Annotated in this window: 52 protein-coding genes and 2 tRNA genes (2 of these 54 cut by a window edge); 22 read left to right on the top strand and 32 right to left on the bottom strand. The window is 71.2% G+C overall.

Annotation, left to right across the window (positions count from 1 at the left end; genetic code table 11):
* Both ABZT03_RS01345 and ABZT03_RS01340 read right to left on the bottom strand, forming a co-directional pair.
* On the bottom strand, positions 1 to 1239 hold the 5' portion of the coding sequence (locus tag ABZT03_RS01345; protein ID WP_356031814.1) for an MFS transporter. The gene continues 78 nt to the left of window position 1, outside the view; only the first 1239 of its 1317 coding nucleotides appear in the window; its start codon is at positions 1237 to 1239; its stop codon lies off the left edge, out of view.
* On the bottom strand, positions 1236 to 1910 hold the full coding sequence (locus tag ABZT03_RS01340; protein ID WP_356031811.1) for a GntR family transcriptional regulator: 675 nt from the start codon (positions 1908 to 1910) through the stop codon (positions 1236 to 1238). Before ABZT03_RS01340 ends, ABZT03_RS01345 begins: the two co-directional genes overlap by 4 nt.
* A gap of 235 nt (positions 1911 to 2145) precedes the next feature.
* On the opposite strand from ABZT03_RS01340, the gene ABZT03_RS01335 reads away from it, so the two are divergent.
* A complete protein-coding gene (locus ABZT03_RS01335; protein WP_356031809.1) occupies positions 2146 to 3048 on the top strand; it encodes a D-alanyl-D-alanine carboxypeptidase in 903 nt (300 codons plus the stop codon).
* Positions 3049 to 3222: 174 nt separating this feature from the next.
* On the top strand, positions 3223 to 4221 hold the full coding sequence (locus tag ABZT03_RS01330) for a BRO family protein (protein WP_356031806.1): 999 nt from the start codon (positions 3223 to 3225) through the stop codon (positions 4219 to 4221).
* An 81-nt stretch (positions 4222 to 4302) separates the two neighbouring features.
* On the opposite strand, the gene ABZT03_RS01325 is transcribed toward ABZT03_RS01330, so the two are convergent.
* From ABZT03_RS01325 to ABZT03_RS01310, 4 genes are all read right to left on the bottom strand, one after another.
* On the bottom strand, positions 4303 to 5697 hold the full coding sequence (locus ABZT03_RS01325) for a dihydrolipoamide acetyltransferase family protein (protein WP_356031804.1): 1395 nt from the start codon (positions 5695 to 5697) through the stop codon (positions 4303 to 4305).
* 10 nt (positions 5698 to 5707) lie between these two features.
* Positions 5708 to 6700 carry an alpha-ketoacid dehydrogenase subunit beta gene (locus tag ABZT03_RS01320; protein ID WP_356031801.1) on the bottom strand — a complete coding sequence of 331 codons (993 nt, stop codon included), beginning with the start codon at positions 6698 to 6700 and terminating at the stop codon, positions 5708 to 5710.
* A gap of 1 nt (position 6701) precedes the next feature.
* Entirely contained in the window at positions 6702 to 7883 is a 1182-nt protein-coding gene (gene pdhA, locus ABZT03_RS01315; protein ID WP_356031799.1) for a pyruvate dehydrogenase (acetyl-transferring) E1 component subunit alpha, read from the bottom strand.
* A gap of 466 nt (positions 7884 to 8349) precedes the next feature.
* Positions 8350 to 9936, bottom strand: coding sequence for a protein kinase (locus ABZT03_RS01310; RefSeq protein WP_356031796.1), 1587 nt, complete (start codon positions 9934 to 9936; stop codon positions 8350 to 8352).
* A gap of 332 nt (positions 9937 to 10268) precedes the next feature.
* Here ABZT03_RS01310 and ABZT03_RS01305 point away from each other — a divergent pair, with 332 nt between their 5' ends.
* Positions 10269 to 11909, top strand: coding sequence for a protein kinase (locus ABZT03_RS01305; RefSeq protein WP_356031793.1), 1641 nt, complete (start codon positions 10269 to 10271; stop codon positions 11907 to 11909).
* A gap of 188 nt (positions 11910 to 12097) precedes the next feature.
* On the opposite strand, the gene ABZT03_RS01300 is transcribed toward ABZT03_RS01305, so the two are convergent.
* Entirely contained in the window at positions 12098 to 12640 is a 543-nt protein-coding gene (locus tag ABZT03_RS01300; protein WP_356031791.1) for a bacterial proteasome activator family protein, read from the bottom strand.
* 304 nt (positions 12641 to 12944) lie between these two features.
* Between ABZT03_RS01300 and ABZT03_RS01295 the strand changes: the two genes are divergently transcribed.
* Positions 12945 to 13541, top strand: coding sequence for a hypothetical protein (locus ABZT03_RS01295; protein WP_356031788.1), 597 nt, complete (start codon positions 12945 to 12947; stop codon positions 13539 to 13541).
* Positions 13542 to 13563: 22 nt separating this feature from the next.
* On the opposite strand, the gene ABZT03_RS01290 is transcribed toward ABZT03_RS01295, so the two are convergent.
* The 7 genes from ABZT03_RS01290 to pdhA (ABZT03_RS01260) all read right to left on the bottom strand — a co-directional run bounded on the left by ABZT03_RS01290 (position 13564) and on the right by pdhA (ABZT03_RS01260) (position 22105).
* Positions 13564 to 14541 carry an NAD(P)H-quinone oxidoreductase gene (locus tag ABZT03_RS01290; RefSeq protein ID WP_356031785.1) on the bottom strand — a complete coding sequence of 326 codons (978 nt, stop codon included), beginning with the start codon at positions 14539 to 14541 and terminating at the stop codon, positions 13564 to 13566.
* 110 nt (positions 14542 to 14651) lie between these two features.
* Positions 14652 to 15749 carry a potassium channel family protein gene (locus tag ABZT03_RS01285; RefSeq protein WP_356031782.1) on the bottom strand — a complete coding sequence of 366 codons (1098 nt, stop codon included), beginning with the start codon at positions 15747 to 15749 and terminating at the stop codon, positions 14652 to 14654.
* Positions 15746 to 17188 carry a molybdopterin molybdotransferase MoeA gene (locus tag ABZT03_RS01280; protein ID WP_356031780.1) on the bottom strand — a complete coding sequence of 481 codons (1443 nt, stop codon included), beginning with the start codon at positions 17186 to 17188 and terminating at the stop codon, positions 15746 to 15748. The genes ABZT03_RS01285 and ABZT03_RS01280 overlap by 4 nt, the downstream gene beginning before the upstream one ends.
* A complete protein-coding gene (locus tag ABZT03_RS01275; RefSeq protein ID WP_356031968.1) occupies positions 17185 to 18285 on the bottom strand; it encodes an NTP transferase domain-containing protein in 1101 nt (366 codons plus the stop codon). The genes ABZT03_RS01280 and ABZT03_RS01275 overlap by 4 nt, the downstream gene beginning before the upstream one ends.
* Positions 18286 to 18462: 177 nt before the next feature.
* Positions 18463 to 19968, bottom strand: a complete 1506-nt coding sequence (locus ABZT03_RS01270) for a dihydrolipoamide acetyltransferase family protein (RefSeq protein ID WP_356031777.1) — start codon at positions 19966 to 19968, stop codon at positions 18463 to 18465.
* Positions 19968 to 20972, bottom strand: coding sequence for an alpha-ketoacid dehydrogenase subunit beta (locus ABZT03_RS01265; RefSeq protein ID WP_356031774.1), 1005 nt, complete (start codon positions 20970 to 20972; stop codon positions 19968 to 19970). Before ABZT03_RS01265 ends, ABZT03_RS01270 begins: the two co-directional genes overlap by 1 nt.
* Positions 20969 to 22105 carry a pyruvate dehydrogenase (acetyl-transferring) E1 component subunit alpha gene (gene pdhA / locus ABZT03_RS01260; RefSeq protein WP_356031772.1) on the bottom strand — a complete coding sequence of 379 codons (1137 nt, stop codon included), beginning with the start codon at positions 22103 to 22105 and terminating at the stop codon, positions 20969 to 20971. The genes ABZT03_RS01265 and pdhA (ABZT03_RS01260) overlap by 4 nt, the downstream gene beginning before the upstream one ends.
* A 189-nt stretch (positions 22106 to 22294) precedes the next feature.
* On the opposite strand from pdhA (ABZT03_RS01260), the gene ABZT03_RS01255 reads away from it, so the two are divergent.
* Positions 22295 to 22789: an Lrp/AsnC family transcriptional regulator gene (locus ABZT03_RS01255; protein WP_356031965.1), complete on the top strand. Its 495-nt coding sequence runs from the start codon at positions 22295 to 22297 to the stop codon at positions 22787 to 22789.
* Between the two features lie 55 nt (positions 22790 to 22844).
* Here the strand turns inward: ABZT03_RS01255 and ABZT03_RS01250 are convergent, their stop codons facing one another.
* Entirely contained in the window at positions 22845 to 23435 is a 591-nt protein-coding gene (locus ABZT03_RS01250) for a TetR/AcrR family transcriptional regulator (protein WP_356031769.1), read from the bottom strand.
* On the bottom strand, positions 23432 to 24949 hold the full coding sequence (locus ABZT03_RS01245; protein WP_356031767.1) for a 3-hydroxyacyl-CoA dehydrogenase: 1518 nt from the start codon (positions 24947 to 24949) through the stop codon (positions 23432 to 23434). The genes ABZT03_RS01250 and ABZT03_RS01245 overlap by 4 nt, the downstream gene beginning before the upstream one ends.
* Positions 24950 to 25097: 148 nt before the next feature.
* On the opposite strand from ABZT03_RS01245, the gene paaN reads away from it, so the two are divergent.
* Positions 25098 to 26789, top strand: a complete 1692-nt coding sequence (gene paaN / locus ABZT03_RS01240; RefSeq protein WP_356031764.1) for a phenylacetic acid degradation protein PaaN — start codon at positions 25098 to 25100, stop codon at positions 26787 to 26789.
* 76 nt (positions 26790 to 26865) lie between these two features.
* Here the strand turns inward: paaN and ABZT03_RS01235 are convergent, their stop codons facing one another.
* The 3 genes from ABZT03_RS01235 to ABZT03_RS01225 all read right to left on the bottom strand — a co-directional run bounded on the left by ABZT03_RS01235 (position 26866) and on the right by ABZT03_RS01225 (position 29785).
* Positions 26866 to 27642, bottom strand: coding sequence for a TrmH family RNA methyltransferase (locus tag ABZT03_RS01235; RefSeq protein ID WP_356031761.1), 777 nt, complete (start codon positions 27640 to 27642; stop codon positions 26866 to 26868).
* 74 nt (positions 27643 to 27716) lie between these two features.
* Positions 27717 to 28856, bottom strand: coding sequence for an HTTM domain-containing protein (locus ABZT03_RS01230; RefSeq protein ID WP_356031758.1), 1140 nt, complete (start codon positions 28854 to 28856; stop codon positions 27717 to 27719).
* Complete coding sequence (locus ABZT03_RS01225; RefSeq protein ID WP_356031756.1) at positions 28853 to 29785, bottom strand: DUF5819 family protein; 933 nt, start codon at positions 29783 to 29785, stop codon at positions 28853 to 28855. The genes ABZT03_RS01230 and ABZT03_RS01225 overlap by 4 nt, the downstream gene beginning before the upstream one ends.
* 478 nt (positions 29786 to 30263) lie before the next feature.
* On the opposite strand from ABZT03_RS01225, the gene paaA reads away from it, so the two are divergent.
* From paaA to ABZT03_RS01195, 6 genes are all read left to right on the top strand, one after another.
* On the top strand, positions 30264 to 31289 hold the full coding sequence (paaA, locus tag ABZT03_RS01220) for a 1,2-phenylacetyl-CoA epoxidase subunit PaaA (RefSeq protein ID WP_356031753.1): 1026 nt from the start codon (positions 30264 to 30266) through the stop codon (positions 31287 to 31289).
* Entirely contained in the window at positions 31286 to 31573 is a 288-nt protein-coding gene (gene paaB, locus ABZT03_RS01215) for a 1,2-phenylacetyl-CoA epoxidase subunit PaaB (RefSeq protein WP_020130608.1), read from the top strand. The genes paaA and paaB overlap by 4 nt, the downstream gene beginning before the upstream one ends.
* Positions 31570 to 32298 (top strand): 1,2-phenylacetyl-CoA epoxidase subunit PaaC, encoded by a 729-nt coding sequence (gene paaC, locus ABZT03_RS01210; RefSeq protein ID WP_356031749.1) that lies wholly within the window; start codon positions 31570 to 31572, stop codon positions 32296 to 32298. The genes paaB and paaC overlap by 4 nt, the downstream gene beginning before the upstream one ends.
* Positions 32292 to 32822, top strand: a complete 531-nt coding sequence (paaD, locus tag ABZT03_RS01205) for a 1,2-phenylacetyl-CoA epoxidase subunit PaaD (protein ID WP_356031747.1) — start codon at positions 32292 to 32294, stop codon at positions 32820 to 32822. The genes paaC and paaD overlap by 7 nt, the downstream gene beginning before the upstream one ends.
* A complete protein-coding gene (locus ABZT03_RS01200; protein ID WP_356031744.1) occupies positions 32822 to 33886 on the top strand; it encodes a 2Fe-2S iron-sulfur cluster-binding protein in 1065 nt (354 codons plus the stop codon). The genes paaD and ABZT03_RS01200 overlap by 1 nt, the downstream gene beginning before the upstream one ends.
* Positions 33887 to 34117: 231 nt before the next feature.
* The gene (locus ABZT03_RS01195) at positions 34118 to 35326 is read left to right on the top strand and encodes an acyl-CoA dehydrogenase family protein (protein WP_356031742.1); all 1209 of its coding nucleotides are present in this window, start codon (positions 34118 to 34120) and stop codon (positions 35324 to 35326) included.
* Positions 35327 to 35404: 78 nt separating this feature from the next.
* On the opposite strand, the gene ABZT03_RS01190 is transcribed toward ABZT03_RS01195, so the two are convergent.
* From ABZT03_RS01190 to ABZT03_RS01175, 4 genes are all read right to left on the bottom strand, one after another.
* A complete protein-coding gene (locus tag ABZT03_RS01190; protein WP_356031963.1) occupies positions 35405 to 35734 on the bottom strand; it encodes a rhodanese-like domain-containing protein in 330 nt (109 codons plus the stop codon).
* Positions 35735 to 35824: 90 nt separating this feature from the next.
* The gene (locus ABZT03_RS01185; RefSeq protein ID WP_356031738.1) at positions 35825 to 36736 is read right to left on the bottom strand and encodes a J domain-containing protein; all 912 of its coding nucleotides are present in this window, start codon (positions 36734 to 36736) and stop codon (positions 35825 to 35827) included.
* Between the two features lie 134 nt (positions 36737 to 36870).
* Positions 36871 to 38307 (bottom strand): DUF2252 domain-containing protein, encoded by a 1437-nt coding sequence (locus ABZT03_RS01180; RefSeq protein WP_356031735.1) that lies wholly within the window; start codon positions 38305 to 38307, stop codon positions 36871 to 36873.
* Positions 38308 to 38640: 333 nt separating this feature from the next.
* A tRNA-Leu gene (locus tag ABZT03_RS01175) sits at positions 38641 to 38724 on the bottom strand.
* A gap of 494 nt (positions 38725 to 39218) precedes the next feature.
* Between ABZT03_RS01175 and ABZT03_RS01170 the strand changes: the two genes are divergently transcribed.
* From ABZT03_RS01170 to pknB, 6 genes are all read left to right on the top strand, one after another.
* The gene (locus ABZT03_RS01170; RefSeq protein WP_356031732.1) at positions 39219 to 40064 is read left to right on the top strand and encodes a DUF3662 and FHA domain-containing protein; all 846 of its coding nucleotides are present in this window, start codon (positions 39219 to 39221) and stop codon (positions 40062 to 40064) included.
* A gap of 10 nt (positions 40065 to 40074) precedes the next feature.
* A complete protein-coding gene (locus ABZT03_RS01165; protein WP_356031730.1) occupies positions 40075 to 40596 on the top strand; it encodes an FHA domain-containing protein in 522 nt (173 codons plus the stop codon).
* 98 nt (positions 40597 to 40694) lie between these two features.
* Entirely contained in the window at positions 40695 to 42254 is a 1560-nt protein-coding gene (locus tag ABZT03_RS01160; RefSeq protein WP_356031961.1) for a Stp1/IreP family PP2C-type Ser/Thr phosphatase, read from the top strand.
* Between the two features lie 27 nt (positions 42255 to 42281).
* Positions 42282 to 43727 (top strand): FtsW/RodA/SpoVE family cell cycle protein, encoded by a 1446-nt coding sequence (locus ABZT03_RS01155; RefSeq protein WP_356031728.1) that lies wholly within the window; start codon positions 42282 to 42284, stop codon positions 43725 to 43727.
* On the top strand, positions 43724 to 45190 hold the full coding sequence (locus ABZT03_RS01150) for a penicillin-binding transpeptidase domain-containing protein (protein WP_356031726.1): 1467 nt from the start codon (positions 43724 to 43726) through the stop codon (positions 45188 to 45190). The genes ABZT03_RS01155 and ABZT03_RS01150 overlap by 4 nt, the downstream gene beginning before the upstream one ends.
* Positions 45191 to 45359: 169 nt before the next feature.
* On the top strand, positions 45360 to 47375 hold the full coding sequence (gene pknB, locus ABZT03_RS01145; protein WP_356031724.1) for a Stk1 family PASTA domain-containing Ser/Thr kinase: 2016 nt from the start codon (positions 45360 to 45362) through the stop codon (positions 47373 to 47375).
* A gap of 99 nt (positions 47376 to 47474) precedes the next feature.
* On the opposite strand, the gene ABZT03_RS01140 is transcribed toward pknB, so the two are convergent.
* Genes ABZT03_RS01140 through ABZT03_RS01115 form a run of 6 tightly spaced genes read right to left on the bottom strand, consistent with a single transcriptional unit; the run spans position 47475 to position 51629 of the window.
* Complete coding sequence (locus ABZT03_RS01140) at positions 47475 to 48218, bottom strand: class E sortase (protein ID WP_356031721.1); 744 nt, start codon at positions 48216 to 48218, stop codon at positions 47475 to 47477.
* A gap of 12 nt (positions 48219 to 48230) precedes the next feature.
* Entirely contained in the window at positions 48231 to 49268 is a 1038-nt protein-coding gene (locus ABZT03_RS01135) for a class E sortase (RefSeq protein ID WP_356031719.1), read from the bottom strand.
* The gene (locus ABZT03_RS01130) at positions 49265 to 49903 is read right to left on the bottom strand and encodes an aminodeoxychorismate/anthranilate synthase component II (protein ID WP_356031716.1); all 639 of its coding nucleotides are present in this window, start codon (positions 49901 to 49903) and stop codon (positions 49265 to 49267) included. Before ABZT03_RS01130 ends, ABZT03_RS01135 begins: the two co-directional genes overlap by 4 nt.
* Entirely contained in the window at positions 49900 to 50097 is a 198-nt protein-coding gene (locus ABZT03_RS01125; protein WP_356031714.1) for a hypothetical protein, read from the bottom strand. Before ABZT03_RS01125 ends, ABZT03_RS01130 begins: the two co-directional genes overlap by 4 nt.
* Positions 50098 to 50113: 16 nt before the next feature.
* Positions 50114 to 50821, bottom strand: coding sequence for a class E sortase (locus ABZT03_RS01120; RefSeq protein ID WP_356031712.1), 708 nt, complete (start codon positions 50819 to 50821; stop codon positions 50114 to 50116).
* A 28-nt stretch (positions 50822 to 50849) separates the two neighbouring features.
* Entirely contained in the window at positions 50850 to 51629 is a 780-nt protein-coding gene (locus tag ABZT03_RS01115; protein WP_356031710.1) for a DUF881 domain-containing protein, read from the bottom strand.
* Positions 51630 to 51771: 142 nt separating this feature from the next.
* On the opposite strand from ABZT03_RS01115, the gene crgA reads away from it, so the two are divergent.
* A complete protein-coding gene (crgA, locus tag ABZT03_RS01110) occupies positions 51772 to 52026 on the top strand; it encodes a cell division protein CrgA (RefSeq protein ID WP_356031708.1) in 255 nt (84 codons plus the stop codon).
* Between the two features lie 267 nt (positions 52027 to 52293).
* Here crgA and ABZT03_RS01105 read toward each other — a convergent pair whose 3' ends face one another.
* Together ABZT03_RS01105 and ABZT03_RS01100 are read right to left on the bottom strand one after the other, a co-directional pair.
* Complete coding sequence (locus ABZT03_RS01105; RefSeq protein ID WP_356031706.1) at positions 52294 to 53202, bottom strand: rhomboid family intramembrane serine protease; 909 nt, start codon at positions 53200 to 53202, stop codon at positions 52294 to 52296.
* 167 nt (positions 53203 to 53369) lie between these two features.
* Positions 53370 to 53897 (bottom strand): peptidylprolyl isomerase, encoded by a 528-nt coding sequence (locus ABZT03_RS01100; RefSeq protein ID WP_356031704.1) that lies wholly within the window; start codon positions 53895 to 53897, stop codon positions 53370 to 53372.
* Positions 53898 to 54266: 369 nt separating this feature from the next.
* Between ABZT03_RS01100 and ABZT03_RS01095 the strand changes: the two genes are divergently transcribed.
* A complete protein-coding gene (locus ABZT03_RS01095) occupies positions 54267 to 54968 on the top strand; it encodes a DUF5324 family protein (protein WP_356031702.1) in 702 nt (233 codons plus the stop codon).
* 440 nt (positions 54969 to 55408) lie between these two features.
* On the opposite strand, the gene ABZT03_RS01090 is transcribed toward ABZT03_RS01095, so the two are convergent.
* Positions 55409 to 55481 (bottom strand) — tRNA-Ala (locus ABZT03_RS01090).
* Between the two features lie 181 nt (positions 55482 to 55662).
* On the opposite strand from ABZT03_RS01090, the gene ABZT03_RS01085 reads away from it, so the two are divergent.
* Together ABZT03_RS01085 and ABZT03_RS01080 are read left to right on the top strand one after the other, a co-directional pair.
* Positions 55663 to 56211, top strand: a complete 549-nt coding sequence (locus tag ABZT03_RS01085) for a DNA-binding protein (RefSeq protein WP_356031700.1) — start codon at positions 55663 to 55665, stop codon at positions 56209 to 56211.
* A gap of 193 nt (positions 56212 to 56404) precedes the next feature.
* Positions 56405 to 56827 carry the 5' portion of a protein kinase gene (locus ABZT03_RS01080; RefSeq protein WP_356031698.1) on the top strand. It continues 1176 nt past the right edge of the window, so only the first 423 of its 1599 coding nucleotides appear in the window; the start codon lies at positions 56405 to 56407; its stop codon lies off the right edge, out of view.

Below are 56827 nucleotides of genomic sequence, written 5' to 3'. Positions count from 1 at the left end.
GCGCAGGATCTGGCTGACACCGACCGCCTGGAGCACGAACACCGCGGAGAACGCGACCGTGTAGTCGCCACCCGTGGCGTCCAGCAGCACACCGACGGCGAACAGGGTCGTCATGGAGGCCACGAAACCACCCATGTTGGTGATTCCGGAGGCCGTCCCCTGACGTTCCGGCGGGTTCGCCGGCCGCGCGAAGTCGAAGCCGATCATCGAGGCGGGTCCGCAGGCGCCGAGCACCGCGCACAGCACGATCAGCAGCCACATCGGCACGTGCGCGACGGAGAACACGAGCGGACAGGCCAGCGTCACCGCCCACAGGGTCGCCGTCGCCGCCACGGTGCCGAGCGCGAGCGGCAGCCGCGCCGCGTGGTGCCGGGCGATGACCTGGCCGTAGACCAGTCCGACCACCATGTTCGACAGCACCACCAGGGTGAGCAGCTCCCCGGCCGTGGCGCGGGACAGGCCCTGCGCCTCCACCAGGAAGGGCAGGCCCCACAGCAGCAGGAACACCATCGCCGGGAACTGCGTCGTGAAGTGCACCCACAGGCCGAGCCTGGTGCCCGGTTCCCGCCAGGAGGCGGCGATCTGCCGGCGGACGTACGCGGCTCCCCGGTGCGGGAACGGCTCCGGTTCGTGGCCCTCCGGGTGGTCCTTGAGGAACAGCAGGAGCAGCACGAGGACCACGACGCCGGCGAGCGCGCTGCCCGCGAACGCCGCCGTCCAGCCGACGCCGTGCAGCAGCCGGGCCAGCACCAGCGTGGAGACGAGGTTTCCGGCCATTCCTGCCAGCCCCGCGAACTGCGCGACCTGCGGACCGCGCCGGGCGGGGAACCAGCGGGTGCCCAGCCGCAGCACGCTGATGAACGTCATCGCGTCGCCGCAGCCCAGCAGCGCGCGCGAGGCGAGGGCGGTGCCGTACGACGGGGAGAACGCGAAGCCGAGCTGCCCCGCGGTGAACAGCACCGCGCCGATGCCGAGGACCCGCTTCGTGCCGAGCCGGTCCACCAGCAGGCCCACGGGGATCTGCATGCCCGCGTAGACGAGGAGTTGGAGGATCGAGAAGGTGGACAGGGCGGAGGCGTTGACGTGGAAGCGGTCGGCCGCGTCGAGGCCGGCCACGCCCAGGGACGTACGGAAGATGACGGCGACGAAGTAGACGCAGACGCCGATGCCCCAGACGGCGACCGCGCGCCGGCCGCCCGGCGGGTCGCCCGGCAGAGTGACGGACGAGGAGCTGCTCATCGCACCTCTCCCCGCGCGAGGTGGGAGAACCATCCGACGTGCCGGTGGACGACCGCGACGGCGGCCTCCGCGTCCCCGGAACGCAGCGCGTCGAGGATCTCCTGATGCTCGGTCAGCGTCTTGGCGATCCGGTCGGGGTGCGAGTGCAGTACGGCGACGCCCATCCGCAACTGCCGGTCGCGGAGCTGGTCGTAGAGGCGGGAGAGGATCTCGTTGCCGCCGCTGCGGACGATCTCGGCGTGGAAGCACCGGTCGGTGACGGCGGCCGCGGCCAGGTCACCGGCGGCGGCCTGCTCCTTCTGCCGGGCGAGCAGCTCCTCCAGCCGCTCGATGAGCCGGGCGGGCGCCGGTACTGCCTTGCGGGCGGCGTGCTCCTCGACCAGCAGGCGGGTCTCCACCACGTCCGCGATCTCCTGCGCGGAGACGGGCAGGACCAGCGCGCCCTTCTTCGGGTACAGCCTGATCAGGCCCTCGGCCTCCAGCCGCAGCAGCGCCTCGCGGACCGGCGTGCGGGAGACCCCCACCGCGTCGGCGAGTTCCCCTTCGGTGAGCAGGGTCCCGCCCTCGTAGCGGCGGTCCAGGACGCCCTGCTTGACGTGGCCGTAGACGCGGTCGGCGGCGGGGGGCTGCTTGACGGGGACGGGAGCGGCCGGCGGGGCGGAGGAGGGCATGCGCACATCTTAGATACATCACGTACGCATGACGCGGCCCCGTCCACGATGCGGACCGCCCGGAGGGTCGCCGGCGGGGGCATCGGCGGGGGCATCGGCGAAAAAATTCAGACCCGCCTCAGCGGCCGCACAACCTTCTGTGCTACTTACGTGTCACACACATGCGGCCCCACCTACTGCGCCACCTCAACTCGGCCGCACCTCAGGGGCATTCAACGTATTCGGGGTATCTGACTTGATAAACGGCATTCAAGGCGTCCGCGTTCGCCGAGCCGCCGCCGTCGCCGTCACGACCGGCGCGATGCTCGCGACCGGCGCGCTCACCGCTGCGCCCGCACAGGCCGTCACCGCACCCACGATCGTGGCCAAGACCGGCTACGTGATGAACAACGCCAACGGCTCGTCGCTCTTCTCCAAGGGCTCGACCACCAAGATGTCCACCGGCTCCACCACGAAGATCATGACCGCCAAGGTCGTGCTGACGCAGTCGAACCTCAACCTCGACTCCAAGGTCACGATCCAGAAGGCCTACAGCGACTACATCGTCGCGAACACGGCCTCGTCGGCCCACCTGATCGTCGGCGACAAGGTGACCGTGCGTCAGCTGCTCTACGGGCTGATGCTGCCCTCGGGTTGCGACGCCGCGTACGCGCTCGCCGACAAGTACGGCACCGGCTCGACGCGGGCCGCACGGGTGAAGTCGTTCATCGGCAAGATGAACTCCAAGGCCGCGCAGCTCGGCCTGACCAGCACCCACTTCGACTCGTTCGACGGCATCGGCAACGGCGCCAACTACTCGACGGCGAAGGACCTGACGAAGCTCGCCAGCAGCGCGATGAAGAGCTCCACGTTCAGGACGGTCGTCAAGACAAAGTCGTACACCGCGAAGACCATCACCAAGACGGGCAGCACCCGCACGATGGGTGCCTGGACCAACACCAACACGCTGCTCAGCAGTTACAGCGGCACGATCGGTGTGAAGACCGGCTCCGGCCCCGAGGCCAAGTACTGCCTGGTCTTCGCCGCGACCCGCAACGGCAAGACGGTCATCGGCACGGTGCTCGCCTCCACCTCGGTCACCCAGCGCGAGACGGACGCGAAGAAGCTCCTCAACTACGGCTTCGCCAGGCTCGGCTGACCCCCGCCGACCACAGAAGGGGCCCGCCACGGTGCACGCGGCGGGCCCCTTTGCCGTATCCGGAAGCGAATCGCAAGCCCAACAGACGCACATAACTCGCAATGGTGAACATCATTGCCCCGGCTGGCATATTCGATTTCCTCCGCCCTACGTTCCGCTGCGGAGGTGGTTCACATGAACGAACCCAGCAGGAAGCCCGACACGGGTGAGCGGCACGAGGCGATCGACGTCAGCGACTTCGTCTACGCGGCCACGGGGGACCGGGTCCGACGACTGACCATGCCGGACGGAGCGCACTGGTTCCCGGCGGTGGACGTGTGCAAGGAGTTGGGGTACACCACGCCTCGCAAGGCGATCCTGGACCACGTTCCAGAAGAGCACCGAGACAATCTCGAGACAGTGACTGGAAGTCACGGTCTGAGCGTTCCCGCAGGTCGGAGCTGGCGCCGAGACCTGCAGCTGATCGACCTCCAGGGTCTGATCCTGCTCGTGAACGCGTGCACCAAACCAGCCTGCGCCCCGTTCAAGCAGTGGGTCGCCGAAGTCATCGAGACGATCCAGCGCGAGGGTTCCTACACCCTCCAGGAGGCCGAGGTGCAGCCCGCCGCCCCGGGCGCCCCCGTCGCGTACGCCATGCCGGAGCAGGTGGCTGACGCCATCGTCCGGCTGGAGGAGCGCAACCTGCTGGCGGACGAACAACTCGCCGTCGCCCAGCACGAGTCACTCACCCTGCAACGGGACATGCTGGCCATGCAGCGGAGCGTGGTCGAGACCCAGCGGGAGATGGTGGAGATGCAGCGCGCGACACTCACCGCGCAGCAGGCCATCGCCCAGGCCATGGAACGCATCGCGAACCGGCTGGACGTCCTGGCTCTCGACCGGCCGGCACCCACCGCGGCCCTCTCCGCGCTTCCCACCACCGAGTCCGTCCTGGCCGACTGGCGGGAGCGGCTGTCCGTCACCGAGGACGTGTGGACGGTGGCCGTCGTGATCGCGCCGGTCCTGGTCGAACGGGGTGAGCTGCGCGAGCCGCTCGAATCGATCGCCGCTCGCACCGGACTGACGGTGCACCGCGTCAACGAGTGCCTGCGCCTGCTGCGCAAGCACGCCTGCATCCACTCGCGGGGCGGCAGCGAGGAAGGGGCGCCGGTCTACGTGCTGAACCGGTCCTGACGGGATGAAGAGGTGAAGGGGCGGCCGCACTCCGAAATTGCGGCCGACCCTTCGTCGTTCAAGCTATCGCGTCGCGGCCCCTCAGGCCCACGTGATCAGCCTTTTGGGTTGTTCCAGGATCGCTGCCACGTCCGCGAGGACCCTCGAGCCCAGTTCCCCGTCGACCAGGCGGTGGTCGAAGGACAGGGCCAGGGTGGTGACCTGGCGTGGCTTCACCTTGCCCTTGTGGACCCACGGCTGGAGCTTGATCGCGCCGACCGCGAGGATCGCGGCCTCGCCGGGGTTGAGGATCGGCGTGCCGGTGTCGACGCCGAAGACGCCGACGTTGGTGATCGTCACCGTGCCGCCCTGCATGTCGGCCGGTGACGTCCGGCCCTCGCGGGCCGTGGAGACCAGCTCGCCCAGCGACTGGGCCAGCTGCGGCAGCGTCTTGGCCTGCGCGTCCTTGATGTTGGGGACGATCAGGCCACGGGGGGTGGCGGCCGCGATGCCCAGGTTGACGTAGTGCTTGACCACGATCTCCTGGTTGGCCTCGTCCCAGGAGGCGTTGATGTCGGGGTGCCGCTTGATCGCGACCAGCAGGGCCTTGGCGATCAGCAGCAGCGGGTTGATCCGCAGGCCCTGCATCTCGTGCTTCCCGGGGTCCCGCTTGAGCTCCTCGACCAGCTTCAGCGTGCGGGTCACGTCGACCGTCACGAACTCCGTGACGTGCGGCGCGGTGAACGCCGAGCCGACCATCGCCGCCGCCGTCGCCTTGCGGACGCCCTTCACCGGGACGCGGGTCTCGCGGGCCGTGTCGTAGGTGACGACCGGCGCCTGGGGCGCGACGGGCACCGGGGCCGCCACGGGCTCGGCGACCGGCGCGGGCGCGGGTGCCGCCGCCGCGTGGACGTCCTCGCGGGTGATGACGCCGTCCGGGCCGGAGGGCACCACCGTCGTCAGGTCGACGCCGAGGTCCTTCGCCAGCTTGCGCACCGGCGGCTTGGCCAGCGGGCGCGAGCGCACGGCCGTCGTCCCGTGCCCGTTGAGCTCGGCCAGGACGGCCGCCGACGCCTCCCGCACGGGGAGCTCGGGACCCTTGCGGGGACGGCGCCGGGTCGAGGACGCGGCGACCCCGTAGCCCACGAGGACCGGCTGGCGGGCCGGTGGCTTCGCCTCCTCCGCCGGCTGCTCGACGGGCGCGGGAGCCGGTTCGGCGGCCGGAGCGGCGCCCCCGCCCGCCACGGCCACCGCGATGATCGGCGTGCCCACGTCCACCGTGGTGCCCTCGGCGAAGTGCAGGTCGCGGACCACGCCGTCGTAGGGGATGGGCAGTTCCACCGCCGCCTTGGCCGTCTCGACCTCGCAGACGACCTGGCCGTCGGTGACGGTGTCGCCCGGCTTGACGTACCACTTGAGGATCTCGGCCTCGGTGAGCCCCTCGCCCACGTCGGGCATCTTGAACTCGCGTACGGACGCGTCAGTCATCGTCGTCACGACCTTCTCCTCAGTACGCCAGGGCACGGTCGACGGCGTCGAGCACCCGGTCCAGGCCCGGCAGGTACTCCTCCTCCAGCCGCGCCGGCGGGTACGGGGCGTGATAGCCGCCGACCCGCAGCACGGGGGCCTCCAGGTGGTAGAAGCAGCGCTCCGTGATCCGGGCGGCGATCTCCGCGCCCGAGCCGAAGAACACCGGCGCCTCGTGGACGACGACCAGACGGCGGGTCTTCTCGACCGAGGTCTGGATGGAGTCGAAGTCGAGCGGGGAGATCGAGCGCAGGTCCAGGACCTCCAGCGACCTGCCCTCCTCGGCGGCCACGTCGGCGACCTCCAGGCACGTCTTCACCATCGGGCCGTAGGCGACGAGGGTGAGGTCGCCGCCCTCACGGACGACACGGGCCTTGTGCAGGGGGCCGGGGATGGCCTCCGTGTTGACCTCGGCCTTGTCCCAGTAGCGCCGCTTGGGCTCGAAGAAGATCACCGGGTCGTCGCTCTGGATGGCCTGCTGCATCATCCAGTAGGCGTCCTCCGCGTTCGACGGGGAGACGACCTTCAGGCCGGAGACGTGCGCGAAGAGCGACTCGGGGGACTCCGAGTGGTGCTCCACCGCGCCGATGCCGCCGCCGTAGGGGATGCGGACGACGACCGGGAGCTTGACCTTGCCCAGCGAGCGCGCGTGCATCTTCGCCAGCTGGGTGACGATCTGGTCGTACGCCGGGAAGACGAACCCGTCGAACTGGATTTCGACGACCGGGCGGTAGCCGCGGAGGGCCAGGCCGATCGCCGTGCCGACGATGCCCGACTCGGCGAGCGGGGTGTCGATGACCCGGCTCTCGCCGAAGTCCTTCTGCAGGCCGTCCGTCACGCGGAAGACGCCGCCGAGCTTGCCGACGTCCTCCCCCATGATCAGGACCTTGGGGTCGGCCTCCAGGGCGCGGCGCAGCGACTCGTTGATCGCCTTGGCCACGGCCATGCTGGTGGATGTCACGGGCGCCGCCATGTCACTTGCCCCCCTCTTCGTCCGCGAACGACGCCTGGTAGGCGGCGAACTGGGCTCGCTCCTCGTCGACGAGCGCGTGCCCGTCCGCGTACACGTTCTCGAAGATGGCGAACCGGTCCGGGTCCGGCATGGCACGGACCGCTTCGCGCACTCGCCTGCCCAACGCTTCGCTCTCGGTCTCGAGTTCCGCGAAGAATCCGTCGTCCGCGTGGTTTGAGGACTCCAGGTAGGCACGCAGACGCAGGATCGGGTCCTTGGCCTCCCATGCCTGGCGCTCCTCGTCGGCCCGGTACTTCGTCGGGTCGTCGGAGGTGGTGTGGGCGCCCATGCGGTAGGTGTACGCCTCGACCAGGGTCGGGCCCTCACCGCGGCGGGCGCGCTCCAGCGCCCACTGCGTCACCGCGAGGCAGGCCAGCACGTCGTTGCCGTCCACGCGCACGCCGGGGAAGCCGTAGCCCTGGGCCCGCTGGTACAGCGGGACGCGCGTCTGCCGCTCGGTCGGCTCGGAGATCGCCCACTGGTTGTTCTGGCAGAAGAACACCACCGGGGCGTTGTAGACCGCGGAGAAGGTGAACGACTCCGCGACGTCGCCCTGGCTGGAGGCGCCGTCGCCGAAGTAGGCGATCACCGCGCTGTCCGCGCCGTCCTTGGCCACGCCCATCGCGTAGCCGGTCGCGTGCAGGGTCTGCGCGCCGATGACGATCGTGTACAGGTGGAAGTTGTTGCCGTTGGGGTCCCAGCCGCCGTTGTTTACCCCGCGGAACATGCCGAGCAGGTTGGTCGGGTCGACCCCGCGGCACCAGGCGACGCCGTGCTCGCGGTAGGTCGGGAAGACGTAGTCGTCGTCGCGCAGGGCCCGGCCGGAGCCGATCTGGGCGGCCTCCTGGCCGAGCAGCGAGGCCCACAGGCCCAGTTCGCCCTGGCGCTGCAGGGCCGTGGCCTCGGCGTCGAAGCGGCGGGTGAGCACCATGTCGCGGTACAGGCCGCGGAGCTCGTCGGGGGTGATGGCGGCGACGTACCCGTCGTACACCGCGTTCTTGACGCGCTTGCCCTCGGGCGTCAGCAGTTGTACGAGCTCGGGCTCGGTGCCCGGCGGCTTCTTCGCGGTCGTCCGCTTGCCGGCCGTGCTCTTGGTACTGGCGCTGCGTCGCGATGTGCGCGCGGCAGTGCTCTCCACGGTCACGTGTGCTCCTCCGTCGGTCCGGCTACCCGGGTTCGCCGGGCGCCAGTGCGGCTCACCCATAGCCCCAGGGGCGCGCAGGGTGGGCGCGCACGTTGGGGAACAGGCGTGACAGGTGCCCCGGCGAGCATCCTGCACAAGGCACGTTACCCAGTGCTTCACATTTCTGTGAAACCCCTCCTGACCTGCGATTTTGCTTGGATTTCCAAGTAAATCGCGAAATCGGGAACAATTCCTGGTCACAGCCTTGCAGGGGGCCGGAACAACGGCACGTTATCCCGGTGACCCAGTTCACGGGAAGAGTCTGCCCGGGCGCGGCTTTTGATCAGGGGCAAGAACGGCATTCGGCAGCAAAGGTGCGAAACCCCGGCAATTTCCCCCAGGCCGCCGGGCGGGCCCCCGGACACGAAGCAGGGCTCCACGCGCGCGTGGAGCCCTGCTTTCCGTGAGATCGACCGGCCGCCGCGGGTCAGAGACCGTCGTTCCCGGTCGTCGTACCGCCGTCGGCGCCGCCGTCGCCGCCACCACCGTCCGTGGGGTCCGCCGTCACGGGCGGGTCGGTCTCCGGGGCGCTCGTCTCCTGCGTCGGCGCCGCGCTCGACGCCGGCGCGGAGGGCTCGCTGCTCGGCTCGCTGCTGTAGCTCTTGGAGGGCGTGTACGACGGGCTGTACGACGGCGTCCAGTCCTGGTTGGAGCCCGTCCCCGTGTCGTCGTCGGAGGACGAACCCGTCTCCGGGTCGGTCGCCTTGTCGCTCGGCGTCTCGGTGTCCTTCTCGTCCTTCGCGGACCGCGAGGTGGTCGGTGAATGGGTCGTGCCCGGGCCGCCGTCGCTCCCGCCGGTGTTGTTCAGCGCCAGCGCGACTCCCGCGGCGATGGCGACGACCGCGAGGACGGCGAGGATCCACAGCTTGCCGCGGCCGCTGCCCCGGTTGCCGTGTCCCTCGAAACCGCCCTCGTCCCCGCCGCCGTACCCGGCGGGCAGGATCTGCTGCGGGATCTGCGTGGTGCCGGAGGAGTCACCGGAGTGCGGCAGCACCGTGGTGCTCGCGAAGCCCGCCGCCGGCGTGTTCCGCCCGTCGTGCACCCCCACCGGGCCGGTGTTCCAGGTGCCGGTGTGGCCGCCCTGGTCGTACAGCATCTGCAGGGCGTACTGGACCAGTCCGCGCATCTCCTCCGCGGTCTGGAACCGGTCGTCCGGCTCCTTGGCGAGGGAGCGCATGACGAGTCCGTCGAGCTCCGGCGGGCACGCGCCGTCCGAGGTCTCCGACGGGGGCACCGGGATGTCCTGGACGTGCTGGTAGACCACCGACAGCGGGGTCTCGCCGGTGAACGGCGGGCGCAGCGCGAGCAGTTCGTAGAGGAGACAGCCGGTCGCGTAGAGGTCGGAGCGGTGGTCGACGGCCTTGCCGAGCGCCTGCTCCGGGGAGAGGTACTGCGGGGTGCCCATGACCATGCCGGTCTGGGTCATGGTGGTGGACGCGCCGTGCAGGGCGCGCGCGATGCCGAAGTCCATCACCTTGACGGCGCCGTTGTCGGTGATGATGACGTTCGCCGGTTTGATGTCGCGGTGCACGATGCCGTGCTGATGCGAGTAGGCGAGCGCCTCCAGCACCCCGGAGACGATGATCAGGGCCTGCTCGGGGCCGGGCGCCTCCGCGTTGAGGAGCAGGTCGCGGATGGTGCGGCCCTCGACGATCTCCATCACGATGTACGGCACCGACTGGCCGCCCACGAAGTCCTCGCCGGAGTCGTACACGGCGACGATGGAGTGGTGGTTGAGGCCGGCCACCGACTGTGCCTCGCGGGTGAAGCGGGCCTTGGAGACGGGGTCCTCGGCGAGGTCCCCGCGCAACAGCTTGACCGCCACGGTGCGTCCGAGACGGACGTCCTCGGCGGCGAAGACCTCCGCCATACCGCCCCGGCCGAGTCTGCGGGTGAGCCGGTACCGGCCGTCACCGACCAGTCCGCCATTGCCCCACAGCTCCGGCGCATCCGACATCCCGCCGCCAGTCGCCTCGGGGTCGGACGGGCCCTGAGCGCGCTGCTGCTGTGCCATCAGTCCTCGCCGTCGTTTCTGCCCGCGGTGCGCGCGGTGTTGTCACGGTCTCCGTCGGCCACGCTACAGCCTCCGGGCAAGCCGCCGGTCCGGGAGGAGCCCGGCACCCGTCCGCGACGGACCGGCCATCAAACCCGTAGTGCGCCTGGCCGTGCAAATCGTGTGTACCGGCCGTAGGGCACCTGTAACGCTTCCGCGACGCTTCTTTCGCGTACGGTCACGGATCGGGCACCGAGCTTGACGTGTCACTGCCCTCCGGCACACTTGGCCGGGAATCACCCTTTCGATCAACGATCAGCGACGGCGTCTGAGGGCTACGGGGGACACGGGACATGAGCCAGGACGGCGCTCAGGGCCGGTATGCGGGGCGCGCACTCGCCGGTGGCCGCTACCAGCTGCGCGACTTGCTCGGCGAGGGCGGCATGGCCTCGGTGCACCTCGCGTACGACACGGTGCTGGACCGGCAGGTCGCGGTCAAGACGCTGCACACCGAGCTGGGCCGCGAGCAGGCGTTCCGCGAGCGTTTCCGCCGTGAGGCCCAGGCCGTGGCCAAGCTCACCCACACCAACATCGTCTCGGTCTTCGACACCGGCGAGGACGACCTCGGCGGCGCGACCATGCCCTACATCGTCATGGAGTACGTCGAGGGCCGCCCCCTCGGCTCGGTCCTCGACGAGGACGTGCGGCGGCAGGGCGCGATGCCCGCCGACAAGGCGCTGAAGATCACCGCGGACGTGCTGGCCGCGCTGGAGATCAGTCACGAGATGGGCCTGGTCCACCGGGACATCAAGCCGGGCAACGTCATGATGACCAAGCGCGGGGTCGTCAAGGTGATGGACTTCGGCATCGCCCGCGCCATGCAGTCCGGCGTCACCTCCATGACGCAGACCGGCATGGTCGTCGGCACGCCGCAGTACCTGTCGCCTGAGCAGGCGCTGGGCCGCGGCGTGGACGCCCGCTCCGACCTGTACTCGGTCGGCATCATGCTTTTCCAGCTGGTCACCGGTCGGCTGCCGTTCGACGCGGACTCGCCGCTGGCCATCGCGTACGCGCATGTGCAGGAGGAGCCGGTCGCGCCGTCCTCGGTCAACCGCGCGCTGCCGCCGGCCGTGGACGCGCTGGTCGCCCGCGCCCTGAAGAAGAACCCGAACGAGCGCTTCCCCAGCGCCGAGGCCATGCGCGACGAGTGCCTGCGGGTGGCCGCGTCCCTCCAGCCGGCAGCGCCGAGCATCGTGCCGGGGACCCCCACGCCGAGCGGCTCCGGGGTCGGCTCCGCGGTCTTCCCGCCGGTCGACCAGTCGGCCCAGGCCCCGCCGGGCAACGTGCAGACGCCGTACCAGCCGCTGCCCGGCCCCTACGGCACCCCGCCGCCCGCGACGCCCGCCCCGGCGTACGGCTATCCGCAGCAGGCCGGCTACCAGACGCCCGGCCCGGCCTCCTACGCGCCGCAGCACCAGGCCGGGTCGACGCCGCCGCCGTACAACCTCACCCCGCAGCCCGCCACGACCGCGTCGCCGGCCGGCGGCAGGAGCAACAAGCCGGTGGTCATCGGCTCGATCCTCGTCTCGCTGGTCGCGGTCGGCGGCCTCGTCGCGGCCCTGATGATGAACGGCGGCAGCGGCGACGACACCAAGGGGAGCGGGGGCAGCAGCGCCAGCGCGACCACGTCGGCGGTGTCCGGGCACCGGGGCCCCGATCTGTCGAAGACGATCGACAAGACCGAGTGCACCGAGCCGCAGGAGTCGTACAACGACCCCGACAAGGTCAAGATGCCCGACTTCGGGTTCAAGAACTGGACCTCGGTCCTCGCCTGTCTCCAGGCCGCCGGCTGGCACTACGCGAAGCATCCGGTGGACGAGAACACCTACGGCCAGGACACCGTGATGCGCCAGTCCCCGCAGGCCGGCACGGACTTCGACCCGGACAACCCGCCGGAGATCCAGTTCGACATCTCCACGGGTGACCCGGCCTGAGGGCGGTGCCGCCGCCGCCGTAGTGAGCGGTCATGTGAGAGGCCCGGCAGCGTGAGCTGCCGGGCCTGATGCGTTCGATGGATGGGTGTCCGCGTCCGGTCGGTGGACGCCCGCGTTCGGCCGACGGGTGTCCACCCTGGTACGGGTCCGTCCGCGAGACCGGTCCGGTGGCCGGTCCGGGGCGCGGCCTACAGGTACGGGCCTCCCGAACGGCCGACCGTCCGCGGGTCGTCGCCTCCCTCGGCACCGCCGACCCCGGGCGGCAGGGCGCGGCGCATCTGCTCCAGCTGGGCCCGCGCGGCCATCTGCTGGGCGAACAGGGTGGTCTGGATCCCGTGGAAGAGCCCCTCCAGCCAGCCGACCAACTGGGCCTGCGCGATGCGCAGTTCCGCGTCACTCGGGGTGGCGTCGTGCGTGAAGGGCAGGGAGAGCCGTTCCAGCTCCTCGACGAGTTCCGGCGCCAGACCGTCCTCCAGCTCCTTCACCGAGCTGGAGTGGATCTCCTTCAGCCGGACTCTGCTCGCCTCGTCGAGAGGAGCGGCACGCACCTCCTCCAGGAGCTGCTTGATCATGCTGCCGATCCTCATGACCTTCGCGGGCTGTTCCACCATCTCCGTCACCGGGACCTCGCGGGAGTCCTCGTCTCCGGTGCCACCGAGCGCCATTCCGTCCTGGCCCACGACCAGGATCTGGGGGTTCTCCGGTGACCTTTCGTTCCTCGGCATCTCCATGCCGCCATTCTCTCGCACGCGTGCACCTCGTCAGTGTGGTGCCCCCCTCGGAGAGTGATCCACCGTCCACGGTCCGCGTCGACCTGCCGGCGGAACCCGGAATGCCGGAATTGCCAGGCGGTGTGAGGCTTGTTCCGTGACTTCATGGCTGTGGAGACCCGACCGGCCACGCGGACCGCACGGACGGCGTCCGCCGGGGCTTCGGCCGGCAGGGTGGCTGCTCGTCCTGGCGGCGTGCGCTGTCGTCCCGGTGTACGGGGGCGGCACGGCGTACGGCGCCGAATCGCCCTACCGCGCTGAACAGTTGTCCTCCGCCGACCCCTCGCGCGGTGCCGACTCCTCGCACCGGGGAGGTGCGGGGGCACGGCACCGGGCCGGGTCCCCGTCGTACGGCGCGGGATCCTCGTCCCGTGCCGGGCCCCCCGACCGTGTCGGGTCGTCACCCGCCGGTCCGTCGCCGGACTCCTCCCGCGCCGGTGCGCGCCATGCCTCACCCTCGGCGTCGGAGTCGGCGTCCGCCGAACCGAGCCGGGCCGGGAGCCGCGCGGGCGAGGGGCGGCAGCGGCCGGGACGGAACGAGGCCCCGACCCCGACGGAGGACGAGGACCAGGGCGGACACGACGTCCTCGGGGCGGACCCGGGCGGCGGGGGCGACGCCCCGCAGGACACGGACACCGCGGACCCGGAGGCGGATGACGAGGCCACCGCAGAGGCCGAGCCGCCGCGGCGGACCCCCGAGGCGCCGACCGCGTCCCCGACCGGAGCCGACCGGCAGAACACGGCGCAGACCGGGCGCGCGGTCGGGGCCACCCTCCCGATCCTGCCCCTGGGCAGCGGGCTGATCCTCGTCGGACTGGGCCTCGGCCTCGCCTTCCTCGGCCTGCGCCTGCGCCGCGGCTAGGAAAGGGGCGCCCGGGCTTCCCTCAGGTGACCAGCAGAACCTTGCCGATGTGACCGCTGTCCTCCACGACCCGGTGCGCTCCGGCCGCGTCGCTCATCGGGATCTCGCGGTCGACGACCGGACGGACGTGCCCGGCCTCGATGAGCGGCCAGACGTGCTCGCGTACGGCGGCCACGATGGTCGCCTTCTCGCCCAGCGGGCGGGCCCGCAGCGAGGTCGCGCTGATCGCGGCCCGCTTGCCCAGCAGCGTGGCGAGGTCCAGCTGCGCCTTGACACCGCCCTGCATGCCGATGACGGCGAGCCGTCCGTTGACGGCGAGCGCCTGGACGTTGCGGTCCAGGTACTTGGCGCCCATGTTGTCGAGGATGACGTCGGCCCCGGCGCCGTCCGTGGCCTTCCTGACCTCGGCGACGAAGTCCTGCTCCCGGTAGTTGACCAGGATCTCGGCACCCAGCTCGGCGCAGCTGTCCAGCTTCTCCCGCGTGCCCGCCGTCACGGCGACCTTCGCGCCGACGGCCTTGCCCAGCTGGATCGCCATGGTGCCGATGCCACTGGAACCGCCGTGCACGAGGAGCGTCTCGGCCGGACGCAGGTGGGCGATCATGAAGACGTTGGACCACACCGTGCAGGTCACCTCCGGCAGCGCCGCGGCCTGCCGGAGATCGACGCCCGCGGGCACGGGCAGCAGCTGACCGGCCGGGACGACGACCTTCTCGGCGTAGCCGCCGCCGGACAGCAGGGCGCACACCTCGTCGCCGATCGACCAGCCGGAGACGCCGGGGCCGACCTCGGCGATCCGTCCCGAGCATTCGAGGCCGGGGTAGGGGGACGCGCCGGGCGGGGGGTTGTAGAAGCCCTGCCGCTGGAGGATGTCGGCCCGGTTCACGGCGCCGGCCACCACCTCGACCAGCACCTCGCCCTCGCCGGGCGCCGGGTCCGGGACCTCCTCCCACACCAGCGCCTCGGGTCCGCCAGGTTCGGGAATCGTGATCGCATACATGAGAGGGACGCTACCCCTCGCCGCCCGCCGCACCCCAGGTCTGCCCGCCGAGTCGCCGTCGCCCCTCACCACGGGAGGGGTCCGGGGGCCGTGGACCTCCGGGCAGGGCGTCAGTCCCGGCGCAGCGGGCGGACGTCGGGTGCGATCTGCGACCCCGGTGACGCCCGCACGATCGTGATGAGCCGGTCCGTCAGTTGCAGGGTTCCGACGACCGGATCGTCGTAGCCGAGCACCCGGTGCCCGCGTACGACGCTGACCACCAGGTCCTCCGTGTCCCGCGGGTTCCTGCCCACCTCGGCCTTTATGACGGGGCGTTCGACGATGTCCAGCCCGCTGCCCTGCTGGATGAGGTCCTCCATCACCATGCCGGCCGCCGGACTGAGCACGGACAGGCCGAGCAGCCGGCCGGCCGCGCTGGCGCTGGTGATGACCGCGTCGGCGCCCGACTGCTTCAGCAGCGGGGCGTTCTCCTCCTCACGCACCGCGGCCACGATCTTCGCGGCCCGGTTGAGCTGGCGGGCCGTCAGAGTCACCAGGACGGCGGTGTCGTCGCGCTGGGTCGCGATGATGACCTGCCGCGCCCGGTGCACCTCGGCCCGCTTGAGCACCTCGCTGCGCGTCGCGTCCCCGATCACGCCCGCATAGCCCTCGGCGGAGGCCAGGTCGATCGCCTTGACGCTGGGGTCGACCACCACGACCTGCTCCTTCTTCAGGCCCGTCGCACAGACGGTCTGGATCGCGGAGCGCCCCTTCGTGCCGAAGCCGACGACGACGGTGTGGTCGCGCAAGGTGGACCTCCAGCGGTTGAGCCGCCATTCCTCACGAGTGCGTTCCGTCAGGACCTCGAGGGTGGTGCCGACGAGGATGATCAGGAACAGCACCCGCAGGGGCGTGATGACGAAGATGTTGGTCAGCCGGGCGGCGTCACTGACGGGCGTGATGTCGCCGTACCCGGTGGTCGAGAGCGTGACCGTCGCGTAGTAGAAGGCGTCGAGGAGGTCGACCGAGCCGTCCGAGGTGTCGTTGTAGCCGTCGTGGTCGGCATAGACGATCAGCGCGGTCGCGACCAGCACGAGCAGGGCCAGGGACAGCCTCTTGGCGACCTGCCCGTACGGGTGCACCACCACATTCCTCGGCAGTTTCACCCGGTGGGGCACGATATGTTCGTCCGCCTGGCGGGCGATCGCGTCATGGCCGGGAAGTTTCACGTGAAACACACCCCGATGCCCGCGGCGGCCCACGGCAGGTCGAGCAGTTCGGTCTCCTGCCCCGCCCGGGCCCCACCCGGCGGTACGACGGCGAGGGCATCGGCCGCGGCGATGCCACGGAGCATGGCCGGGCCGTTGTAGTGCAGTGGTGCCGCCCGGTCGCCGCGCAGCACCACGGGGATGAGCCGGGTGTCGTACGGATGCCCGTGCACCCCGTCCTGGAGGGGCAGCGTGTACGGCTCCGGGGCGGGGCGTGCCGCGAGCGTCCGCAGCAGCGGCTCGGCCAGGGTGAGCAGCCCGGATACGGCCGCCAGCGGGTTGCCGGGCAGGCCGACGAGGTGCTGGTCCTCCTTGATGCGGGCCAACAGCATCGGGTGGCCCGGCCGCACCGCGACGCCGTCCACCAGGAGTTCGGCGCCGATCCGCTTCAGGGTGGGATGGACGTGGTCCACCGGACCGGACGCGGTACCGCCGGTGGTGACGATCAGGTCGGCTCGGGACGACGTGATCGCCCTGTGCAGCGCCTTGGCGTCGTCGCCGAGCCTGCGGACGGCGGTGACCTCGGCGCCGAGCGCGCGCAGCCAGGGCGGCAGGAGCGGGCCGAGGGCGTCACGGATCAGGCCGTCGTGCGGCAGGCCCTCGGTGAGCAACTCGTCGCCGAGGACGAGGACGTCGACCCGGGGGCGGGGGACCGCCGTGAGGGTGTCGTATCCGGCGGCGGCGGCCAGACCGAGCACCGCGGGGGTCACGAGGGCCCCGGCGGGGAGGAGTTGGTCGCCGCTACGGCATTCCTGGCCGCGCGGGCGGATGTCCTGGCCGTGTTGCGGTTCGCGAGTCGCGTGCAGCCGGCCCCGGTCGTCGGCGCGGCCGTGCTCACTGCGGAGCACCGCGGTGGTGTCGAGGGGGATGCGGGCGCCGGTGGCGATGCGGGCGGCCTCGCCGTCGGTGAGGGACGCCGGCTCGGCGTGCCCGGCCAGAACGCCTTCCTCGCGTACGTCCCAGGGGCCGGGGCCGGACACCGCCCAGCCGTCCATCGCGGAGGTGTCGAAGGAGGGCAGGTCGGTGAGCGCGGTCAGGGGGGCGGCCAGGGTGAGTCCGAGGGCGCCGTCGAGGGGCACGGAGACGGGCTCGCGGCGGGACCCCGGGGTGCCGGGACGGGCGGCGGCCCGTTCGGCGACCGCTCTGGCCCGGGGCCAGGGGGTGGCCTCGTGCGCGTGTTCGCGGGCGGGGTCGCGAGCGGCTTCGGGACGGCTTCCCGACCCGTGCTCACCCTGTGGGGCGGGGGTGGGCGCGGGCACCTGGTCGCCGTGCGGGCGGCCGTCGCCGGTGGGGGCGCGGCCGTTGTCTTCCTTCACGAGGGCGAGCGCCTCCTCGACGTCGAGGTCGTCGGGTTCCAGGCGTCCCGCGTTTCCGCCGGCCCGGGTGCCGCGGGCGGTCATCCGGCGTCCGGACCGGTACCGGGGGTGGTGCCGGGGGCCGCGTCGGGCCCCGGCCCCTCGGCGTGACCGGCCTCCGGCGTCGCGTCCGGGGCCGCGTCGCTCCTGGCCTCGGCGGCCTCGTCCACCCAGCGCAGGGCGAGGGCTGCGGCCCTGCGGGACGCCTCGGCGACGGCCTCGGGCCCTCCTCCGGCCAGCGCGGCGGCGTAGCCGACGAGGAACGTCGTCAGCGGTGCCGCGGGCCGGGCCACGCCGTGCGCGGCGTCGCGGGCCAGATCGAGCAGCATGCCGGTGTCGACGTCGAGGTCGATCCCGAGTTCGTCCTTGACTGCGGAAATCCATTCATCCAACACGTGCCCATGCTCCCTGATGCGTGCCCTGGCAGTGGCGATGTCGTCCCAGGTGTCGCAGTCGAAGGACGCGACCGGGTCGGGGACACGGGTGAGGTCGAGCCGCGCGGTCAGCCGGCGCAAAGGCAGCCCACTGAGACCAGCGCCGGCGGCGGGACGGCTGGGGGGCGGGGCGCCGGTCGGCGGGACGTCGGTGGGTAGGGCTTCGGCGACCGGGGTGTCTGGGGATGCGGCTTCGGCGACCGGGGTGTCTGGGGATGCGGTTCCGGCGACCCTGACTCCCGAGGTAGGGGCGTCGGCGGGCGGGACTCCTGAAGCTGTGGCTCCGGCTCCGGCGAGGCTGGCCAGTTCGCGGCGCAGCGCCTCCGTGCGGTAGGCGGCCACCAGAGGCTGGTCGCGGCCGTCGGCGTCGGTGAGCAGCACGCCCTCGGCGCCGCTCGTGCGGAGCTCGGACAGCAGCCGCCGTACGGTCGGTTCGGCGAGGAACGGGAGGTCGGCGGAGACCACGACGACCTGTTCCGCGGTGGTGTGCCGAAGGCCGGCGTCGAGCGCGGCCAGCGGGCCGCCGCCGGGCGGGTCCTCGCGGGCCCAGGTCACCGGGCGGGCGGTCGGCCGGGGGTCGGCGACGACGATGACGGTCCGTGCCCCGGCGCAGGCGGCCAGGACACGGTCGAGCAGCGCCCGCCCGCCCACACGCACACCGGGCTTGTCCGCGCCGCCGAGCCGCCGGGCGGCACCCCCGGCGAGCACGACGGCATCGTGGACCTCGGCGTCGGGTGCCTCGGCACCGGGGGTGCCGGTGCCGAGAGCGTCGACGCCGAAGGCGCCGGAGGCGGCTGTGCCGTGGGCGGCGTGGGGCTCGTGCGCGGTCACCCCCCGAGTATGCGTCCCGCCCTGATCACAGGGAACGAGCGGGAGCCGCCGTGATCACAGGGTGCGCAGCAGGACCGCCGGCTGTTCCACGCAGTCCGCCACGAACCGCAGGAAACCGCCCGCCGTACCGCCGTCGCACACCCGGTGGTCGAAGGTGAGCGAGAGCTGGACGACCTGCCGGACCGCCAGCTCGCCCTCGTGCACCCAGGGCTTGGGGATTATCCGGCCGACGCCGAGCATGGCCGCCTCGGGGTGGTTGATGATCGGCGTGGAGCCGTCGACCCCGAACACGCCGTAGTTGTTCAACGTGAAGGTGCCGCCGGTGAGTTCCGCCGGGGTCAGCTTCCCCGCCCTGGCCGCCTCGGTCAGCCGGGCGAACTCCGCGCCGAGCGACTCGGCGTGCCGTGCGTGCGCGTCCCGGACGACGGGGACGACGAGCCCGCGCTCGGTCTGCGCGGCGAACCCCAGGTGCACGGCGTCGAGTCGGACGATCTCCCGGGCCTCCATGTCCACCGTCGAGTTGAGTTCGGGGAACCGGGCCAGTGCGGCGGTGCAGATCCGCGCCAGCAGGGAGAGGAGGGAGACCTTCGGTCCGCCGGCCGCGTTCATCGCCGTACGCGCCCGCATGAGTTCGGTGGCGTCGGCGTCGACCCAGCAGGTCGCGTCCGGGATCTCCCGGCGACTGCGGGAGAGCTTGTCGGCCACGGCCCCGCGGACACCCTTGAGCGGGACACGGGTGCCGGTTCCGGAGGCGGAGCCGTTGCCGGACGCGGGGGCGGAGCCGGGGGCGAAGGCCGGTGCGAGTTGCCCAGACGCGGAGGGCGCGGAGGGCGCGGGGGCGGTCAAGGGCTCCGTCACCGTGACCTGGCCGGCGGCCGCACGCAGCGCGTGCTCCACGTCGGCCCGCAGGATCAGTCCGTCGGGTCCGGAACCGGTCAGCTCCCTGAGGTCCAGTCCGTTCTCCCGCGCGAGCCTGCGCACCAGCGGCGAGATCACGGGCACCGGCCCGTCCACCGTCCTGGTGTGACCGGCCCCGGGAACGCCGGGGGCGTGAACGGCCGCGGGGACCTCGACGCCGGGACCCTTCGCCCCCGACGGGACGGGGCTCCCGTTCGCCTTCGGCGCGCGTGAGGGCGCGGGTGTGGCAGGGGCGAGCGCGGCAGGGGCGGGTGCGGGCGCGGCGGCCGCGCCGGAGACCGTCGGCGTCGGCCGGACGCGGCGCCTGCGCGCGGGTGCCTCGGAGGTGCCGTATCCCACCAGCACGTTGCCCGAGCCCCCGGTCGAGCCGCCGGCGGGCGGTGCGCCGACCGCCACGGTGATCAGCGGCGCCCCGACGGGCAGTTCCGTGCCCTCCTCGCCGAAGCGGGCGGTGACGACACCGCCGTAGGGGCAGGGGACCTCGACCATCGCCTTCGCGGTCTCGACCTCGACGACCGGCTGGTCGACGGTGACGAGGTCGCCGACCTCGACCAGCCAGCGGACGATCTCGGCCTCGGTGAGGCCCTCCCCGAGGTCGGGGAGCCTGAACTCCAGGCTGTGCATGTCGGAAGCGTGCGCCATCAGCTCTCGGCCTCCCACTGCAGGCGCCCCACGGCGTCCAGGACGCGGTCCACACCGGGCAGGTGGTGACGCTCCAGCATCGGCGGCGGATAAGGGATGTCGAACCCGGCCACCCGCAGCACCGGCGCCTCCAGGTGGTGGAAGCAGCGCTCGGTGACGCGGGCCGCGATCTCCCCGCCGGGGCCGCCGAAGCCGCCCGACTCGTGCACGACGACCGCGCGGCCGGTCCGCCGGACCGACGCGCAGACCGTCTCGTCGTCGAACGGCACGAGGGAGCGCAGGTCGACGACCTCCAGGTCCCAGCCCTCCTCGCGCGCGGCCTCGGCGGCTTCGAGGCAGACCGGGACCGACGGGCCGTAGGTGATGAGCGTGGCGCTGCGGCCGGGGCGCCGCACCACGGCGCGGCCTATCGGCTCGACGGCCTGCGGCTCCTCGGGGTTCCAGGAGTCCTTCGACCAGTACAGGCGCTTGGGCTCCAGGAAGACGACCGGGTCGTCGGAGGCGATGGCGGCGCGCAGCAGCCCGTAGGCGTCGGCGACGGTCGCGGGCGTGACGACGTGCAGTCCCGGGGTCGCCATGTAGTACGCCTCGGACGAGTCACTGTGGTGCTCGACCCCGCCGATGCCGCCGCCGTAGGGCACGCGGATCGTCAGCGGCAGGGGCATCGCCCCGCGGGTGCGGTTGCGCATCCGGGACACGTGCGAGATCAGCTGCTCGAACGCCGGGTAGGCGAACGCGTCGAACTGCATCTCGACGACCGGCCGGAGCCCGTACATCGCCATGCCGACGGCCGTGCCGAGAATGCCCGCCTCGGCGAGCGGGGTGTCGGTGCAGCGGTCCTCGCCGAACTCCTTCACGAGTCCGTCGGTGACCCGGAAGACACCACCGAGCGCGCCGACGTCCTCGCCCATGACGTGGACGGTCGGGTCGGCGGCCATCGCGTCGCGCATCGCGCGCGTGAGGGCCTGCGCCATGGTGGCCGGCTTGAGGGCGACGGTCGTCATCGGCGCGTCTCCTCCTGTTCCGCCTCGAGCTCCGCCCGCAACTGGGCCTCCTGCTCACGCAGCTGGGGCGTGGGCCGCGCGTACACGTGGGCGAAGAGGTCCATGGGGTCGAGCGCCGGGTCCTGGTTCATGCGGGCGCGCAGGTCGGCCGCCATGGTCTCGGCGGCGTCGCGGGCGGCCCGGATGCCGTCCTCGTCGATGAGGCCGCGCTCGGTCAGTTCGTGCTCCAGCAGCGCGATGGGGTCGTGCGCGCGCCAGGCGGCCACCTCGGTGTCGCCGCGGTAGCGCGTCGCGTCGTCGGCGTTGGTGTGGGCGTCGACGCGGTAGGTGATCGCCTCGACGAGCGTGGGCCCGCCGCCCGCGCGCGCGTGCCGGACGGCGTCGGAGAGGACCTCGTGCACGGCGGCCGCGTCGTTGCCGTCGACCAGGCGGCCGGGCATGCCGTAGCCGACGGCCTTGTGGGCCAGCGACGGGGCCGCGGTCTGCTTGGCGAGCGGGACGGAGATCGCGAAGCCGTTGTTCTGGACCAGGAAGACGACCGGGGCCTGCCAGACGGCGGCGAAGTTCAGTGCCTCGTGGAAGTCGCCCTCACTGGTGCCGCCGTCGCCGACCATGGCCAGCGCCACCACGTCGTCGCCCTTGAGGCGCGCGGCGTGCGCGAGACCGACGGCGTGCGGGAGCTGGGTGGCGAGGGGGGTGCAGAGCGGGGCGATGCGGTGCTCGCGCGGGTCGTAGCCGGTGTGCCAGTCGCCGCGCAGCAGGGTGAGCGCCTGGACCGGGTCGAGGCCACGGGCGACGGCGGCGAGCGTGTCGCGGTAGCTGGGGAACAGCCAGTCGCGGTCCTCCAGGACCAGCGCGGCGGCGACCTCGCAGGCCTCCTGGCCGGTGCTGGAGGGGTAGACGGCGAGCCGTCCCTGCTTGGTGAGGGCGGTGGCCTGGGCGTTGTAGCGGCGGCCGCGCACCAGTTCGGTGTGCAGCCGGCGCAGCAGGGCCGGGTCGGCCTCGGCGGCCGCGTCGGTGCCGAGGACGCGGTACGGCTCCGCGTCGGGCAACAGCGGCGCGGGGTCGGTGCGGGGCTGCCAGGCGGGCGGCGGCGCCGGGCGGTACGCGCCGCGCTGCTCCATGACCGTCATGACGGCACCTCCTCGTGGGAGCGGCTTCGGACGCGTCACGGATGTGACGCGTCCCACCTACCGATTGTTCGGTCGTCGGCACATTTTGGCTACAGGCACCTCCAGGCTGTGGACAAACGGTTCTGCACAACCTCAGATGGACGCAGTACGTCCATGGTAGGGAGGCGGGGGGACATGGCACCTGAACAAATGGCCGAAGGTGCCGAGAACGGCACCACGCCGCCGGCCCCGCCGCCCCCGCGGCCGCTGGACGCCATAGACCAGGACATCCTGCAGATGCTCCAGGCGGACGGCCGCGCCTCGATACGGTCGGTCGCCGAACGGGTGCACGTCTCGCGTGCCAACGCCTACGCGCGGATCAACCGGCTCGTCGAGGACGGCGTGATCCGCGGCTTCGGAGCCCGCGTCGACCACGAACGGGCAGGGCACGGGACGTCGGCGTACATCACCCTGAAGATCGTCCAGAACTCCTGGCGCACCGTGCGCGAGGCGCTCAGACAGCTTCCCGGCGCCTCCCACATCGCGCTGGTCGGCGGCGACTTCGACGTACTGCTCCTGGTGCACACGCCCGACAACCGGGCCTTGCGCGAACTGGTCCTCACCCGGCTCCAGGCGATGCCCGAGGTGCTGAGCACGCGCACCCTGCTGGTCTTCGAGGAGGAGGACCTGGAACCGCAGGGCTGAGGACGCCGAGGTCGCGGCACCAGGGCCAGGGCCACAGGGGTCAGGGCCGCCGAGGTCAGGGCTGCCGGCGCAGCCCGGAGAACACCAGCCGCGCCACCGCGTCGGCCACCTCGCGCTCGGCCGTGCCGCCTCCGTCGGGCCGATACCACTCGACGATCGAGTTGATCATCCCGAAGACGAGCCGGGTGGCGAGCCGCACCTCCACGTCCCCGCGCACCTCCCCGTCGGCGGCGGCCGCCCGCAGCAGCGCGGCGACCCGGTGGTCGAAGTCGCGGCGCCGCTCCAGCGCCCACCGTTCGGTGTCCGTGTTGCCGCGCACCCGCAGCAGCAGCGTCACGTACGGCAGTTCCGCCATCAGCACCTCGACCATGCGCCGCACGACGTACTCCAGGCGCTCCACGGCACGCCCCGCGCGCGCGGGCTCCTCGTCGAGGATCCCGAAGAGCCCGTCCAGAGCCCGGCTCACGGCGCGGCGCAGCAGCTCCTCCTTGCCCGCCACGTGGTGGTAGATCGAGGACTTGGAGATGCCGGCCGCCTTGGAGAGGTGCTCCATGGAGGTGCCGTCGTAGCCGCGCTCGATGAAGACCTGCACGGCGACGGACAGGAGCGTCTCCGGGGTGTACGTGTCGCGCTTGGCGGTGGTCATGAGCTGCTGCCTTCCCGCTTGTCGCTGGCGTACCGGTGACGGTAGAGCGCGAGGGACGGCGCGTAGCGGCCCGAGGGCTCGCGCAGGTGCAGGTCGTCCAGGAGGTCGTAGGCCCACTCCTTGCCGAGCCTGCGGCTCCACTCGAAGGGGCCGAGCGGATAGTTCACGCCCTGGCGCATCGCGGTGTCGACGTCCTCCTCGGTCGCCACGCCCTTGGCGACGGCGTCGTGCGCGAGGTCGATGATCCGGGCGACCGTGCGGGCGACGATCATGCCGGGGACGTCCCCGATGACGCTGACCTTCTTGCCGAGGGCCTGGAACAGGCCGATGGCCTCGGCGAGGGTCTGCGGGGCGGTGTCCTGGGAGGCGGACAGGGCGATCCGGGTGGCCTTGCGGTAGTCGAGCGCCAGGTCGAAGTAGACGACGTCGCGGAACTCCACGGAGGTCTGACCGTCGGCGAGCGCCAGCTGCCCGCCGCTGGGCAGGACCAGCCGGGTGCCGTGGTCCTCGTCCTCCGCGCGCACCGGGATACCCGCCTCGCCGATCAGCGCGACGAGTTCGGAGGCGGGGCCCAGGTCGCCCTCGGCGACCACGTAGGCGGGCGGCCGGGAGTCCTCCGCGGTGTGCGGCTCGGAGCGCTCGGCGCCGGCGCCGTGGTCGTACCAGCCCTGTCCGGTCTTGCGGCCGAGCCGGCCCGCCTCGACGAGCCGTTGCTGGGCCAGCGAGGGCGTGAAGCGGACGTCCTGGAAGAAGGACCGCCACACGGAGTGCGTGACGGACTCGTTGACGTCCTGGCCGATGAGGTCGGTCAGCTCGAAGGCGCCCATCCGGAAGCCGCCCGACTCGCGCAGCACCGCGTCGATGGTGGCCGGGTCGGCGCCCTGGGCCTCGTACACCGCGAACGCCTCGGCGTAGAAGGGCCGCGCGATGCGGTTGACGATGAAACCGGGCGTGTCCGCGCAGGCGACCGGGGTCTTGCCCCAGGCGCGCGCCATCTCGTACGCGCGCGTGGCCGAGGTGACGTCGGTGGCGAACCCGGAGACCACCTCGACGAGCGGCAGCAGCGGCGCGGGGTTGAAGAAGTGCAGGCCCACCAAGCGGCCGGGGTTGCGCAGGGCGCCGCCGATCGCGGTCACGGACAGGGAGGAGGTGTTGGTGGCGAGCAGGCAGTCCTCGCCGACGACGCCTTCCAGTTCCCTGAACAGTTCCTGCTTGACGTCCAGCCGCTCCAGGACGGCTTCGACGACCAGCGCGCAGTCCGCGAGGTCGCCGAGGTGGGCGGCTGGCAGCAGCCGGGCACGCGCGGAGTCCCGGGCGGAGCCGGCGAGCCGGTCCTTCTCGACGAGCCGGTCGAGACGGGCGCCGATCGCCGCGGCCGCGTCCCGGGCACGCCCGGGAACGGTGTCGTACAGCCGTACGCGATGGCCCGCGACCAGCGCGACCTGGGCGATGCCCTGACCCATGGTGCCGGTGCCGACGACGGCCACGGGGCTGCTGAGGTCGAGTCCTGTCATGTGCGCGATCCTCCCGCACGGGGATTTCCACAGATGCGGCGGTCCCCCTTGTCCCGACCGATCGTTCGGTTACTCTAACCCTGTCCGGCTGTTTCCGCCCAGGTCATGAGCTCAAGGAAGAGTTCTTGAAACGAGGAGTTGGTCCCTGATGGCCGCCGAACTCACCGCGCACCAGCTGATCGCCCAGCACCGGCCCACCCTCGACCAGGCGCTGGAGGCGATCCGCACGCGCGCGTACTGGTCCCCGCACCCCGAGCACCCCAAGGCCTACGGCGAGAACGGCAGCCTGGACATGGCGGCGGGCAAGGCCGCCTTCGACGCCCTCCTCGGCACCCGCCTCGACCTGGACCAGCCCGGCACGGACGACTGGACGGGCGGCGAGGTCTCCCCGTACGGCCTCGAACTGGGCGTGAGCTACCCGCACGCCGACATCGACGTGCTGCTGCCCGCGATGAGGGCCGGGCAGCGCGCCTGGCGCGACGCGGGCGCCGAGACGCGCGCGGTGGTGTGTCTGGAGATCCTCAAGCGGATCAGCGACCGGACGCACGAGTTCGCGCACGCGGTCATGCACACCAGCGGCCAGGCCTTCATGATGGCCTTCCAGGCGGGCGGCCCGCACGCGCAGGACCGCGGTCTGGAGGCGGTGGCCTACGCGTACGTGGAGCAGGTCCGCACCCCCGACACCGCGGAGTGGACCAAGCCCCAGGGCAAGCGCGACCCGCTCGCCCTCACCAAGCAGTTCACGCCGGTCCCGCGCGGCATCGCGCTGCTCATCGGCTGCAACACCTTCCCGACGTGGAACGGCTACCCGGGCCTGTTCGCGTCCCTGGCCACCGGCAACGCCGTCCTGGTGAAGCCGCACCCGCGCGCGGTGCTGCCTCTCGCACTGACCGTGCAGGTCGCGCGCGAGGTGCTCGCCGAGGCCGGTTTCGACCCCAACCTGGTGGCGCTGGCCACCGAACGGCCCGGCGAGGGCATCGCCAGAACGCTGGCCACCCGCCCCGAGATCAAGATCATCGACTACACCGGTTCGACCACGTTCGGCGACTGGCTGGAGGCCAACGCCCGCCAGGCGCAGGTCTACACGGAGAAGGCCGGCGTCAACTCGGTCCTCGTGCACTCCGCCGGCGACTACAAGGGCATGCTGTCCAACCTGGCCTTCTCGCTGTCGCTGTACAGCGGCCAGATGTGCACGACGCCGCAGAACCTGCTCATCCCCCGGGACGGCATCCGCACCGACGAGGGCCCCAAGTCGTTCGACGAGGTGGTGGCCGACCTCGCCCGCGCGGTCGACGGCCTCCTGGGCGACGACGCGCGCGCGAACGCCCTGCTCGGCGCCATCGTCAACCCGGACGTGAAGGCCCGTCTGGAGGCCGCGGCCGGCCTCGGCGAAGTCGCCCTCGCCTCACGGGAGATCGCGAACCCGGAGTTCCCGGGCGCGGTCGTGCGCTCACCCGTGATCGTCAAGCTCGACGGCGCCAAGCCGGACGACGAGGCCGCCTACATGAGCGAGTGCTTCGGGCCGGTCTCCTTCGCCGTCGCGGTCGACTCGGCGGCGGACGCGGTCGGACTGCTGCGGCGGACAGTCCGCGACAAGGGCGCGATGACGGTCGGCGCGTACACCACCGATGAGGAGGTCGAGGCCGAGGTGCGGGAGGTCTGCCTGGAGGAGGCCGCCCAGCTCTCGCTGAACCTCACCGGCGGGGTGTACGTCAACCAGACGGCCGCGTTCTCCGACTTCCACGGCTCGGGCGGCAACCCGGCGGCCAACGCGGCCCTGTGCGACGGCGCGTTCGTGTCCAACCGCTTCCGCGTGGTCGAGGTGCGCCGGGAGGCGTAGGGCCTTGCGTTCGGATCGGGCCGGGCTCGCGGGGGCCGGCCCGATCCGGACGGAAGACCCGGGGTCCGTCCCCGGCTCAGGCCTGGTGTGCGCCCCCGGTGGCACTCCAGTGGTACGGCGTCATGGCCACACTGGTCGCGAGGTTGTAGCTGGAGACCTGGGGGCGCATCGGCAGCGCGACCAGATGGTCGGCCCGCGCGCGCAGGGCGTCGGACAGCCCGCTGCGCTCCGAGCCGAAGGCGAGCACCGCGTCGTCCGGCAGCTTCAGCCCGCGGATGTCCTCGCCCTCCGGATCGAGGGCGAACACCGGCCCGGCCGGCAGTTCCTCGACGGTGAGCCGCTCCACGGCGGTCGCGTAGTGCAGCCCGGCCCCGCCGCGCACCACCGTGGGATGCCAGGGGTCGAGGGTTCCGGTGGTGACGACGCCGGTGGCCCCGAAGCCGGCCGCCAGCCGGATCACGGCCCCCGCGTTGCCCAGGTTGCGCGGCTGGTCGAGAACCACGACCGGCGCCCGGCGCGGCACGCGCGCGAGCCGCTCCAGGTTGGCCGCGCGCGCGGGGCGCACGGCCAGGGCGGCCACCGCCGTCGGGTGCGGTCGCGGCACCAGGGACGTGTACGTCGCCTCGGGCACCTCGGTCAGCAGCCCGGCCAGCGTCTCCCGTACGTCCGGGGCGAGTTCCTCGGCGAGGGCCAGCGCGGCCGCCCGGTCGCCGGTGACCGCCACCGGGATCTCGGCCCCGAAGCGCAGCGCGTGCTTGAGGGCGTGGAAGCCGTCGAGCAGCACGCAGGAGCCGGCGAGCCGGTGCCAGAGACTCACGGAAGCGGGGGCGGGGTCGGGGGCCGGTTCGGTCATGCCGTGAAGCCTACGTGCGACTCCTCGGCGCTCTCGGGGGCGCTGCGCGGCCCGGGCAGCGCCGTACGGCGTCGTCACGCCGCCGTCCGCACGCGCCCGCGCGTCGCCCGGTCGCCCAGCCGGCGCAGGAAGGACGTCGGCAGGAACACCGCGTCGGCGGCGATCATCGCCAGCGAGAAGAACGGCAGCCCGAGCACCACGGCGATCACGGCGTGCTCCATGATCATGGCGGCCAGCAGGACGTTCTTCACCCGCCGGTTGAACAGCGTGAACGGGAAGGCGACCTGCACGATGACGGTCCCGTAGGTCACCAGCATCACCATCGTGCCGCTGGACGACAGCAGGTCGGCGAGGGCGGGCCAGGGGGAGAAGGAGTCGAGGTGCAGGGGGTAGTAGACGGCCGTGCCGTCCTGCCAGCGCGACCCCTGGATCTTGTACCAGCCCGCCGTGGCGTAGATCAGACAGGCCTCGGCCATGATCACGAGCAGGGCACCGTTGTGCACGACGTTGGCGACGACGTCGAGCAGGATTCTCGGCTCGGCGGTCCTCGCGCGGTGCCCGACCACCCACCACACGGCCGACGCGAGCCACACGGCCCACAGCAGCAGCGGCACGAACAGGTCGCCGTCGAAGAGCCACCCGGCGGAGGTCACCGTGACCAGCACCGCGCCGAGCACCCCCCACAAGGCCGGACCCGTTCGGTCCACGACCCATTCCCCGCGCGCGCGTGCCCCGCGCGTCCGCCGGGCCCGCCGCGCGTCCAGCGACCACACCTGGGCGCAGCGAGTGAACACGAGGTAGATGCACATCAGGTGCAGGACGTTGTCGCCGCCGTCCCCCATGAAGACGCTGCGGTTCTGCAGCGACAGCACGCCGGCCATGAAGAGGACGGACAGCGCGCGCGTGTGCCAGCCCAGCAGCAGCAGGACGCCCGACAGCACGGCGAGCGCGTAGACCAGCTCGAACCACACCCGGGAGTCGGACCAGATCAGTGCCGTGAAGGCGCCGTTGTTCGCGATCAGCTGCTGGGCGAGGCCCCAGCTCCATGGGCCGTCGGGGCCGTACAGCTCCTGGCGGTGGGGGTACTCGCGCAGCAGGAACAGCAGCCAGGTCGCGCTGAAGCCGATCCGCACCACGGCCGTCTGGTACGGGCCGAGGGCGGACCCGGTGACGCGGGCGATGCCGCGCGAGACCGACAGGGCGAACCGGTTCACCGGACGCCTCCCGCGGCTTCGCCGTCCGGCACCGACCACCAGGACAGCTCGCGGTACACCGGGGTGTCCGGGACCTGCTCCTTGCTCCACTTCGGCGGGCGCACGTAGGTGGTGCGGGAACGGGCCTGCACCCGCTCGACGACCCCGTCGGACCCGGCCGCGTCCGAGCGGCCCAGGCGCAGCACCAGGATGCGGCGCAGATACGTCTCCGCCAGGGAGCCGCGCACGTTCGTGGCCCGGTTCTGGCCGTCGTGCGTGGAGACGAAGAAGTCCCAGGCCCGGCGCAGTTCGTTCTGCTGTGTATGGCTCGGGAGCAGGTTGCCGTCGATGGCCCGGCCGTCCTGGGCGGACAGGTCGTACCAGCGGGTCGTCCGCGTCCCACCGTCCGCCGTGCTGACCTGGGCGCGGACCTGGACCGCGATGTCCTGCTGGAGCGGGTTGGGGGCGAACAGCATCCAGTTCTGCTCGAACTCGGGATTGATCCAGTCGTAGACGACCTTGCCGTGCTGCTTCGTCAGCGTGTTCGACGGGGCGACGTGCAGGAAGACCATGCCGACGTGGACACAGACCGCGATCGCGACGACCGCGAGGGTCAGCGCCACGGCGATCCTGTAGCGGAGGGACAACGCGGCGACGCTGGTGCGCGGCTCGTCGTAGAGGGGGGCGTGGTGCAGGGACGTGGCGTACGGGGGCCCGTCGTACGAGGGCCCGTCGTACGAGGGCCCGTCAGGCGGGGATCCGTCATGGGGGGATCCGTCATGCGGGTCCGGGGGCGTAGGGCCTTCCGGTTCGGCGGGATGGGCCAGTTCTATCGGTTCGGCGGGATTGGCGGGATTGGCGGGATCGGCGGGATCGGCGGGATCGGCCGGCGCTTTCGGTTCCGCCGGTTGGGCGGGATCGGCCGGTTCCCCGGGTTCCGCCGACCTCATCGGTCTGTCCGATCCGATCGGCTCGGCCGCTTCAGCCGGTGCCGGCGGTTCGACCGCTGCCGGCGGTTCGGTCCGAGCAGACGGATCAGCCGGTGCCGACGATTCGGCCCGTACCGGCGGATCAGCCGGTGCCCCCGGCACGCGAGGGGCGTTCGAGCCTCCGTCGTACGCGTCCATTCCGCCCCGTTCCCCGATTCCGGTCCGCCCGGCCGCCCTGCCGCGCCGCACCACCGCCCACACCGCACCCACGGTGCTCGCACGGAACGGTACTCAGGCCCGCCCGCCGGGCACAGCCCCCACCGCGGCTGCCTCACCGTGACCGTCGCCACCCGCCACCGCCGCCCGGGTTGTCCACAGGGCCGCCCGCAGGTTATCCACAACGGTTGACACCTTACGGCGCCCGTCACACCATGGAATCGCACGAACCGAACGATCGGTCGGGAGCATGTTCCGGCAGAGACCAGGTCGAGGGGACCTCATGGCGACAGCAGCCGCGCACCAGACGGCCCGCACACCGGCGGACGACCCACAGGCGTACGGCCCGGAGGGCGGCGCGCCCGGCACCGACGCGTACGCACGCGCCTTCGACGCCGCCGTGGCCGCCGACGAGCGCATCGAGCCGCGCGACTGGATGCCCGACGCCTACCGGGCGACGCTGGTTCGCCAGATGGCACAGCACGCCCACTCCGAGATCATCGGCATGCAGCCGGAGGCCAACTGGATCACCCGCGCGCCCTCACTGCGCCGCAAGGCGATCCTGATGGCCAAGGTCCAGGACGAGGCCGGCCACGGCCTGTACCTGTACAGCGCGGCCGAGACCCTCGGCACCGGCCGCGACGAACTCCTCGACAAGCTCCACACCGGCCGCCAGAAGTACTCCTCGATCTTCAACTACCCCACGCTGACCTGGGCGGACGTCGGCGCGATCGGCTGGCTGGTGGACGGCGCCGCGATCACCAACCAGGTCCCCCTGTGCCGCTGCTCCTACGGTCCCTACGCCCGCGCGATGGTCCGTGTCTGCAAGGAGGAGTCCTTCCACCAGCGCCAGGGCTACGAACTGCTGCTGGCCCTCAGCCGCGGCACCCCCGCACAGCACGCGATGGCGCAGGACGCGGTCGACCGCTGGTGGTGGCCGTCCCTGATGATGTTCGGGCCGCCGGACGAGGAGTCCGGGCACTCCGCGCAGTCGATGGCCTGGAAGATCAAGCGGCACTCCAACGACGAGCTGCGGCAGCGCTTCGTCGACATCTGCGTCCCCCAGGCCGAGTCCCTGGGCCTCGCCCTGCCGGACCCGGACCTGAAGTGGAACGAGGAGCGCGGGCACCAAGACTTCGGCCCGATCGACTGGACGGAGTTCTGGGAGGTCCTCAAGGGCAACGGCCCGTGCAACGACCAGCGGATCAACCAGCGCAGGCAGGCCCACGAAGAGGGCGCCTGGGTGCGCGAGGCGGCCGCGTCCTACGCGGCCAAGCACACCGGCGAGACAGGAGCGACGCGAGCATGACGAACACCGACTGGCCCCTGTGGGAGGTCTTCGTGCGCTCACGCCGCGGCCTCTCCCACACCCACGCCGGCAGCCTGCACGCTCCGGACGCGGAGTTCGCCCTGCGCAACGCCCGTGACCTATACACCCGGCGCGGCGAGGGCGTGTCGATCTGGGTCGTCCCGTCGTCGGCGGTCACGGCGTCCTCCCCCGACGAGAAGGACCCGTTCTTCGAGCCCTCCGCCGACAAGCCCTACCGGCACCCCACGTTCTACGAGATCCCGGAAGGGGTGAAGCACCTGTGACCACCACGGTTCCCGCCACCCCCACCGCGGCCGCCCTCGCCCTCGGCGACGACGCACTGGTGCTGTCGCACCGCCTGGGAGAGTGGGCGGGCCACGCACCCGTCCTCGAGGAGGAGGTCGCCCTCGCCAACATCGCGCTGGACCTGCTGGGTCAGGCCCGGCTCCTGCTGTCGATGGCCGGCGACGAGGACGAACTGGCGTACCTGCGTGAGGAACGCGCCTTCCGCAACCTCCAGCTCGTCGAGCAGCCGAACGGCGACTTCGCCCACACCATCGCCCGCCAGCTCTACTTCTCCACCTACCAGCACCTCCTGTACGGCGAACTGGCCGCGTCGGACGGCCCGTTCGCCCCGCTCGCCGCGAAGGCCGTCAAGGAGGTCGCCTACCACCGCGACCACGCCGAGCAGTGGACCCTGCGGCTCGGCGACGGCACGGAGGTCAGCCACGAGCGGATGCAGCGGGCCTGCACGGCACTGTGGCGCTTCACCGGCGAACTGTTCCGGCCGGTCGACGGTCTCGACATCGACGGACAGCGGCTGGAGTCCGCCTGGCTCGCCTCCGTCGGGGATGTGCTGCGGCGCGCCACCCTGACCGTCCCCGAGGGGCCGCGGTCCGGGGCGTGGGCGGCGGGCGCCGGCCGCGAGGGCCTGCACACCGAGTCCTTCGGCCGGATGCTCGCCGAGATGCAGCACCTGCACCGCAGCCACCCGGGGGCGTCATGGTGACGCTCACCCCGCTGGAGGCGGAACTCCTGGAGGTCGCCGGCTCGGTGCCCGACCCCGAACTCCCGGTGCTCACCCTGCACGAGCTGGGCGTGGTGCGCGCGGTGCACGTCCGGGGCGAGCACTCGGTCGAGGTCGAACTGACCCCGACGTACACCGGCTGCCCGGCCGTGGAGGCGATGTCGACGGACATCGAGCGGGTCCTGCACGACCACGGGATGCGGGAGGTCACCGTCCGCACCGTGCTCACGCCCGCCTGGTCGACCGACGACATCTCGCCCGAAGGGCTGCGCAAACTGCGCGAGTTCGGCATCGCCCCGCCCCGCAGGCACCTCGCCTCCGAGCCGGTCGTCCTCCAGCTGGGAACGACCCGGGCGGCCGCCGGCACCGAGCCGGAGCCGGTCCGCTGCCCGCACTGCGGATCGGCCGACACCGAGCTGCTCAGCCGCTTCTCCTCCACGGCCTGCAAGGCGCTGCGGCGGTGCCTGTCCTGCCGTGAACCGTTCGACCACTTCAAGGAGTTGTGATGGCCCGCTTCCACGCGCTCCCGGTGGCCGCGGTCGACCGCCTCACCGACGACTCCGTCGCCCTCACCCTCACGGTGCCGCCGGCCCTGCGCGAGGAGTTCCGGCACGCACCCGGCCAGCATCTGACCCTGCGGCGCACCGCCGACGGCACCGAGACCCGGCGCACGTACTCGATCTGCTCCCAGGCTCCGGCCCCGGACGGCGAGGGACCGCGCACCCTGCGCGTCGGGGTGCGCCTGGTCGAGGGAGGCGCCTTCTCGGCGTACGCCTTCAAGGAGACCAACGTCGGCGACGAGCTGGACGTGATGACCCCGGCCGGCCGCTTCACCCTGGAGCCGTCGCCCGGCCTGTACGCCGCGGTGGTGGGCGGCAGCGGCATCACGCCGGTGCTGTCGATCGTCTCGACCCTGCTGGCGCGCGAGCCGGCGGCCCGGTTCTGTCTGATACGCGCCGACCGGACGTCCGCCTCGACGATGTTCCTGGAGGAGGTCGCCGACCTCAAGGACCGCTACCCGCAGCGGCTCCAGGTGGTGACCGTGCTCTCCCGCGAGGAACAGCAGGCGGGGCTCCCCTCCGGCCGCCTGGACCGCGAGCGGCTGACCGGACTGCTGCCGGCGCTGCTGCCCGTCGAGCAGGTGGCGGGATGGTTCCTGTGCGGGCCCTACGGACTCGTCCAGGGCGCCGAACAGGCGCTGCGCGGACTGGGGGTGGCGCGGTCGCGCGTCCACGAGGAGATCTTCCACGTCGACGCGGGCACCACCACCGCACCGGCCCGCCCGGCCCCCGCGCACAGCACGGTGACGGCGCGACTCGACGGACGCGGCGGGAGCTGGCCCGTCCAGGCCGGCGAATCCCTCCTGGAGACGGTGCTGCGCAACCGGCCCGACGCGCCCTACGCCTGCAAGGGCGGGGTGTGCGGTACCTGCCGGGCCTTCCTGGTCGCCGGCGAGGTGCGCATGGACCGCAACTTCGCCCTGGAGACGGAGGAGACGGAGGCGGGGTACGTGCTGGCGTGCCAGTCGCATCCGGTGACGGAGAAGGTGGAACTGGACTTCGACCGCTGAGGACGAACCTCACGACGACCACGGCCGCCACGACCCACCCCGGCGTGGCCGCCGCAGCCGCCCCGGTGCCGTGATGCCTCCTGCCCCGCCGCCCGCGAGCGCCACGCGTGCGCTCCGGCCCGTTCCCTTCTTGTAGAACCTGTTCTATCTTGACGCACCGTCAGACCAGTGGGCCGGACCAGGTCGCGCCGGCCGGCCGGCGGCCGGTGTGCGCGTGGGAGGGCAGGGACCGTGGACTTCACCTTCAGCGAGGAGCAGCAGGCGGCGGCCGAGGCGGCCCGGGGGGTGTTCGCCGGGGTCGCACCGGACGGGGTCCCCAGCCCCGCCCTCACCGCGGGCGCCGTCGCCGACGACTTCGACCGCGCCCTGTGGGCAAGGGTCGCCGAGGCGGACCTGCTGAGCCTGCTGCTGGACGCCGAGTACGGCGGGGCGGGGCTGGACGCCGTCGCGCTGTGCCTGGTGCTGAGCGAGTCGGCGAAGGTGCTGGCGCGGATGCCGCTCCTGGAGAGCAGCGCCGCCGCGGCGACCGTCCAGGCGTACGGGCGAGGGGAGTTGAAGTCCGCTCTGCTGGCGCGGGTGGGCCGCGGAGAGGTCGTGGTGACCGTCGCAGCGAGTGGCCGGACCGGCCATGACCCGGCCGAACGCGCCGTGACCGCCCGGCGGGACGGCGACACGCGGGACACCATCACCACCGGGCAGGGGCACGGACAGCGGGAAGGCGGCTCCGCGCAAGGCGGAGAGGGCGCCGGATGGATCCTCGACGGGGTGCAGACGGCGGTGCCGTGGGCGTACGACGCCGACTTCGTTCTCGTGCCCGCCCACACGGCCGACGACCGCACGGTGCTCGCCCTGGTGCCCCGCGTCCACGAGGGGGTCGCGCTCGCCGAGCAGATCTCCACCACCGGTGAACGCCTCGGTGAACTGCGCCTGGAGTCGGCGCGGATCGCGGCGCGGGACGTCATCGACGCCGAGGGCGCCTGGGAGTGGCTGCGCGACCTGCTGACCACCGGCACCTGTGCGCTGGCGCTCGGCCTCGGCCGGCAGGTGCTGCGGATGACCGGCGACTACACCGGCAAGCGCGAACAGTTCGGGCATCCGGTGGCCACTTTCCAGGCGGTCGCCGTCCAGGCCGCCGACCGGTACATCGACCTGCGCGCGATGGAGGCCACGCTGTGGCAGGCCGCGTGGCGCATCGGTTCGGGCGCGCAGGGGGCGCTGCCCGCCTCGGGGGATGTGGCGGTCGCCAAGATCTGGGCGTCGGAGGGGGTACGGCGGATCGTGCAGACCGCCCAGCACCTGCACGGTGGCTTCGGCGCCGACGTGGACTACTCGCTGCACCGGTACCACGCCTGGGCCAAGCACCTGGAGCTGTCGCTCGGTCCGGCGTCCGCGCACGAGGAGGCCCTGGGCGACCTGCTGGCGGCCCACGCACCGGCCTGACCGGCCGACCGCGAGGGCCCACAGGGCCGCTCCATGCCGGCCCGGGAAATCCCGAGATCCCCGGCGGCCCCGGACGTCCTAGAGAACGAACCCCGGCTGTCCCTCGTCGGTGACCACGGGGCGCCCGGCGGCCGCCCACACCTGCATGCCGCCGTCGACGTTCACGGCGTCCAGGCCCTGCTGGACGAGGTACGTCGTGACCTGGGCCGAGCGGCCGCCGGAGCGGCAGATCACGTTGATCGTGCCGTCCTGCGGGGCGGCCTCGGTCAGCTCGCCGTACCGGGCGACGAACTCACTGATGGGAATGTGCAGCGCCCCTTCGGCGTGACCGGCCCGCCACTCGTCGTCCTCGCGGACGTCCAGCAGGAAGTCGCCGTCCTTGAGGTCCGGGACCTCGACCGTGGGCACACCAGCTCCGAAATGCATGACCCCGACGCTACCGGACCCGCCCGCGCCCCGGCCCGGCCACCCGAAGGACGACGGCGGCCCCCGCCCGCACTACTCGCCCTGCTCGCCCGGCTCGTCCTGCCCCTGCTCCCCCTGCTGCCCGTGCTGTTGGTCCTCTTCCCCGGCGCGCATCGAGGCGAGTTCCACCTCACGTTCGGAGACCTGGGCGAGGAGCTGCTCGGCGATCTCCTCCAGCAGCCGGTCGGGGTCGTCCGGTGCCAGGCGCAGCATCCCGCCGATCGCGCTCTCCTCCAGCTCCCGCGCGACATGGGCGAGGAGTTCCTTGCGCTGGGCGAGCCACTCCAGGCGGGCGTAGAGCTCCTCGGCGGGGGTCGGGGGCGGCTCCTTGGGCACCGGGCCCGCCGCCCACTCCTCGGCCAGTTCCTTCAGCAGCGCCACGTCGCCGCGGGCGTAGGCGGCGTTGACGCGGGTGATGAACTCCTCGCGCCGGGCCTGCTCGGACTCGTCCTGCGCCAGGTCGGGGTGGGCCTTGCGGGCCAGCTCGCGGTAGAGCTTGCGGGCCTCGTCGCTGGGACGCACCCGCTGCGGGGGCCGGACCGGCTGGTCCGTGAGCATCGCGGCCGCCTCCGGGAACAGACCGTCCCCGTCCATCCAGCCGTTGAACAGTTCCTCGACGCCGGGCATGGGCATGACGCGGGCGCGCGCCTCGTCCGCCTTGCGCAGGTCCTCGGGGTCACCGGTGCGGGCGGCCCGCGCCTCGGCGATCTGCGCGTCCAGCTCGTCGAGGCGGGAGTACATCGGGCCGAGCCGCTGGTGGTGCAGGCGCGAGAAGTTCTCGACCTCGATGCGGAAGGTCTCCACCGCGATCTCGTACTCGATCAGCGCCTGCTCGGCGGCCCGCACGGCGCGCTCCAGCCGCTCCTCGGGGCGGGGGGCGCCATCCTGCGGTGCCACCGGGGTTTCGCCGGCGGCACCGTCCTGCTCAGTCTCCGGGCTCGTCACCCGACCAGCGTAGGCCACGCCCGGCCCGGCCGACCGTCGCTTCCCCCACGGGCGGACGGCTCACGCACCAGCCCTGCCCACGTCGGCCGCCTGCCCCTTCGCGTCCCCGTCGCGGCTTCCCGCGGTCCGGCCCCTCAGACGCCCAGTTCCGCGGCGATCCGTCCCGCGCGCACCGCGGTCACGAGTTCCGCGTGGTCGGCCTCGGTGCGGTCGGCGTAGGAGACGGCGAAGGCGGCGATCGCCTCGTCGAGTTCCTCGCTCTTGCCGCAGTAGCCCGCGACGCGGCGGGGGTCGGCGCTGTGGGAGTGGGCGCGGGCCAGCAGGGCGCCGGTCATGCGGCCGTAGTCGTCCAGTTGGTCGGCGGCGAGGGCCGCGGGGTCGACGCTGCCCTTGCGGTTGCGGAACTGCCGTACCTGGAAGGGGCGTTCGCCGACCGTCGTCCAGCCCAGCAGGATGTCGCTGACGACCTGCATGCGCTTCTGGCCGAGGACGACACGGCGGCCCTCGTGCGCGACCTCGGGCGTGTCGAACCCGGCGCTCGCCAGGTGCGGCAGCAGCGCGGAGGGGCGGGCCTCCTTCACCTGGAGGACAAGGGGCTCGTCCCGGTGGTCCAGGAGCAGCACGACGTAGGACCGGGTGCCGACGCTTCCGGTGCCGACCACGCGGAAGGCGACGTCGTGCACGGCGTGCCGGGCCAGCAGGGGCAGGCGGTCCTCGGACAGCGTGGTCAGGTACTCGGCGAGGGACGAGGCGACGGCCGCGGCCTCCGCGTCGGGAACGCGCCGCAGAACCGGCTGGGCGTCGACGAAGCGGCGCCCGCCGTCCTCGGACGGTTCCGTCGACTTCGCCGCGAAGCGTCCGCTGGTGTTGGCGCGGGCCTTCTCGGAGACGCGTTCCAGGGTGCCGAGCAGGTCGTGGGCGTCGGTGTGGGAGACGAGTTCCTCGTCCGCGATGGCGTTCCACGCGTCGAGGACGGGGAGTTTGGCGAGCAGGCGCATGGTGCGGCGGTAGGCGCCCGCCGCGTCGTGGGCCGCCTTGCGGCAGGTGTCCTCGTCGGCGCCGGCGGCCCGCCCGGCGAGCACGAGGGAGGCGGCGAGCCGCTTGAGGTCCCACTCCCAGGGACCGTGGACCGTCTCGTCGAAGTCGTTCAGGTCGATGACCAGGCCGCCGCGGGCGTCGCCGTAGAGGCCGAAGTTCGCCGCGTGGGCGTCGCCGCAGATCTGGGCGCGGATCCTGGTGACGGGGGTGCGTGCGAGGTCGTGGGCCATCAGGCCCGCCGAACCGCGCAGGAAGGCGAAGGGTGTGGCCGCCATCCGTCCGACCCGGATGGGGGTGAGTTCGGGCAGCCGGCCGTGTCCGGACTCCTCGACCGCGCTCAGCGCGTCGGGCCGGGAGGGGTCGGCTTCGAACGTGGCGTGCGCACTGCGGGGGATCTGTTCGCGAAGGGCCTTGCCCTCGCTCTTGGGTGACCCGCCGGCGGGCCACTCGGCGAAGCCCCGCACCCGGGGCAGCCGCCGGGGCGCCGACTCGGCCGACTCCCGCGCCGCTTCTTCCGCACCGACCTGGCTCACGCCGACCGCCTCCCCCACACCGCCCGCACGAACATCAACTCGTGCGAACCGTACAGCCGGTGGCCGAAACGCGTCAGACCCTGTGGACAACTCCGCGACGGCTCGTGTGATTGTCCTCACCAGGTAATCCCGGTCACCCGCCCGGCGATGCCGCGGACATCCGCCCGCGGGACCCCGCGCGACCCAGGGCCGGCCCCCGCGGTCGGCTGCCCCAGGGCCCCCGGCGGCCGGCCGACGCAGCGCCCGGACACCCGACTCAGCAGGTCACGACCGCGCCGCCGCGCGGCAACGCGAAAGCCCCGCAGATCCGAAGACCTGCGGGGCTTTCAACTGTGCGCGAGGGGGGAGTTGAACCCCCACGCCCTTTCGGGCACTGGAACCTGAATCCAGCGCGTCTGCCTATTCCGCCACCCGCGCATTGGGTGTGTTTTCCGGCTCCGACCCCTTGCGGGCGGCGCCTTCCGACAGCCAGAACATTAGCACGCTGGCAGGGGTGGGTTCACATCGCTTACGGCGGGGCAGCCGCCCACCAGCACCTTCGTCACCGACCGCCCCCGACCCGGCGACCCGCCGGGCCTCCGGGCACGTATCAACGTCGGCCGGTTCACGTATCAACCTCGTACCGGTACCGCTCGTCTCCCCTGGAGCAGGGCGGGGTCCACAGTCAGGTGCGGGACACTGGTCTGCGGCCGCCTCTACGATCCTTGGCAGGACCGGGGCCCGAAGGAGTTCGAAGACGAGCTCCGGCGGGAACGTCGTCAGGCGTCGACACCCGTCGACCGGGCCGACAGGGGGAACCAGCCGATTTACCGGCGCGTGGATACGATCAGTAAGCAGTATCGGCAGTACAAGGCAGGACAGAGCCCGATCGGCGGGCGACAGGACGTCGGCGACTACGGAGGAGGTGCCCCATGGGAGTCCTGAAGAAATTCGAGCAGCGTCTCGAAGGTCTGGTCAACGGCACCTTCGCCAAGGTGTTCAAGTCCGAGGTGCAGCCCGTGGAGATCGCGGGAGCGCTCCAGCGCGAGTGCGACAACAACGCGACCATCTGGAACCGCGACCGGACCGTCGTACCCAACGACTTCATCGTGGAGCTGAGCACGCCGGACTTCGAGCGGCTCAGCCCCTACTCCGGGCAGCTCGGCGACGAGCTCGCCGGCATGGTGCGCGACTACGCGAAGCAGCAGCGCTACACCTTCATGGGCCCCATCAAGGTCCATCTGGAGAAGGCCGACGACCTCGACACCGGTCTGTACCGGGTCCGCAGCCGCACCCTCGCGTCCTCCAGCAACCAGCAGGCGGCCCCCGGACCCGCCCCGGCGAACCCGGCCCCCGGCCGGCCCGGGGGCTACGGCTACCCGCCGGCCGCCGCGCCCGCCGGCGCCCCGCCCATGCCCGCCGCGCCGCCGCCCGGCGGCCGTCCCGGCGCCGCGCCCCACGGCCAGCGGCCCGCGGCCGCGGCCCCGGCAGGCACCCGCACCCGCCACTGGATCGAGATCAACGGCACCCGCCATCAGATCTCCCGCGCAACGCTGGTGCTGGGCCGCAGCACCGAAGCCGACGTGCGGATCGACGACCCCGGCGTCTCGCGCCGGCACTGTGAGATCCGGACCGGAACGCCCTCGACGATCCAGGATCTCGGGTCCACCAACGGCATCGTGGTGGACGGGCAGCACACCACTCGCGCTACGCTCCGCGACGGCTCGCGGATCGTCGTGGGCAGTACCACCATCATTTACCGGCAAGCCGAAGGGTGAAGCGGGGGCAATGTCAGAGCTGACCCTCACGGTCATGCGGCTGGGTTTCCTGGCCGTTCTGTGGCTGTTCGTGATCGTGGCCGTGCAGGTCATCCGCAGCGACCTGTTCGGAACGCGCGTCACTCAGCGCGGGTCGCGACGGGAATCCGGCCGGCCGCAGCAGCAGGCCGCCCGGCAACAGGCGGCGGCACCGCCGCCCCAGCGCCAGCAGGCCTCGGGCGGCCGCCAGCGCCGTAACGCGCCCACCAAGCTGGTCGTGACGGAGGGCACCCTCACCGGCACCACCGTCGCGCTGCAGGGCCAGACCATCACGCTGGGCCGGGCGCACGACAGCACCATCGTGCTGGACGACGACTACGCCTCCAGCCGCCATGCCAGGATCTACCCGGACCGCGACGGTCAGTGGATCGTCGAGGACCTGGGCTCCACCAACGGCACGTACCTCGACCGAACGCGGCTGACGACCCCCACGCCGATCGCGCCGGGCGCGCCGATCCGCATCGGCAAGACCGTCATCGAGCTGCGGAAGTAGTACTACGTCATGAATGAGTGCGAGCGGAGCGAGCACGCCGCGGAGGCCGGCACCCCGGGTCCCGGCGCGCTCCCGACCGGAGGGTGGGCACCGTGCGGATGTACCCGGAGCCGACGGGCGAGGTGCGCATGAGTCTGTCACTGCGCTTCGCCGCCGGATCGCACAAGGGCATGATCCGGGAGGGCAACGAGGACTCCGGATACGCCGGTCCGCGTCTGCTCGCCATCGCCGACGGAATGGGCGGCGCCGCGGCCGGCGAGGTCGCCTCCTCCGAGGCCATCTCGACGATCGTCGCCCTCGACGACGACGTGCCCGGCTCCGACCTCCTCACCTCCCTCGGCACCGCCGTCCAGCGCGCCAACGACCAGTTGCGCTCGATGGTCGAGGACGACCCCCAGCTCGAAGGCATGGGCACCACGCTCACCGCGCTGCTGTGGACCGGCCAGCGACTGGGCCTGGTGCACGTCGGCGACTCGCGCGCGTACCTGCTGCGCGACGGCGTCCTCACCCAGATCACCCAGGACCACACCTGGGTGCAGCGCCTCGTCGACGAGGGCCGCATCACCGAAGAGGAAGCCACCACCCACCCGCAGCGCTCCCTGCTGATGCGCGCGCTGGGCAGCGGCGAGCACGTCGAGCCCGACCTCTCCATCCGCGAGGTCCGCGCCGGCGACCGCTACCTGATCTGCTCCGACGGCCTGTCGGGCGTCGTGTCCCACCAGACCCTCGAGGACACCCTCGCCAGCTACCAGGGCCCCCAGGAGACCGTGCAGGAGCTGATCCAGCTCGCCCTGCGCGGCGGCGGCCCCGACAACATCACGGTGATCGTCGCCGACGTCCTCGACCTCGACACCGGGGACACCCTCGCCGGGCAGCTGTCCGACACCCCGGTCGTCGTCGGCGCCGTCGCCGAGAACCAGCAGCACCCCGGCCACGACAACGGCATCATGCAGACGCCCGCCGGCCGCGCCTCCGGCCTCGGCCGCCAGGTGCCCGGACAGGGCGGCGCGGGCGGCTTCGGCCCGCCCGGCTCCGGCGACACCACCGGCTACATCCAGACCGGCGGCTTCGACGACTACACCGACGAGGACTTCGTCAAGCCCCGCAAGGGCCGCAGGTGGCTGAAGAGATCCTTCTACACCGTCCTCGCCCTCGCCGTGGTCGGCGGCGGCCTCTACGGCGGCTACCGCTGGACGCAGACGCAGTACTACGTCGGCGCCAACGGTGAGCACGTCGCGCTGTACCGGGGCATCAGCCAGGACCTCGCCTGGGTCTCGTTGTCCAAGGTGGAGAAGGATCACCCCGAGATCGAACTCAAGTACCTGCCGCCCTACCAGCAGAAGCAGGTCAAGGCGACGATCGCGGAGGGCGGTCTGCCGGACGCCCGGTCGAAGATCTCCGAGCTCGCCGTGCAGGCCTCCGCCTGCCAGAAGCAGGCCGAGCGGGCCGCCGCCGCGAACAGTTCGAAGACCACCACGGGCAAGACCGGTGGCACCACGGGAACCACCAGCACCTCCCTCACGTCCAAGGCGTCGCCGAGCCCGCACGCGTCGGGAACGGCCTCACCGTCCCCGACCCCGACCGCGCCCACCCCCAGCCCCGGCCCCAGCCTCTCCGACCAGGAGCAGAAGGTCGTCTCGCTGTGCGACAAGCAGTAGCCAAGCCGTGAGAGGCCCTGTCACACGATGAGCAGTACTACCAACACACCGACGCACCACACGTCCACCATCGGCTCGATCGGCACCCCGAGCCGGCGCAACACCGAGCTCGCGCTCCTGGTGTTCGCGGTGGTCATCCCGGTCTTCGCGTACGCCAACGTGGGACTGGCCATCGACGACAAGGTCCCCGCCGGCCTGCTCAGCTACGGCCTGGGCCTCGGTCTGCTGGCCGGCATCGGCCATCTCGTCGTACGGAAGTTCGCGCCGTACGCGGACCCGCTGCTGCTGCCGCTGGCGACCCTGCTGAACGGACTCGGTCTCGTCATCATCTGGCGCCTGGACCAGTCCAAACTGCTCCAGTCGATCGGCCAGGCAGGTCACGCCGCCTCACGGCAGCTGCTGTACACGGCCCTGGGCATCGCCCTCTTCGCCGTGGTGCTGATCTTCCTCAAGGACCACCGCGCCCTGCAGCGCTACACCTACATCTCGATGGTCGGCGCGCTCGTCCTGCTCCTGCTGCCGCTGGTGCCGGGCCTCGGCAAGAACCTCTACGGCGCCAAGATCTGGATCTCGGTCGCCGGCTTCTCCATCCAGCCCGGCGAGTTCGCGAAGATCGTCCTGGCGATCTTCTTCGCCGGCTACCTGATGGTGAAGCGGGACGCCCTCGCGCTCGCCAGCCGCCGCTTCATGGGTCTCTACCTGCCGCGCGGCCGCGACCTCGGACCCATCCTGGTCGTGTGGTTCGTCTCGATCCTGATCCTGGTCTTCGAGACGGACCTCGGTACGTCGCTGCTGTTCTTCGGAATGTTCGTCATCATGCTGTACGTCGCCACCGAGCGGACCAGCTGGATCGTCTTCGGTCTGCTGATGTCCTCGGCCGGCGCCGTCGGCGTGGCCAGCTTCGAGTCGCACGTCCAGCAGCGCGTCCAGGCCTGGCTCGACCCGATGAAGGAGTACACGCTCAGCCGCACCCCGGGCGCCACCGGAATCCACTCCGAGCAGGCCATGCAGGCCCTGTGGGCCTTCGGCTCCGGCGGCACCCTCGGCACCGGACTGGGCCAGGGCCACTCCGAGCTCATCCGCTTCGCCGCCAACTCCGACTTCATCCTCGCCACCTTCGGCGAGGAACTCGGCCTCGCCGGCGTCATGGCGATCCTGATGCTCTACGCCCTCATCGTGGAGCGCGGCGTGCGCACGGCCCTCGCCGCCCGCGACCCCTTCGGCAAGCTCCTCGCCATCGGCCTGTCCGGCGCCTTCGCCCTCCAGGTGTTCGTCGTCGCTGGCGGCGTCATGGGCCTGATCCCGCTGACCGGTATGACGATGCCGTTCCTGGCCTCCGGTGGCTCCGCCGTCATCGCCAACTGGGCCCTCATCGGCATCCTGCTGCGCATCAGCGACACCGCGCGCCGCCCGGCGCCGACCCCCGCCCCCAGCCCCGACGCCGAGATGACCCAGGTGGTCCGCCCGTCATGAACAAGCCCCTGCGCCGGATCGCGATCTTCTGCGCTCTGCTCGTCCTCACACTGCTGCTGCGCGACAACTGGCTCCAGTACGTCAAGGCCGACGAACTGCGCACGGACACCAACAACCGCCGGGTGGCGATCGAGCAGTACGCCACCCCGCGCGGCGACATCATCGTCGACGGCAAGTCCATCACCGACTCCAAGAAGACCTCCAGCGGCGACTTCGAGTACAAGCGCACCTACAAGGACGGCGCCATGTGGGCGCCCGTCACCGGGTTCGCCTCGCAGGCGTACGGCACCAACCAGATCGAGAACATCGAGGACGGCATCCTCACCGGCACCGACGACCGGCTGTTCTTCCGCAACACCCTCGACATGATCACGGGCAAGCCGAAGGAGGGCGGCAACGTCGTCACCACCCTCAACGCCGCCGCCCAGAAGGCCGCCTACGAGGGCCTCTCCAAGCGCGGCAAGGGCGCCGTCGCCGCCATCGACCCGTCCACCGGCGCGATCCTGGCCCTCGCCTCCTACCCGTCGTACGACCCGTCCACGATCGCCGGGTCCAACGACGGGGAGGCCTGGAACAAGCTCCTCAAGAAGAACAACCCCGACGACCCGATGCTGAACCGGGCGCTGCGCGAGACCTACCCGCCCGGTTCCACCTTCAAGGTGGTGACCGCCGCCGCGGCCCTGGAGAACGGCCTCTACTCCTCCGCCGACCAGAAGACGGACTCGCCGCTGCCGTGGATCATGCCCGGCACCACGACCCCGCTGAAGAACGAGGGCAACATCCCCTGCAAGAACGCGACGCTGCGGATCGCCCTGCGCTACTCCTGCAACAGCGTCTTCGGCAAGGTCGGCGCGGACCTCGGCAACGACAAGATGCTCGCGGAGGCCAAGAAGTTCGGCTTCGACTCCGAGCAGTTCACGCCGGTCCGCTCCAACGCGTCGGTCTTCTCCGAGGACATGAACCAGTCGCAGACCGCGCTGTCCTCGATCGGCCAGTACAACACCGCCGCCACCCCGCTGCAGATGGCCATGGTCGCCTCCGCGGTCGCCAACGACGGCAAGCTGATGAAGCCCTACATGGTCGACAAGCTCCAGGCGCCCAACCTCGACACCCTGGAACAGACCGACCCCCAGGAACTCGGCCGCCCCCTGTCCTCCAAGAACGCCCAGATCCTGCAGTCGATGATGGAGACGGTCGTCAAGGAGGGCACCGGTACCGCCGCGCAGATCGACGGCGTCACCGTGGGCGGCAAGACCGGTACCGCCCAGCACGGTGTCGCGAACAGCAAGAACCCGTACGCATGGTTCCTGTCCTACGCCAAGCTCAGCGACAACAGCTCACCGGTCGCCGTGGCGGTGGTCGTCGAGGACGACAACGCCAACCGTGACGACATCTCCGGCGGCGGTCTCGCGGCCCCCATCGCGAAGAGCGTGATGGAGGCGGTCATCAACAGCAAGCAGTGACCCCGATCACGTCCCCCTCACATCGGTGCACGTTGCGATACCGGTCCTGTATCGGGTGACGGGCTTGGCCAGGTCACACAGAGGGATCCGGGTACGGTATGCCCGGACGGCAGCCTCCGGCCGCACACACGTGCAGGCCGGGACCGACGGAGAGGGCTGGTAGGGAACTATGGAAGAGCCGCGTCGCCTCGGCGGCCGGTACGAACTGGGCCATGTGCTCGGCCGCGGTGGCATGGCGGAGGTCTACCTCGCCCATGACACCCGCCTCGGCCGTACCGTGGCGGTGAAGACGCTGCGCGCGGACCTCGCGCGCGACCCGTCCTTCCAGGCCCGGTTCCGCCGGGAGGCCCAGTCGGCCGCCTCGCTCAACCATCCCGCGATCGTCGCGGTCTACGACACGGGCGAGGACTACATCGACGGGGTCTCGATCCCGTACATTGTCATGGAGTACGTCGACGGCTCCACACTCCGTGAGCTCCTCCACAGCGGCCGCAAGCTGCTGCCGGAGCGCACACTGGAGATGACCATCGGCATCCTCCAGGGGCTCGAGTACGCCCACCGCAGCGGCATCGTCCACCGTGACATCAAGCCGGCCAACGTCATGCTGACGCGCAACGGCCAGGTCAAGGTCATGGACTTCGGCATCGCCCGCGCCATGGGCGACTCCGGCATGACGATGACGCAGACGGCCGCGGTCATCGGCACCGCCCAGTACCTCTCCCCGGAGCAGGCCAAGGGCGAACAGGTCGACGCCCGCTCGGACCTCTACTCGACGGGCTGCCTGCTCTACGAACTCCTCACGGTGCGACCGCCGTTCGTCGGGGACTCCCCGGTCGCGGTCGCCTACCAGCACGTCCGCGAGGAACCGCAGCCGCCGAGCGTCTTCGACGCCGAGATCACGCCCGAGATGGACGCGATCGTCCTCAAGGCCCTCACCAAGGACCCCGACTATCGCTACCAGTCGGCCGACGAGATGCGCGCCGACATCGAGGCCTGCCTCGACGGCCAGCCGGTCGCGGCCACCGCCGCCATGGGATCCGTGGGCTACGGCGGCTACCCGGACGAGCAGCCGACGACGGCCCTGCGCTCCACGGACGCCGGCGCCACGTCGATGCTGCCGCCCATGAACCCCGACGAAGGCGGTTACGGCTACGACGACCGCCCCGACCGGCGCCGCCAGAAGAAGTCGAACACCTCGACCATCCTGCTGGTCGTGGCCGGCGTCCTGGTCCTCGTCGGCGCGATCCTCATCGGCAGGTGGATCTTCGGCGGCGACGGGGTGAGCAACAACACCGTCGCGGTCCCCAATCTCGTGGGCCAGAGCAGAGCCGACGCCACGAAGCTGCTGACCAACAGTGACCTCAAGGTCGGCACGATCTCCCAGAAGCCCTGCGAGGCCCAGAGCAAGGGCAAGATCTGCTCCTCCGACCCGACCGAGGGCACCAAGGTCGACAAGAACACCAGCGTCGACCTGGTCGTCTCCACCGGCGCGCCGAAGGTCACCGTGCCCAGCGTCATCGGCCTGAAACTGGACGAAGCGACCTCGCAACTCACGGGCGACGACTACCAGTTCAAGATCAAGACGGTGACACGGGAGTCCACGGACGAGCCGAACACCGTGCTGAACCAGGACCCGGTCAAGGGCAACGAGGTGGAGAAGGGATCGACGATCACCCTCACCATCGCCAAGGCCGCCGAGAAGGCCACCGTCCCGGACGTCATCGGCCAGTCCTGTGACGCCGCCAAGGCGCAGATGTCGGACAACGACCTCTCCGGGAACTGCACCGAGGTCGAGACCGACGACCAGAACCAGGTCGGCAAGGTCATCGCGACCTCACCGCAGGCCGGCACCCAGGCCGACAAGAACTCCACGGTCACCATCCAGATCGGCAAGGCGAAGCAGCCACAGAAGGTCGCGGTCCCCAACATCCAGGGCCAGACCCTCAAGGACGCCAAGAACCTGATCCAGCAGGCGGGGCTGAAGGTCGGCAACATCACCGGCTCGAACGACGACAACTCCATCGTCTTCACCTCCAACCCGGCCCAGGGCACCCAGGTCGACGCCGGCTCCTCCGTCGACCTCGTCACGGTGGGCCAGAACAACGGCAACAACAACGGCGGCAACGACGGCGGCACCAACTTCTTCGGAGGAGTCACCGGCACAGCGTTCCGCCCGCAGGACTGACCTCCCCCGACGGCACGCCGCCCGCACCCAGCACGCCAAGAGCCCGGCCCCTGTTGACGGGGGCCGGGCTCGGTCGTCGTACCGCGGGTTTCAGCCCGCTCAGCCCAGTTCCCGGGGCGGTGTCCGGTCGCTGTCGACCTTCTGGACCCGCACCAGTTCGCCCCAGACCACATAGCGGTACCGGGAGGTGAACACCGGTGTGCAGGTCGTCAGGGTGATGTAGTGGCCGGCCTTCCTCCTGCCGGACTCGCGGGGGATCGCGCCGAGGACCCTGACGTTGTACTTCGACGTCTCGGGAAGGATGCCGTAGACCTTGTAGACGTACCACTCGTCCTTCGTCTCGAAGACGATCGGGTCACCCTTGCGGATCTTGTCGATGTCGTGGAACTTCGCCCCGTGGCCGTCGCGGTGGGCGGCCAGGCTGAAGTTGCCCTTCTTGCCGGTGGTCGGCAGCGCGGCCTTGACGGGGTCGGTGTAGTAGCCGGCGACACCGTTGTTGAGGATCTTCGTCGACGTGCCCTTCTCGACCAGCACCTCGCCGCTCCCCATCGCCGGCACGTGCAGGAAGCCGATGCCCTTCCTGGTGTTCAGCGCACCGGGCCCGCGGACCTGGGCCCACGTGTCGCGGACCTTGTCGCCCTCCCGGTCCGCCTTGCGGTCCGCGACGACGTTCGTCCACCACAGCGAGTACACGACGAACAGACCGAGCACCAGCCCCGCGGTGATGAGCAGTTCACCGAAGACACTGGCCGCCAGGGCGATCCGGCCGGGGCCACGACGGGGCGGTACCTGCGCGTCGGCCTGGTCCTCGTGCTGCTCGGTGTCGCCGGTGGTCGCTGCCACTTCTATCCGTCCCTACTCGACGAGCGCATCCGGCTTGCCCTTGCTGCGCGGCCGTTCCTCGACCATCTTGCCCCAGACGATCAACCGGTACTTGCTGGTGAACTCCGGCGTACACGTGGTGAGCGTGATGTACCGACCGGGCACGGTGAAACCGGACCCCTTGGGGACGGGCTCGATCACCGTCGTGTTGCTCGGAGCGGTCACCGGCAGCATCGACGACATCTTGTAGACGAAGTACTTGTCCTGCGTCTCGACGACGATCGCGTCGCCCGCCTTCAGCCTGTTGATGTACCGGAACGGCTCACCGTGCGTGTTCCGGTGCCCAGCCAGCGAGAAGTTGCCCGTCTTCGCGTCCGGCATCGCCGTCTTCAGCGCGCCCTCGCCGTAGTGACCGACCATGCCCCGGTCCAGCACCTTCTTGTTGCTGACACCCTCCGCGATCGGCACCACCACATCCAGCTTCGGGATGTGCAGGATCGCGAAACCCTGCCCCGGCTGGAAGGCACCGGGAGCGCGCTTGCCGTTCGCCCAGTCGTTCTGGAGACTGCTCGTCTCCTTGTCCGCCTGCGCGTGCGCCCGGACGTTCGTCCACCACAACTGGTAGGTCACGAACAGCAGCATCAGCACACCGGTGGTGATGAACACCTCGCCTATGGCCCGGCTCGCGACCACCGCCGCGCCGGGTTTCCGCGCCCGCGCCTGCCGCCGCGCCTCCATACGGGAACTCGGCGCCGAGGCCCGCCCCTCGCCCCGCTCCGGTGGAGCGGAGGACTCGGACACGCCCCCGTGACGCCCACCACGACGCTTGGCGGCCCTTCTGCGGGCCGCACGGCCACCCGCGGGGGTTCCTGTGGCAGGAGAGGCCGACGAGGCGCCAGGAACGGACCTGTAGCCACCGGCCAGAGGCGGTGGCTCCGGCAGCCGCAGCGCCACCGTCTCCTCGTCGATCGGCGGCTGGTACGGCGCCCCGCCGTAGGCGTCACCGCCGTACGCCCCGTACGACGCGTCACCGCCGTACGCGTCCTCGCGCTCGGGGCGCAGCGCGGTCACGCCGAGGCCCTGCCCACCACCGGGGCAAGCCCCGCCGACCTCGCCACCGCACCCTGGTCACCGCACTCCAGCAACCAGTTGGCCAGCATCCGGTGCCCGTGCTCGGTCAGCACCGACTCGGGATGGAACTGCACACCCTCCACCGGCAGTTCGCGGTGACGCAGCCCCATGATGATGCCGTCGTGCGTCCGCGCGGTGACCTCCAGCTCGGCCGGTACCGTGCCCGGCTCCGCCGCGAGCGAGTGATAGCGGGTCGCCGTGAAAGGCGACGGCAGACCGGCGAAGACGCCCCGGCCCCCGTGCTCCACCGCGGACGTCTTCCCGTGCAGCAGCTCCGGGGCCCGGTTCACCACGCCGCCGTACGCCACCTGCATCGACTGCATGCCCAGGCACACCCCGAACACCGGCACTCCGGTCGACGCGCAGTGCCGCACCATCTCGACGCACACCCCGGCCTCCTCCGGCGTGCCCGGCCCCGGCGACAGCAGCACACCGTCGAAACCGTCCTGCGCGTGCGCCGTCGACACCTCGTCGTTGCGCAGCACCTCACACTCGGCGCCCAGCTGGTACAGGTACTGGACCAGGTTGAAGACGAAGCTGTCGTAGTTGTCCACGACGAGAATCCGCGCACTCACTGGTTGTCCACCGTCACATCGTTGAAGGGAAGCAGCGGTTCGGCCCACGGAAAGACGTACTGGAACAGGGCGTAGACCACGGCCATCACCAACATCAGGGAGAGGAACGCCTTCACCCACGCGTTCCCCGGCAGATGCCGCCAGATCCAGCCGTACATGCCGTCCCTTCCGTCGTACCACGGCACCAGACCCACGCCGTACCGCACCAGACTAGCGGCGCAGAGCCCTTGGTTTACCGGCCTCCACAGGCTGTGTGGAGTCCAGGTGCGCCCACACGATCAGCCGGTGACTGTGCCCCCACTCCGGATCGCACGTGGTCAGCGTCAGATACCGGCCCGGACGCGTATACCCCGACTTACGTGGCACAGCGTCGATCACCTCGACGTCCGTGGGAACGGTTTTGTACGGCCCTTTGTCGATCCGGTAGGTGAACCACGTCGACCCGTCCGTCAGTACGACTGCGTCCCCCCGTCGCAGCGTGGGGAAATCCTTGAACGGATCGCCGTACGTGCGCCGGTGCCCGGCCACCGAGAAGTTGCCCCGCTGCCCGAGCCGCGCGGTCCGCGCGTAGTGGCCCAGCCCGTTCTTCAGCACGTCCGTACCGGTGCCCTCCAGCACCGGCTTGTTCCACGTGAAACCAAGACGCGGGATGTACATGATCGCGAAAGGCTTCCCGTACGAGTACGGCCCCGGCGCCCGCGGAGCGACAGCGGCACCCGGTCCCGCACTCCCGGCGGACGCGGACGCGGCCGGCCGGACGCTGCTCCTGGCCCACTGGTCCTGGAGGACGTCGACCTGGTGGTCCATCGCCCCGTCGGCCCGCACCCCGGTCCAGAAGAGCACGTACACCACGAACAGCACGATCAGGCTGCCGACGGTGATGCACAGTTCACTGACGGTCCTGACCACACCGCGCACCGGCAGCTCCCCAGCGGGCTCGCACGACCTACTCGACGGGTTTGGCGTACTGCAGATCCACTGTGCCCGAGTAGCCGGGAAGAGTCACCGCCCCGTCCTCCTCGACTTTCCAGCCGAGCCCGTACACGTTGACGTACACCATGTAGTTCTGGATCGACGGCGCCTCCGCCAGCGCCTTCTGCAGCTTCTCCGGATCACCGACCGCCGTGATCTTGTACGGCGGCGAGTAGACCCGCCCCTGGAGGATCAGGGTGTTGCCCACACAGCGCACGGCGCTCGTCGAGATCAGTCGCTGGTCCATCACCCTGATCCCCTGGGCGCCCCCCTGCCACAGGGCGTTCACCACCGCCTGGAGGTCCTGCTGGTGGATCACCAGGTAGTCCGGCTGGGGCTCCGGATACCCCGGCAGCTTCGCGGTGGCGTCCGGCGGAGCGTCGTTCAGCGTGACCGAGACGGCGTCCCCCCTCAGCTTCTGCGTGCCCGCGTTCTTCTCCAGGGCGGCGAGCTTGGCGTCCTCGGCCTTGGTGCTGCCGTCGTCCCGCTCCGCCAGGGACTCGATGTCACCGCGGAGTGACGCGTTGGAGTCGCCGAGCTCACCGTTCTTGCGGCTGCGCTCCTGGATGAGGTCGGAAAGCTTCAGCAGGGACGTGTCCGTGCGGATGTTGGTGCCCTTGGCCGTGTTGAAGCTGGTGAAGAAAATGAGTCCCGCGAGAGCGAAGACGCCCACTGTGAGGACCCGAACCGGCCGGAAACGGCGCACACGGGTAGGGCTGGCCTCCGTCCCCGGAGAGTCGGCAGAATTGCTCAACGTACCCTTATCTCCTTCGGCGGCGCGGAAGCACTACGCTAACGGACGCCCGGGGGAGCACTCAGTGTCCCCTTGTACGCTGCCCCGGAGCCCACGCCAGTTCCCTGCGCGGCCACGCAGCGCATCGACAGGAGAGACCCTCGTGCCGAAGTCACGTATCCGCAAGAAGGCCGACTACACGCCGCCGCCTGCCAAGCAGGCGACCGCGATCAAGCTGAACAGCCGCGCATGGGTCGCGCCCGTGATGCTGGCCATGTTCCTTCTCGGGCTGGCCTGGATCGTCGTTTTCTATGTGACCGACGGTTCGCTGCCCATCGACAAGCTGGACAACTGGAACATCGTCGTGGGCTTCGGCTTCATCGCCGCCGGATTCGGCGTCTCGACGCAGTGGAAGTAAGGGCCACGGGGTGGTGAACACACCTCTGCCCAGGGCTATCCACTGAGTTATCCACAGCCTTTGTCCACAGTGTCCACACGGTGGGGAAAAAGAACGACGATCTGTGGATAACCTCTCGGGTGTTGACGCCGGTGTGACTGACTGACCGGCAACCGAAAGCTTGTTCGCCCCCTGTCTGACCTGCGGAAATGCTGGTCAGTGACAGGGGGCACACCTGTTCCCGCACACTATGCACAAGATCCGCCACACGCTGTGGAAAACGCCAGCTCAGGTGAGCTGTGCGGTGCGCAGAAGCGTCATGCCCACGATCACCACGAGGACCAGGGCGCAGGTGCCGTACTGGATCAGCGCCCGTCGTTCGCGCGGGGCGTGGACCATGGCGTAGCCGGTCACGACGCCCGCGACCAGGCCGCCGATGTGGGCCTGCCAGGCGATGTTGCCCCAGCCGAAGGTGAAGATCAGGTTGATCACCAGCAGGGCGATGATCGGCCGCATGTCGTAGTTGAGGCGGCGCATGAGGACGGCGGTGGCGCCGAAGAGACCGAAGATCGCTCCGGAGGCGCCCAGCGAGGCGCTGGTCGGGGAGGCCAGCAGATAGGTCAGGGCGCTGCCGGCGAGGCCCGAGACGAGGTAGAGGGTGAGGTAGCGGGCCCGGCCGAGGGCGGCTTCGAGGGGGCCGCCGAGCCACCAGAGGCTGAGCATGTTGAAGCCGATGTGCCAGACGGCCTGGTGGGTGAACATCGAGGTCACCATGCGGTACCACTCGCCCTCGGCGACGCCCTGGGAGGGCGTGAAGGGGGCCGGCGGCCAGGAGCCGATGAGGACCAGGTCGTTCAGGAGCGAGGACCGGATGTGGACGGCGACGAAGACCGCGACGTTGATGCCGAGGAGGATCTTGGTGACCAGTCGGGGGTCGGCGGTGACGGTGCCGCCGGCGATGGTGCGGGGCCGGGCGGCGGTGGGGGCGGGCCCTGTGCCGGAGGCGCCGCGGACGCAGTCGGGGCACTGGAAGCCGACCGAGGCGCTGACCATGCACTCGGGGCAGATCGGGCGGTCGCAGCGGGTGCAGCGGATGCCGGTCGCGCGGTCGGGGTGCCGGTAGCAGCCCGGCGCGTTCTGCGCGGGCTGGGCGCTGTGGTCCTCGGGGCCCTGCGGGCTGCCTGGCGCCTGGTCCATGAGATCCCCTAAGTCGTCGTACCCACGTGCGTCGCCCCGCCCATCCTTACGGACGAGCGGGGCGAATGGTTCCCTTCGGACGTGGCCACGGGGTTTCGGCCGGGGAACCGGGGGTGGCTAGTGCCGTGACCGGAAAGGTTCACCGGCTCGCGACGCCCGGCACGGCACTAGCGGGTCTCCACGACCACCGACTCGATGACGACGTCCTTGACGGGACGGTCGTTGGGGCGGCTGGTGGGGAGGGCCGCGATCGTGTCCACGACCTTCTGGCTGGCGGAGTCGGTGACCTCGCCGAAGATGGTGTGCTTGCGGTTCAGCCAGGCCGTCGGGGAGACGGTGATGAAGAACTGCGAGCCGTTGGTCCCCGGGCCGGCGTTGGCCATGGCGAGCAGGTAGGGCTTGTTGAAGGAGAGGTCGGGATGGAACTCGTCCTCGAACTCGTAGCCGGGGCCGCCGATGCCGGTGCCGAGGGGGTCGCCGCCCTGGATCATGAAACCGCTGATGACGCGGTGGAAGACCGTGCCGTCGTAGAGCTTGTCCGTGGACTTCTGGCCAGTGGCCGGGTGGGTCCACTCACGCTCGCCCTGGGCGAGTTCGACGAAGTTCCTGACCGTCTTGGGTGCGTGGTTCGGCAGGAGCCGGACCTCGATGTCGCCGTGGTTCGTCTTCAGGGTGGCGTAAAGCTGCTCGGCCACGAGGTGCCTTCCGTTCTGTTTCTGTACGCCCGACCGATCCTTGCACGGTTCGGGCGGTGCTTCGCCCGGCGACGGTGGTCCGGCGGGAGGGCAGCGGGGGCGGGTGGGGTCAGAAATCCGGCCGACTGGTGGCGGGGCGGGGGCGCGGGGCAAGGATCCGTGGCATTGTCGACGACAAGCTCCCGTTGCCCCGTATTCATCCGCTATTACACGTGATCGGTTCCCAGGCGGTCGGTGATCGAAGATGGGTTCGGCGTCCTCCTGGGTGACCCGGATGCCCGCCCTGCATGCCCGGGGGGTCACCGACAGGCATGATCCGTAGAAGCGTGGAAAGTCGAAATACCATACGCCACCGAGGAGGAGGAACCCGTGACCCGCATTGAAAGCGTGCGCGCCGCGACCGGCTCGGCGAAGGACAGCGTGCTGCACGCCGCGGAAGTGGTGGCGCCGTACGCCGACACGGCCAAGGACAGGGCCGCGCACTACGCGAACGAGGCTCGCGTACGGCTCGCGCCCAAGGTGTCACTGGCCGCCGAGCAGGCCCGCGTCCAACTCGACACGCATGTGGTGCCGCGTCTGGAGCAGGCGCGTACGCATGTGCCGCCGAAGGTCGACCAGGCCGCGCACGAAGCTGCCGTTCGAACCCGTAAGGCCGCCCGGCAGGCTGCCGACTATTCCCGGCCGAAGATCGAGCAGGCGGTGGCCGCGGCCGTGCCTGTGAGGGACGAGGCCGCGGCGCGCTCCGCCGCCGCGCTGGTCGCCTTGCGTGGGCAGGTCTCACCCAAGGAGATCCAGAAGCTGGTGCGCAAGCACGAGCGGCGGGCCAGGTCGGGCCGCCTCGCGAAGCGCCTGGCGATTCTGGGGATCGTCGCGGGCGGTGCTTTTGCCGCCTGGAAGTGGTGGGACAAGCAGGCGAATCCGGACTGGTTGGTGGAGCCGCCGGCCGCGACGGAGGTGCCGGAGTCGGGTCGGCTGGCGTCGGTGGACGGCAGCGGCCAGTCGGTCCTGGACCCTGAGGTTCAGGCGAAGCAGGCGGAGGAGGAGTCGGCGGACCGGGACGACCGTCCCTGACACCGGCGGCTTTCGCCAACGTGGCTGTGGGGCAGGAGACTTCGTGTCTCCTGCCCCACAGCCATGTTTCACGTGGAACCGAAGCGGGAGGGCCGGACAGCGAGGGGGCGGTGTCTTTACCGCCGGCGTTCCCGGTGACGTTTGCAACGGGGTGATGGCGCCGACCGGGCGAAAATACCCTTCACGCTGTGCGACAAACCGGTGACAGGCGCCCATGAGGCCAGCTCACGGAGGGTGTGGTCGCCGCGATGTTCGCCTCGCCCGCCCCGTGATCGTCCGCGCCGACGGCCCGCGGCCCACTGTTCACCCGGACCGTTTGCGCAAATGTCGGCGATCATGTCGGCGCACGGCCCGCACCGCGCGTGACGCACGTCACTTTGAGCGGGTGGAACACGGAAACCGGCCGGAGGCCCGTAGGGGCGTCCGGCCGGTTCGAGGTGTGGAGCCTAGGGGAGTCGAACCCCTGACATCTGCCATGCAAAGACAGCGCTCTACCAACTGAGCTAAGGCCCCGCAAGCGGCGCGTCCGACCGGTGAACCACATACCGTCGGGCGCCGCAGACCAGACTACCGGGTCACCCCGGGTATCTCGCAAAAAGATTGGGGGTCCCGGTGAACGACCACGCTCCGTAAGATGCTCGGCGTGGTTCGCTACAGCGAACCACAGTACTTGGGGAAGCGATGGGGAGACGCAATGGACGCCGCACAGCAGGAAGCGACCGCAAGAGCGCGGGAACTGCAGCGGAACTGGTACGGGGAGCCGCTGGGGGCGCTCTTCCGCAAGCTCATAGATGATCTCGGGCTCAACCAGGCCCGCCTGGCGGGGGTGCTGGGACTGTCCGCGCCGATGCTGTCGCAGCTGATGAGCGGTCAGCGGGCGAAGATCGGCAATCCCGCCGTGGTGCAGCGGGTGCAGCTGCTTCAGGACCTGGCGGGGCAGGTCGCGGACGGCAGCGTCAGCGCGGCCGAGGCGACCGAACGCATGGATGAGATCAAGAAGTCCCAGGGGGGATCGGTGCTGAGCAACACCACGCAGACGACGAGCAGTTCGGGTGCTCCCACCGTCAAGCGGGTGGTCCGCGAGATCCAGTCCCTGCTGCGGTCGGTGGCGGCGGCCGGGGACATCATCGAGGCGGCGGACACCCTCGCCCCGGCCCACCCGGAACTGGCAGAGTTCCTCCGGGTGTACGGAGCGGGTCGTACCGCGGACGCGGTCGCGCACTACCAGTCCCACCAGAACTGAGCGGGCGGCCCGGTCGCCGAAGGGGGTTCGGCAGCCGGGCCGGCCGCAGCGGCGGAAGGTGAGAGGCCGGCTTCTGCCGCGGTGCGGGACACGCGGGGGTGTGTCCCGCACGAGAAGGGGCGCGGGAGGGTCGGACCGCTCGTCCGGGGGGAAGCAAGGGGGGTAACCGAAGGGGGAGGGGCGGCACACATCCATGGGTGAGGTCTTTGCCGGCCGGTACGAACTGGCCGACCCGATCGGACGCGGTGGAGTCGGCGCCGTCTGGCGCGCCTGGGACCACCGGCGGCGCCGTTATGTGGCGGCGAAGGTTCTTCAGCAGAGCGACGCCCACTCGCTGTTGCGGTTCGTCCGCGAGCAGGCGCTGCGGATCGACCACCCCCATGTGCTGGCGCCCGCCAGCTGGGCCGCCGACGACGACAAGGTCCTCTTCACGATGGATCTGGTCGGCGGGGGTTCGCTGGTCCATCTCATCGGGGACTACGGCCCCCTGCCTCCCGGGTTCGTGTGCACGCTGCTCGACCAGCTCCTCTCGGGGCTGGGCGCGGTGCACGCGGAAGGTGTGGTGCACCGGGACATCAAGCCCGCCAACGTGCTGCTGGAGGCCACCGGCACCGGC

The sequence above is a fragment of the Streptomyces sp. NPDC005574 genome (assembly GCF_040605435.1).
In the GTDB taxonomy this organism is placed as follows: Bacteria; Actinomycetota; Actinomycetes; order Streptomycetales; family Streptomycetaceae; genus Streptomyces.
The sequence above is the reverse complement of the archived record's forward strand: the minus strand, read 5'-3'. Positions and strand labels throughout refer to the sequence as shown.

What these genes read in the sequence shown, in the direction of transcription:
- ABZT03_RS01340 (WP_356031811.1), bottom strand. Translation starts at nt 1,910, where the DNA reads ATGCCCTCCTCCGCCCCGCCGGCCGCTCCCGTCCCCGTCAAGCAGCCC.
- ABZT03_RS01330 (WP_356031806.1), top strand. Translation starts at nt 3,223, where the DNA reads ATGAACGAACCCAGCAGGAAGCCCGACACGGGTGAGCGGCACGAGGCG.
- ABZT03_RS01320 (WP_356031801.1), bottom strand. Translation starts at nt 6,700, where the DNA reads ATGGCGGCGCCCGTGACATCCACCAGCATGGCCGTGGCCAAGGCGATC.
- ABZT03_RS01310 (WP_356031796.1), bottom strand. Translation starts at nt 9,936, where the DNA reads ATGGCACAGCAGCAGCGCGCTCAGGGCCCGTCCGACCCCGAGGCGACT.
- ABZT03_RS01305 (WP_356031793.1), top strand. Translation starts at nt 10,269, where the DNA reads ATGAGCCAGGACGGCGCTCAGGGCCGGTATGCGGGGCGCGCACTCGCC.
- ABZT03_RS01300 (WP_356031791.1), bottom strand. Translation starts at nt 12,640, where the DNA reads ATGGAGATGCCGAGGAACGAAAGGTCACCGGAGAACCCCCAGATCCTG.
- ABZT03_RS01290 (WP_356031785.1), bottom strand. Translation starts at nt 14,541, where the DNA reads ATGTATGCGATCACGATTCCCGAACCTGGCGGACCCGAGGCGCTGGTG.
- ABZT03_RS01280 (WP_356031780.1), bottom strand. Translation starts at nt 17,188, where the DNA reads ATGACCGCCCGCGGCACCCGGGCCGGCGGAAACGCGGGACGCCTGGAA.
- ABZT03_RS01270 (WP_356031777.1), bottom strand. Translation starts at nt 19,968, where the DNA reads ATGGCGCACGCTTCCGACATGCACAGCCTGGAGTTCAGGCTCCCCGAC.
- ABZT03_RS01265 (WP_356031774.1), bottom strand. Translation starts at nt 20,972, where the DNA reads ATGACGACCGTCGCCCTCAAGCCGGCCACCATGGCGCAGGCCCTCACG.
- pdhA (WP_356031772.1), bottom strand. Translation starts at nt 22,105, where the DNA reads ATGACGGTCATGGAGCAGCGCGGCGCGTACCGCCCGGCGCCGCCGCCC.
- ABZT03_RS01255 (WP_356031965.1), top strand. Translation starts at nt 22,295, where the DNA reads ATGGCCGAAGGTGCCGAGAACGGCACCACGCCGCCGGCCCCGCCGCCC.
- ABZT03_RS01250 (WP_356031769.1), bottom strand. Translation starts at nt 23,435, where the DNA reads ATGACCACCGCCAAGCGCGACACGTACACCCCGGAGACGCTCCTGTCC.
- ABZT03_RS01245 (WP_356031767.1), bottom strand. Translation starts at nt 24,949, where the DNA reads ATGACAGGACTCGACCTCAGCAGCCCCGTGGCCGTCGTCGGCACCGGC.
- paaN (WP_356031764.1), top strand. Translation starts at nt 25,098, where the DNA reads ATGGCCGCCGAACTCACCGCGCACCAGCTGATCGCCCAGCACCGGCCC.
- ABZT03_RS01235 (WP_356031761.1), bottom strand. Translation starts at nt 27,642, where the DNA reads ATGACCGAACCGGCCCCCGACCCCGCCCCCGCTTCCGTGAGTCTCTGG.
- ABZT03_RS01225 (WP_356031756.1), bottom strand. Translation starts at nt 29,785, where the DNA reads ATGAGGTCGGCGGAACCCGGGGAACCGGCCGATCCCGCCCAACCGGCG.
- paaA (WP_356031753.1), top strand. Translation starts at nt 30,264, where the DNA reads ATGGCGACAGCAGCCGCGCACCAGACGGCCCGCACACCGGCGGACGAC.
- paaB (WP_020130608.1), top strand. Translation starts at nt 31,286, where the DNA reads ATGACGAACACCGACTGGCCCCTGTGGGAGGTCTTCGTGCGCTCACGC.
- paaD (WP_356031747.1), top strand. Translation starts at nt 32,292, where the DNA reads ATGGTGACGCTCACCCCGCTGGAGGCGGAACTCCTGGAGGTCGCCGGC.
- ABZT03_RS01200 (WP_356031744.1), top strand. Translation starts at nt 32,822, where the DNA reads ATGGCCCGCTTCCACGCGCTCCCGGTGGCCGCGGTCGACCGCCTCACC.
- ABZT03_RS01170 (WP_356031732.1), top strand. Translation starts at nt 39,219, where the DNA reads ATGGGAGTCCTGAAGAAATTCGAGCAGCGTCTCGAAGGTCTGGTCAAC.
- ABZT03_RS01165 (WP_356031730.1), top strand. Translation starts at nt 40,075, where the DNA reads ATGTCAGAGCTGACCCTCACGGTCATGCGGCTGGGTTTCCTGGCCGTT.
- ABZT03_RS01160 (WP_356031961.1), top strand. Translation starts at nt 40,695, where the DNA reads ATGTACCCGGAGCCGACGGGCGAGGTGCGCATGAGTCTGTCACTGCGC.
- ABZT03_RS01155 (WP_356031728.1), top strand. Translation starts at nt 42,282, where the DNA reads ATGAGCAGTACTACCAACACACCGACGCACCACACGTCCACCATCGGC.
- ABZT03_RS01150 (WP_356031726.1), top strand. Translation starts at nt 43,724, where the DNA reads ATGAACAAGCCCCTGCGCCGGATCGCGATCTTCTGCGCTCTGCTCGTC.
- pknB (WP_356031724.1), top strand. Translation starts at nt 45,360, where the DNA reads ATGGAAGAGCCGCGTCGCCTCGGCGGCCGGTACGAACTGGGCCATGTG.
- ABZT03_RS01105 (WP_356031706.1), bottom strand. Translation starts at nt 53,202, where the DNA reads ATGGACCAGGCGCCAGGCAGCCCGCAGGGCCCCGAGGACCACAGCGCC.
- ABZT03_RS01085 (WP_356031700.1), top strand. Translation starts at nt 55,663, where the DNA reads ATGGACGCCGCACAGCAGGAAGCGACCGCAAGAGCGCGGGAACTGCAG.